Consider the following 57,241-nt stretch of genomic DNA (forward strand, 5'->3'; position numbering starts at 1 on the left):
AGCTTGCGCATGGCGGGCCCGCTGATCCGTGCCGGACCCGCGCGCGGGCAAGAGGGCTGTCTGCCCTCTCTTGCGGGCGCGGCCCGGCAATTCACACCCAAGGCGACCTATCCCAAAGGTGACGCGGGCGCGTGGCGCGCGCCCCGGCGGGCATCGGCGCATCGGCGCGGGGTCGGGAAATCCCGCCTATGGCAAATGCCGTGCCTGGTGTATCCTGACGCCGCTTTTGAGTGAGCGGCCAGGGTTTTTCAGGCCGCGTTATTTTGAACGATCCATTTGACCACAGGAGGCTTTGCCATGGCGCACGGCTCAACGCATTTCGATATTCTCGCCCCGAAATCAAAGTTCTATCACGGCCCGTTCGGGCGCATCTGCGGCGACCTGCCGGCGTGGGAGAGCCCGTTCTCGGACCAGGAGCTGTTCGCGATCGCCAACGAGAAGATGGTGGAACGCCCGGGCCGCACCCCCGGCGACCTCGCCGGCGATCCCGGCGCCATCTCCGACATGGAGGCGGAGTTCAACTCGGATATCCCGGCGGGCTACACCTATTTCGGGCAATTCGTCGATCACGACATCACCTTCGATCCCGCCTCGTCGCTGATGCGGGCGAACGATCCCAACGGGCTGTTGAATTTCCGCACGCCGCGGCTCGACCTCGACAATCTCTACGGGGCGGGGCCGGACGATCAGCCCTATCTCTACGATCCCGCGGACGGCGCGAAGATGGCCATCGGCGAGGTCACGGGCGCGCCCGGTCTGCCGGACCTGCCGCGCTTCCAGGGCCGGGCGCTGATCGGCGACATGCGCAACGACGAGAACGCCATGGTGAGCCAGCTGCAGCTGGCCTTCCTCCTAGCGCATAACACGCTGGTGGACCGCGCGCGCGCCGCCGATCCCGGCGCCGACCGCAAGGTCATCTTCGAGCGCGCCCGGCGGACGCTGCGCTGGCTCTACCAGCACATCGTCTGGTTCGACTTCCTGCCGCGCGTGCTGCTCGGCGATATCGTGAAATGCGCGCTGACCTGCGAGACCGTCTGCGGCGGGCGGCATGTCTGGCAGTGCGGGCTCGACGATCTCTATTCGTGGAAGAACCAGCCCTTCATGCCGGTGGAATTCTCGGTCGCGGCCTACCGCTTCGGCCATTCCATGGTGCGCAACGCCTACCAGACCAACAATCCCGCCCGCGGCTTCGGCGAGCACGCGGCGATCTTCGACAATTCCGGCGCGGCCAATCCCGACGATCTGCGCGGCTTCCGGCCGGTCACGCCGGAAAACTCGATCCAGTGGGACTGGTTCCTGCCGATGCAGAGTTCGGGCGGGCCCTTCCCGCAGATGGCGCGCAAGATCGACACCAAGCTCGCCAACGCGCTGGCCTTCCTGCATGAAGGACCGGCGGGCGACGCGATGAACGTGCTGGCCTTCCGCAACCTCAAGCGCGGCATCGCCTTCGGGCTGCCCTCGGGCACGGATGTGGCCCAGAAGTTCTGCGTGAAGCCTGTGGAGCTGACCGCGGACGAGCCCGATTCGCTTTGGTACTACATCCTGCGCGAGGCCGAGATCGCCGGCGGCAACGGGCTCGGGCGCACCGGCTCGATCATCGTGGCGGCGGTCTTCGCGGGGCTTCTGAAGGGCGATCCCTGCTCGTGGTTCACGCTTGATCCCTGCTGGACGCCGAAGGACGATCCGCTTCTGCGCGACGGCGAGGACAACGTGGACGATCCCGCCTGGACGCTGGCCTCGATCATCCGGCTCGCGGGGCTGAAGCCCGACGGCATCGGCTTCGAGGCGCAGGGCGCGGGTCCGTAAGGCAAAGGCGCGCCCCGGGCAGCGTCACGCGCAACGGGGCGCCCTCACGATCGGACCGGAAATACCTCCGGAGAGCGCGAGAGGCTGGCCTCTCGCCGCGCCCCGCGGGCCTCGATGGCCCGCGGGGCGCGCATCTGTTCAGCCCTTGGGATAGCCCAGCGTCTTCAGCGCATCGCGCATCTCGTCCACGATGGCCGGGTCGTCGATCGTCGCGGGCATGCGGAATGCCTCGCCATCGGCGATATTGGCCATGGTGCGGCGCAGGATCTTGCCCGAGCGGGTCTTGGGCAGGCGGTCGACCACCTTGCAGAGCTTGAAGGCCGCCACCGGGCCGATCTGGTCGCGCACGCGCTTGACGCATTCGGCCTCGATCTCGGCCTCGGGGCGGTTCACGCCCTTGGTGAGGCAGACGAAGCCCATGGGCAACTGGCCCTTGAAATCGTCCGCCACGCCGATCACCGCGCATTCGGCGACATCGGGATGGCCCGCCAGCACCTCTTCCATGGCGCCGGTCGAGAGGCGATGGCCCGCCACGTTGATGACGTCATCGGTGCGCGCCATGATGTAGAGATAGCCGTCCTCGTCCACCCGGCCCGCATCGCCGGTCTCGTAATAGCCCGGGAAATGCGACAGGTAGCTCTTGCGGAAGCGCTCCGGCGCGTTCCAGAGCGTCGGCAGCGTGCCCGGTGGCAGCGGCAGGCGGATGGCGATGGCGCCAAGCTCGCCGGGGGCGACGGGATGGCCGCCCTCGTCCAGCACCTGCACGTCGTAGCCTGGCATCGGCACCGAGGGGCTGCCGATCTTCACCGGCATCTCCTCGATCCCGGCGGGCATTCCGGCGATGGTCCAGCCGGTCTCGGTCTGCCACCAATGGTCGTAGATCGGCTTGCCGGTCACTTTCTGCGCCCATTCGATCGTGTCGGGATCGGCGCGTTCGCCCGCGAGGTAGATCGCGCGCAGCCCCGAGATGTCGTGGCCCGCCATCATCTCGGCCTTCGGGTCCTCGCGTTTCACCGCGCGGAAGGCGGTGGGGGCGGTGAAGAAGCTTTTCACGTCATGCTCCGCGATCACCCGCCAGAAGGTCGAGGCGTCGGGCGTGCCCACGGGCTTGCCCTCGAAGAGCACGGTGGTGTTCCCGGCGATGAGCGGGGCGTAGACGATGTAGGAATGGCCCACGACCCAACCCACGTCCGAGGCGGCCCAGAAGACCTCTCCGGGGTCGACGTTGTAGATGTTCTTCATCGTCCATTGCAGTGCCACGAGATGCCCGCCGGTCGGGCGCACCACGCCCTTGGGCGCGCCGGTCGTGCCGGAGGTGTAGAGGATGTAGACCGGGTGATCGCCGCGGACGGGCACGCAGGGCGCGGCCTCGGCGCCCTCGACGAAGGCGGTCCAGTCGTGATCGCGGCCCTCGGTCAGCTCGGCCGCGAGTTCCGGGCGCTGGAACACGACGGTGAAGTCGGGCTTGTGGGTGGCGAGGTCGATGGCGCCGTCGAGCAGCGGCTTGTAGGCCACGGTCCGGCCCGGCTCGATCCCGCAGGAGGCGGCGATCACCGCCTTGGGCTTCGCGTCGTCGATCCGCACGGCAAGCTCGTTCGAGGCGAAGCCGCCGAAGACCACCGAATGGATCGCGCCGAGGCGCGCGCAGGCCAGCATCGCCACCGCGGTTTCCGGGATCATCGGCATGTAGATGATGACGCGGTCGCCCTTCTCGATGCCGCGGGCGGCGAGCGCACCGGCGAAATGCGCCACCTGGTCCTGCAATTCGGCATAGGTGATACGGCGCTTGGTGCCGGTGACCGGGCTGTCGTAGATGATCGCGGCCTGCGCGCCGCGGCCCGCCTCCACGTGACGGTCGACGGCGTTGTAGCAGGTGTTCACCTGCGCGTCGGCGAACCATTCGTAGATGTGATCGCCCCGGTCGAAGAGGGCCTGCTTCGGCGCCTCGACCCAGTCGATCGCGCGGGCCTGCTCCAGCCAGAAGCCTTCGGGGTCATTCTTCCAGGCCTGGTAAACCTCTGCATACGACATGCCATTCCTCCTCACCTCTGTCCTTGCGATCCGTGTTAGGGCCGCGCGGGCCCGTCTGGCAAGCGCGGAGCGGGCATGGCCCGCCGAAGACGGGCGAGAATTTGCAGAAACCCGATGTTAGCGCCTGCAAAGTTTTGCAAAGTCATACGCAATGCAGCGTTATCGTGTAAATATCCGCAGGATTTGCAAATCATGCCTTTGCAGGCCGGGGAATCATGCGGGCGCGAAGCGGTAGCCGAACCGGTCGATATCCTGCGCGCAGAGCGTGGCGACCCGCGCCTGCGTGGCCGCGTCGTAATAGGATCGCCAATCCGCCTCCCGCTCCGAACGGTTGGCATGCGGCAGATCGAGCGTGAAGCCCAGCAGCGCCTCGAAGCGCGCAAGATCGGCGCCGAGATGTTCGAGCCTGAGAAACAGCGGGCGCGCCTCGGCGCCGTTCGACCAGCTCACGTAGGAGCCGTAGGGCGCGCGGGCGATCGCGGCGGCATTCGCCGGATCGGCGAGGAAGCCCGCGAAATCGCAGCGTCGGGCCAGCGCGATGGCGGGGTGGTCGAAATCCTGCGCGCGGGCCCAGTGGTAATAGCTGACCATCCGGTCCCAGGGATTGCGCACCAGCGTGACCACCTGCAGGCGCGCCAGCGTCGCCTCGGGCAGCGCGCCCTCGATATCGGCGAGGGTGGAATGCTTCCAAAGCCGTCCGCGCGCGTTGAGCGCCTTCAGCCGCCCGCGCCGGGCCTGCGCTTTCGGGGTGTCGCCGATCAGGATGTCGTCGCGATGCGCCCGCGCCTCCAGCGCCAGCGCCAGCGAGGTGCCGCCGGTCTTGGGAATATGCACGAAGATGTAGCCGCGCCCGGGCGAGATGATCATGTGCGCGAGAATAGGCACGCCGCAGGGCTGCGCAATAGCGTCGGGCGCGGTGCCGATGGCCGTTTGATTGACATCAAGGCCAGCTTGAGCGCGCGGACATACCCTTTCGCAACGCATCACCTGCCTTGCCCGGATGGCGCCGTGCGGAGCCGCCTCCCAATTCGCAAAGGATTTGTCTCATGTCTCGCATCGTCTCTCGTCTGCGCCGTTACGTGCCGCGTCGCATCCTCGCCCTGTGCCTCTGTGCTGTGAGCCTTGCCCTCGCGCCGGTCGCGGCGGCGGCGGAAACCAAGGTCGGCAGCAACGTGGATAATCGCGTTATCTTGGGCATCGCCGCGAAAGCCGACGCGCTGCAGCCCTTCCTGCCCGAGGGCTGGACGCCCATGGCCTTCCCGGGCGGTCCGTTTTCCGGAGCGAACGTGTTGTTCGTCGCCATCGACCGGTTGGTACAGCTGGATGGCGAGGGCGCGCCTTTCGGTCCTGCAAATACGCGGCACATCGCCGTGGCCGGGCTTGGTCAGGCGGGCGGCGAAGGGGCGCCGCGGCTGCATGTCTACCGGGTCTATTCCTCCGATCCCTCGCCGAACCCGTATGGCAACTCGCTCGGCGCCGACATCACGCGGGTCTACACCGAGGAAGGTCCCGCGAATGAGGGCCGCAGCCGCAGCGAACGCTGGCGGGTGAGCCCCGAGGGCGGCGGCACGCTTGCGATCGATCTCAGCTTCACCACCGGCATGCGCGGCAAGTCGGCGGGCGAGTCGCAGACCTATTCGAACACCGATCCCGATTTTTTCCGCATCTACCGGTATGACCAGGTCACACAAGTCCTGATGAGCGAAGGGCTCGGTATACCGCTGTCCGGCAGCCTCTCGGTGACAAGCGACGTTCCGGAGCTGTCCGACATCTTCGACGGCAGCGAGGCTGTGGTCGGAGTGATCGACGTGCCGGTCTATGTCCGCGACGTTTTCCTGCCCTGACACATCCGGCGCGGCGCGGGGATTGTTTTGCCGGGCCGCACGCGGTCTATACTCTTCGAGACATAAGAAGAGGATAGCATCATGGGATGGTTGCCGGATGAGACGGGTCTCGACAAATGCGCGGCCAATTACACGCCGCTGACGCCGCTGTCCTTCCTGCGCCGCGCGGCGGATGTCTTCGCCGATCACCCGGCGGTGGTCTACAAGACCCATCGCAAGAGCTATGCCGAATATGCCGAACGGGTCAGCCGGCTCGCCTCGGCGCTGGCGGGCCGCGGCATCGTGCCGGGCGACGTGGTCGCCACGCTGCTGCCCAACATCCCCGCCCATGCGGAGGCGCATTTCGGCGTGCCCGCGACGGGCGCGATCCTGAACGCGATCAACACCCGGCTCGACGTCGACACGGTGGCCTACATCTTCGGCCATGGCGGGGCCAAGCTGGCGCTGGTCGACAGCGACTTCATCCCGCTTGCCGAGGCCGCCAAGGCCACGATGGCGGGCGACGGCCCCGAGATCGTGGAGGTGGTCGACACGGTCGCCGGGCGCAGCGCCTCGGGCCGCTACACCACCTACGAGGATTTCCTCGAGGGCGGCGATCCGGCCTTCGCCTGGATCATGCCCGAAGACGAGTGGGAAAGCATCGCGCTGAACTACACCTCCGGCACGACCGGGCGGCCCAAGGGCGTCGTCTACCATCACCGCGGCGCCTATCTGAACGCGATGGGGCAGGTGCTGTCCTGGCGCATGGTGCTCTACCCCATCTACCTGACCATCGTGCCGCTGTTTCACTGCAATGGCTGGTGCCACACCTGGATGATGCCGGCGGTGGGCGGCACCGTGGCCTGCTGCCGCGACATCGCCGCGGGTCCCATCTTCGAGACCATCGCGGAGGAGGGCGTGACCCATTTCGGCGGCGCGCCCATCGTGCTGAACACGCTCATCAACGCGCCCGCCGCCGAGAAGCGCACGTTCCCCCAGATCGTCGAGGTCTTCACCGCAGGCGCCCCGCCGGCACCCTCGACGCTGGCGAAGATCGAACCGATGGGCTTCAACGTCACCCATGTCTACGGGCTCACCGAAACCTACGGGCCTGGCACGGAATGCACATGGCAGGCCAAATGGGACTCGGCGCAAGGCGACAAGCGCGCCTCGATCAAGGCGCGGCAGGGCGTGGCGATGCCGTTTCTGGAGGATGTCACGGTGACCGACGAGGCGATGCGGCCGATCCCCCGGGACGGCGAGACCAAGGGCGAGATCATGTTCCAGGGCAACGGCGTGATGAAGGGCTATTACAAGGACCCTGAGAAGACCGCCGAAAGCTTCGCCGGTGGCTATTACCATTCGGGCGACATCGCGATCCGCGAAGCGGACGGCTATATCCGCATCGCCGACCGCGCCAAGGACATCATCATCTCGGGCGGCGAGAACATCTCGTCGGTGGAGGTGGAAAGCGTTCTGATGGGCCATGACGCAGTGTCGCTTTGCGCCGTGGTGGCCAAGCCCGACGAGAAATGGGGCGAGGTGCCCTGCGCCTTCGTGGAGCTGAAGGACGGCGCCGAGGCCAGCGCCGAGGAGCTGATCGCCTTCGCGCGGCAGACGCTTGCGGGCTTCAAGACGCCGAAGGCGGTGGTCTTCACCGAATTGCCCAAGACCTCCACCGGCAAGATCCAGAAATTCGAGCTGCGCGAACGGGCCAAGAGCTTGTGATCGCGAGGCTCTGGCCGGGTGGCGGGCACGGGCTATCTCCCGGTGATCCCCGGCGGCGATGCCCGCCGGACCCCACCCAAGGAGACGGATCATGAGTGCCGAGACCACGTCCCCGCGCGAGCCGCGTGAGCCCACGAACGAGCGCGACGAGAAGATCGCCGATCTTCGCGGTCGCACGACCACGACGCGCGACCTGTCCGAACATCGCCGTCACGCCTGGCTCTACGAGGATTTGCTGAACTGACGCACTGGGCGACATTGCGAAGCGCGCGCAGCGCGTGATAGCGTTCCGTGACCGTTTGAGGCAGAGCAGCCCGGGCTTCGCATGACAGCGCTTTCGCAATATCAACGCCTTGAGGCGTCGGGCCTTTGGCGCGCCGACGCCCAGGCGCAGCGCCGAGAGGTCGTCGTGTCGCTGGGCGATGCGAGCCTGACCATCACCGACCTGAAGGACCAGCCGGTGGCGCATTGGTCGCTGGCCGCCGTGCGCCGCGCGACGCCCAAAGGCGACATGCCCACCATCTACCATCCCGACGGAGATCCCGGCGAGACGCTGGAGCTTGACGCCTCGGGCGCCGAGATGATCGCCGCCATCGACAAGGTCCTGCGCGCGATCGAGCGCAGCCGCCCGAGCCCGGGCAAACTGCGGCTCTGGATCGGCGGCGGCATCGCGGCCTGCGTGGTGACGGCGGCCATCGTCTGGCTGCCGGGCGCGCTTCTGGATTATTCCTCGGACGTGGTTCCGCCGGTCAAACGCGACGAGATCGGCACCGCCCTGCTGGACCGGATCCAGCGGGTCGCGGGCCAGCCCTGCGCCGCGCCCGAGGCCGAGGAGGCGCTGCGCGCCTTGGGGCGCCGGGTGCTGGGCGACGGGCGGGGCGGCGATCTGGTGGTGCTGCGCGGGGGCATCGCCCAGACCGCGCATCTGCCCGGCGGCCTGATCCTGGTGAACCACACGCTGGTCGAGGACCCCGACGACCCGGACGTGACCGCGGGCTTCGTGCTGGCCGAGGCGGTGCGCGCGGAGCGCTCCGATCCGCTGGTGGACCTGCTGGAGACGGCGGGCCTGTTCGCGACGCTGAAGCTGCTGACCACCGGGGAGCTTCCGCCTGCCGCGCTCGATGCCTATGCGGAGGATTTGCTGTCGAACGCGCGTCCGCCGGTCGATCCGGCCCGGCTGCTGCCCGCCTTCGCGGCGGCGGAGCTGCGGTCCTCGCCCTATGCCTATGCGCTCGACATGACGGGCGAGACGACGCTGGCGCTGATCGAGGCCGATCCGCGCGGCGCCGATGGCAGCCGTCTCGTGCTGACCGATGCGGAATGGGTGCGCCTGCAGGGCATCTGCACGCGCTGAGGCGCGATGCGGGACCGGCGCCGGGGCGATCCGACCCGGTGCGGCCTAGTCGGCGATCTTCATCACCACGATGGCGGGCTTGATGCTGTGGCGCTTCGCATTGGCCACGAGGCGGCGCGGCACGGTGTTGGTCCAGATGTCCTGCGTCGCGTTGAAGCCGCTCATGGTCTGGAAGGCGCGCAGCGGGTTCAGCCGGTCATCCGACCAGGCCCGCTCATAGCCGCGCGGGACCACGGTTTCCTGTTCCACCGACAGGGTCGCGTAGACCTGATCCGGCACCATGTAATGCTCGCCCCGCTCGGGCGCGAAGCGCAGGTTGCTGTCGTCGTAGCCGCGCCGGATATAGACGTTCTTGCCCTCGACCGGCTTCTCGCCGCGGCGGATCACGGTGACGTGGTTCGATTGCTGCGGGCCGCAGCGCACGGTCAGGCCCTGGTTGTTGCCGATATATTGCCGCGAGATCGCCGAGGCGCCGGGGCAGCCGCCCTGCTGGGGGGCCGTGGCGGCCGGGGCAGGCGCGGGCGCGGCCTGGCGCACGACGCGCTGCGGGGCAGGGGCCGGCGCGGGGGCAGGCTGCGGCGGGGGGGCCGTGCGCACCACACGCGGGGCGGGCTTGACCACCTGCGGCTGTGGCGCGGGGGCCGTCCGGGCCGCCTGCTGCGGGGCCGGGGCGGGTTGCGGCGGTGGTGCGCTGCGCACGGGCGCGGCTTGCGCGGGTTCGAGGGTGATGCGCTCGGCGCTGTCGGGGATGGTCGCGGCGGTGCGGGTATTGCTGGCGCCGAAGGTGGGCGTCTGGCCGCAGATGTGATCGCGCGCGCGGTTCACCCGCGGTATCCAGCTCGTCGCGCCGTCGATGCCCGCGCGGATATAGACGCAGCCGCGGCTGTCCACGTATTGCCGCCCGTCATAGGAGGCGGGCGGGAATTCCTGCGGCACATCGGTCGCGCCCTGCTGTGCCTGAACGTGGCCTGCGAAACCAAAGGCGCCCGCCAGATAGAGCAGCGCCACGAAACGAGTTATCTTCATACCAAAGCCCCCACGGCATTTGGTCAACGATGCCGCAACAAATTGCGTCTGTAAAGCAATGTTGTGGCTTATTTAGTTCCGAACATGCGGTCGCCCGCATCGCCGAGGCCGGGCACGATATAGCCTTTCTCGTTCAGCCGCTCGTCCAGCGCGGCGGTCACCACGGGCACGTCCGGATGCGCCTCGGCCATGCGCCGGACACCTTCGGGCGCCGCCAGAAGGCAGAGGAAGCGGACATTGGTGGCGCCCGCCTTCTTCAGCATGTCGATCGCCGCCACCGAGCTGTTGCCGGTCGCCAGCATCGGATCGACGGCGATGGTCATGCGGTCGGCCAGCCCCTCGGGGACCTTGAAGTAGTATTCCACGGGCTCCAGCGTCTCCTCGTCGCGATACAGCCCGACGAAGCCGACCCGCGCCGAGGGCACAAGCTCGAGCACACCGTCGAGCAGGCCGTTGCCCGCCCGCAGGATCGAGATCAGCGCCAGTTTCTTGCCGGCGAGCACCGGCGCGTCCATCTGCTGGATCGGGGTCTCGATGCGCTTCGTGGTCATCGGCAGATCGGCGGTGATCTCGTAGGCCAGAAGCTGCGAAATTTCGCGCAGGAGCTGCCGGAACACGGCGGTGGAGGTGTCCTTCTCGCGCATCAGCGTGAGCTTGTGCTGCACCAGCGGGTGTTCGACGATACGGAGCGTCGCGGGCATCTCGGTCATGGGGCCTCCAGGCGGTCTGCGATTTTCTTTTTCGTGTCGGCATCGCAGAAGGCATGGGCCAGCGCGGTGCGGTTGAGGGCGCCGAATTCCTCCTCGTCCCAGTCGAAGGTCCGGGCGAGGTTGAGGTATTCGTCGCGCATGGTGGTGTGAAAGAAGGGCGGATCGTCGCTCGAGACAGTGATGGGCACCCCGGCGCGGCGCAGCCTTTCGATGGGATGCGCGCCGAGCCTTTCATAGACGCCGAGCGCCACGTTCGAGCCTGGACAAAGCTCGAGGCAGATGCCCGCCTCGGCGAGCCGGTCCACGAGGGCCGGGTCCTCGGCGGCGCGCACGCCGTGGCCGATGCGGTGAACCCCGAGATCGTCCAGCGCCGATCTGACCTCGGAGGGGCCGCGCCATTCGCCCGCATGCACTGTCAGTCGCAACCCGGCTTCGCGCGCCATGTCGAAACTGTAGGCGAAATCCTTGAGCGCGCCCGCGTTCTCGTCCCCGCCCATGCCGTAGCCGGTGATGAAATCGCCCGCGGTCTCGGCGGCGCAGCGGCTGGCCAGCCTGGCCTTGTCGGGGCCGAAATGGCGCACGCAGGTGACGACGCCGCGCAGGGTCACGCCCATGTCGCGCTCGGCCCGTTCGGCGGCGTCGCGGATCGCGTGCAGGTATTCGTGCCACGCGCCGAGATCGCCGCCGCCGCAGAAATCGGGCGACAGGAACGACTCGACATAGACGACGCCGTTCCTCGCACATTCCTCCAGAAGGGCGGTGGTCAGGCGGGCGTAATCCTCGGGGCTTTGCAGGACCGAGGTCGCGGCCTCGTAGGTCCGCAGGAACCGTTCGAACCCGGCGAAGGCGTAGCCGCCGCGTGCGTCGAACACGCCCGAGAGGTTGACGGATTTCTCCTGCGCGAGGCCGCGGATGAAGGCGGGCGGGGCCGCGCCCTCGTGGTGCAGGTGCAGCTCGACCTTGGGCATGTCCGCGATCGCGGCGAGGCTTTCTTCGGTGTGGGGCATGTCTTGGTGCCTCATGGGCGGGACCTTCCGGGGCCTGAGGAGGGAATGCCGAGGTGATCCGCGATCATGGCAGCGACATCGGCGAAGGCGATCTGGCCGAGCGTGCCCGCGCCGCGCCCGGCCATCAGCACCGGCACCCGTTCGCGGGTGTGATCGGTGCCGATCCAGGTCGGATCGTTGCCGTGATCGGCGGTCAGGCAGATGAGGTCGCCGTCACGCAGCTTCGGCAGCAGCCGCCCGATCCCGGCATCGAACCATTCGAGCGCGCGGGCATAGCCCGACACGTCGCGGCGATGGCCCCAGAGGCTGTCGAACTCGACGAAATTGGCGAAGGTCAGGCTGCCCTCGGGCTGGCTGTCGATGGCGTCCGAGAGATGCGCCATCAGCGTGGCGTCGTCGCCCTTGCGAACCTCGTCGATGCCGGTCATCGACAGGATGTCGCCGATCTTGCCGATGGCCAGAACATGCCGGCCCGCCGCTTGCGCCCAATCGGTCAGGATGGGCTGCGGCGGGGCGATGGCGTAGTCGCGCCGGTTGGGCGTGCGGCGGAAGGCGCCGGGGCTGCCGAGGAAGGGCCGCGCGATCACCCGTCCGACGCGCATCTCGTGCAGCATGGGCGCCAGGCCTTCGCACAGCGCCAGCAGCCGGTCCAGGCCGAAGACCTCCTCATGCGCGGCGATCTGGAAGACGCTGTCGGCGGAGGTGTAGCAGATCGGCCAGCCGGTCTTCAGGTGCTCGGCGCCGAAACGGTCGAGCATGACCGTGCCCGATCCGTGGCAATTGCCGAGGATCCCGTCCGTACCGGCGAGATCGCAGACCGCGCGGGTCACGGCCTCGGGGAAGGCGGGGACGGTGACGGGGAAATAATGCCACTCCCAGGGCACGGGCCGGCCCGAAAGCTCCCAATGGCCCGATGGCGTGTCCTTGCCGTGCGAGATTTCCGTCGCGGCGCCCCAGAGACCTTGGGGCGTCGCATCGAGACCCGGCGCGGGCGTGCCGCAGGCCAGTTTGACCGCCGCCCCCAGCCCGAGACGGTCGAGATGCGGCATGTGGAGGGGCCCGGTGCGCCCGTCCTCGGCGCGCCCGGCGGCGCAGGCCTCGGCGATGTGCAGCACCGTGTTCGCCCCGGTATCGGGCGTGCCGTCATTGAAGAACTCTGCCGCATCCGGCGCGCCGCCGATGCCGACGGAATCCATCACGACAAGAAAGGCACGCGTCATCGGGACCTGCTTCGGAAGGGGCGTTGCATGCGGGGTATCGCGCGGGCGCGGCTTGGGCAAGCGCCGAGGGCGCGTGTCACGCGAGGCCGAGCGTGTCGATCAGCAGCGGCGCGGGCGAAGGCGGCGTGCCGTCCTCGACCAGCGTGATCGCGGCGAGGCAGGACGCGGCGGCGCGGTCGGCATCCTCGATCCGCGCGGCATGGATGCGCAGAAGCGGCTGGCCGCGCGCGACGGGCGTGCCGACGCCCGCCACATCGGTCAGCCCGACGGCGGGGTCGACAGGATCGCTTTCCACCCGGCGGCCGCCGCCAAGGCCCACGACCGCGCGGCCCAGCGCCTCGCCGTCGATGGCCGCCACATGGCCCGAGACCGGGGCGGGCACTTCGCGGATCACCGTCGCTTCGGGCAGGAAGCGGGCGGGCGTCTCGACGAAGCCGAGGGGGCCGCCCTGGGCATAGATCATCCGGCCCATCGCCTCGGTCGCGCGGCCATCGGCAAGGGTCGCCCGGATCGCGGCGCGCCCGGCCTCGACGTCCGCCGCAAGGCCCGCGCGCACCAGAAGCGCGGCACCCAGCTCTGCGCTCAGCGCGGCAAGGCGGCTGTCTGCGGGGGCCTTGCCGTGCAGGACGCGCATCGCCTCGGCGACCTCCACCGCATTGCCGAGCGCGGGGGCCACGGGGGTGTTCATGTCGGTCAGGCAGGCCACGGTCGGGCATCCGGCATCGTTGGCGGTGGTCACCAGCGAACGAGCCAGCGCGCGGGCCTCCTCGGCGGTCTTCATGAAGGCGCCCGATCCGACCTTCACGTCGAGAACGAGCCCTTCCAGCCCGGCGGCGAGCTTCTTCGACAGGATCGAGGCGGTGATGAGGTCGGTCGAGGCGACCGTGCCGGTGACGTCGCGCACCGCGTAAAGCCGCGCATCGGCAGGCGCGATGTCGGCGGAGGCGCCGACGATGGCGCAGCCCGCCTCGGCCACGACGCGGGCAAAGGCTTCGCCCGAGAGCGCGGTGCGGAAGCCGGGGATCGCGTCGAGCTTGTCGAGCGTGCCGCCCGTATGGCCCAGCCCGCGCCCGGAGATCATCGGCACATAGACCCCGAGGGCTGCGAGGGCGGGGGCGAGGACGAGGCTCACGCAATCGCCAACGCCGCCGGTGGAATGCTTGTCGAGCACCGGTCCCGGCAGGTCCCAGTGCAGCTTGCGGCCCGAATCGCGCATCGCGAGCGTCAGCGCCGTGCGGCCCGCATCGCCGAGCCCGCCGAGGCAGACCGCCATGGCGAAGGCGCCCGCCTGGGCATCGGACACCGCGCCGTCGGCGAGGCCTTGGGCGAAGGCGCTCAGCGCTTCGGCGTCGGGCTCATGGCCCCGGCGCATGGCATCCAGCAGCTCGGCGGGATGCATCAGGACTTGTCCATATGGTCCGTGGAGAAGGCCCCGGGCAGCAGGTCGCCGACCCGGGTCCGCGTCTCGTTGCCGTCGAGCGTGGCCAGGATGACCGGCACGTCCGGGCCCGCGAATTCGGCGATCTTCTGGCGGCAGCCGCCGCAGGGCGGCACCGGCGCCGGGCTGTCCGCGACGACGTAGATCTCGGCGATCCCGGTCTCGCCCGCCGCGACCATCGCCGCGATGGCGCCGGCCTCGGCGCAGGTGCCCTCGGGATAGGCCACGTTCTCGACGTTGCAGCCCGCATGGATCGCACCCGACGGCGTCCGCAGCGCGGCGCCCACCTGGAAGCCGGAATAGGGCGCATAGGCGTTGCGGCGGACATCGAGCGCGGCTTGGCGAAGGGACATGGCGCCTCCTGGCATTGGGATCGTGCGGCACCGGTTGCGGCGCGCGGGACCGACAGAGTGTCGCCTCGGCCTGTCATGCGCAAGCGGCAAGCGCGGGAGGCGCGCGGAGTTTCGCGGCGGTGTCGCATGCGGCTTCCGGTCGCAGAGAAAACCGGATAGCTCTGGCCCGAACGTCATGAGAGGGGAGGCGCATCATGTCCGATCAACCCAAGGAGTCGCAGCGGCAGCTCGCGCTCGATTACCACGAGTTTCCGAAGCCCGGTAAGCTCGAGATCCGGGCCATGAAGCCGCTGGCCAACGGTCGCGATCTGGCGCGCGCCTACAGCCCCGGCGTGGCCGAGGCCTGCCTCGAGATCAGGGACAATCCCGCCGACGCCTCGCGCTACACCGCCCGCGGCAACCTCGTGGCAGTGGTCACCAACGGCACCGCCGTACTGGGCCTCGGCAATATCGGGGCGCTCGCCTCGAAGCCGGTGATGGAGGGCAAGGCGGTCCTGTTCAAGAAATTCGCGGGCATCGACTGCTTCGATATCGAGCTGAACGAGCGCGATCCCGAAAAGCTGGCCGAGATCGTCTGCGCGCTCGAGCCGACTTTCGGGGCGATCAACCTCGAGGACATCAAGGCCCCCGATTGCTTCGTCGTCGAGGAGATCTGCCGCCAGCGGATGAACATCCCGGTCTTTCACGACGATCAGCACGGCACCGCCATCGTGGTGGGCGCGGCGACGGTCAACGCGCTCAAGATCGCCGGGAAGCGTTTCGAGGATATCAAGATCGTCTCCACCGGCGGCGGCGCGGCGGGGATCGCCTGTCTGAACATGCTGCAGAAACTCGGGGTGAAGCGCGAGAATGTCTGGCTCTGCGACATCGAGGGGCTGGTCTACGAGGGCCGCGAGGCGGATATGAGCCCGCAGAAGGCGGCTTACGCGCAGGGCACGGAGCCGAAGTCGCTCGACGATGTGATCGCGGGGGCGGACATGTTCCTCGGGCTGTCGGGGCCCAACGTGCTGAAGCCCGAGATGGTCAAGAAGATGGCCGATCCGCCGATCATCTTCGCGCTGGCCAACCCCAATCCCGAGATCATGCCGGATCTCGCCCGCGAGGTGGCCCCCGATGCGATCATCGCCACCGGGCGGTCGGATTTCCCGAACCAGGTCAACAACGTGCTGTGTTTCCCGTTCATCTTCCGCGGCGCGCTCGATGTCGGCGCGACGACGATCAACGACGAGATGAAGATCGCCTGCGTCGAGGGGATCGCGGCGATGGCGCGGGCCACGACGAGCGCCGAGGCGGCGGCGGCCTACAAGGGCGAAAGCCTGACCTTCGGGCGCGACTACCTGATCCCGAAGCCCTTCGATCCGCGTCTGTCGGCCACCGTGTCGGTCGCCGTGGCCGAAGCGGCGATGGAGTCGGGTGTGGCGACGCGGCCCATCGAGGACATGGAGGCTTACAAGGCCAAGCTGCGCGCCTCGGTCTTCCGCTCCTCGCTCATCATGCGGCCGGTCTTCGAGGCGGCGGCCACGGCGGAGCGCAAGATCGTCTTCGCCGAGGGCGAGGACGAGCGCGTCCTGCGCGCGGCCCAGGCCATCATCGAGGAAACGCCGGAGCAGCCGATCCTGATCGGCCGGCCCGAGGTCATCAACGCGCGCTGCGAACGGCTGGGACTGGACATCCGGCCCGAGCGCGACTTCAACATCGTGAACCCGGAAAACGATCCGCGCTACCGCGATTACTGGACCACCTATCACGAGGTGATGGCGCGGCGCGGCGTGACGCCGGATCTGGCCCGCGCGATCATGCGCACGAACACCACCGCCATCGCGGCGATCATGGTTCATCGCGGCGAGGCCGACAGCATGATCTGCGGCACGTTCGGGGAATATCGCTGGCATCTCAACTACATCAACCAGGTGCTTGAGACCGGCGGGCTGCACAGCCAGGCCGCGCTGTCGCTGATGATCCTCGAAGAAGGTCCTCTGTTCATCGCCGACACCCATGTCCACACCGCGCCGTCGCCCGAGCAGATCGCCGAGACCGTGGTCAGCGCCGCGCGGCACGTGCGCCGGTTCGGGCAGGAGCCCATCATCGCGCTCTGTTCGCAGTCGCAATTCGGCAACCAGTCGAGCGAGGCCGCCGACCGGATGCGTGCGGCGCTGGCGCTGCTGGATGCCGAGGCGCGGGACTTCTGCTACGAGGGCGAGATGAGCGTGGAAGCGGCACTCGACCCCGAGCTGCGCACGCGGCTGCTGCCGTCGAACCGGATGCAGGGCAAGGCGAACGTGCTGGTCTTCGCCCATGCGGATGCGGCGTCGGGCGTGCGCAACATCCTCAAGATGAAGGCGCAGGGGCTCGAAGTGGGGCCGATCCTGATGGGGATGGGCAACCGGGCGCATATCGTGACGCCGTCGATCACCGCGCGGGGGCTTCTGAACATGGCGGCGCTGGCGGGGACGCCGGTGTCGAAATACGGGTGACGTTTCTTGAGGCAAGTTTTGGGGCACTTGCCGCCTCACGCTGAAAAATGCGCGGGAGGGCCAGGTGCGTCCTGTCAGGCGGTGCGTCAGTTTCCGGAGGGCGCGTCTGATTGCAGAGCTCTTGGCGCGGAAACAAGGCAGCTTGCTGCCGCCGCGCCAGCGCCGGTCCGGCCGCACCGGACTGGCGCTTTGGTGACGTGGGCGCGCGGTTCGACCGGTGCGATGACCTGACGAAATAAAGCGCGCAAATCAGTCGAAGCTGCGCCACTCCGCCGGACCGGCGCTGGCGCAGCTCATTTCCTGTGGCGGCTTAGGACACTTCCTCAGGAAAGTGCTTCATCACCAATCGGATCGGGTTCGGCGCCGCCTGCCCAAGCCCGCAGATCGAGGCGTCGACCATGGCCTGGCTCAGCTCTTCCAGGAGCCCCGTATCCCAGCGATCCGCCTGCATCAGCTTCACGGCCTTTTCGCAGCCCACCCGGCAGGGTGTGCATTGCCCGCAGCTTTCATCCTCGAAAAAGCGCAGCATGTTGAGCGCCGCGTCCCGCGCGCGGTCCTGGTCCGACAGCACCACCACCGCCGCCGAGCCGATGAACGACCCATGCGGCTGCAGCGTGTCGAAATCGAGCGGCACGTCGTCGAGCGTCGCGGGCAGCAGCCCCGAGGACGGGCCGCCCGGCTGGTAGGCCTTGAAGACATGCCCCGCGGCCATGCCGCCCGCGGCCTCGATGATGTCGGTGATGGTCGAGCCCGCGGGCAGCAGATAGACCCCCGGCTGCGCCACCCGGCCCGACACCGAATAGGAGCGCAGGCCCTTGCGCCCGTTCTTTTCCACCGACGACAGCACTTCCGGCCCCTCGCGGCAGACCCGCGCGACCCAGTGCAGCGTCTCGACATTGTGCACCAGCGTGGGCCGCCCGAAGACGCCGACCTGCGCCACGTAGGGCGGGCGGTGGCGGGGCAGGCCGCGCTTGCCCTCGATCGATTCGATCATCGCGCTTTCCTCGCCGCAGATATAGGCCCCCGCGCCGCGGCGCAGCTCGATATGGCCCGGTGCCGCGATCCCGGCCTCCTCGAGCGCGGCGATCTCGCGGCGCAGGATCTCCAGCACGGCGGGATATTCGTCGCGCATGTAGAGATAGATGCGCTCGGAGTCCACGGCCCAGGCGGCGATCAGCATGCCCTCGAGGAAGAGATGCGGCGTCCGTTCGAGGTAATAGCGGTCCTTGAAGGTGCCGGGTTCGCCCTCGTCGCCGTTCACGGCGAGGTAGCGGGGCCCGGCATTGGCGCGCACAAAGCCCCATTTCTTGCCCGAGGGGAAACCCGCGCCGCCGAGCCCGCGCAGGCCTGAGGCCAGAACCTTGTCCTGCACCGCTTCCCAATCGCCGCTTTCGCGCAATTGGGCGAGCGTGGCGTAGCCGCCCTCCGCGCGATAGGCGGCGAGCGTCTCGTAATCGGGGATATGCGCGTGGGTCTCGCCCGCCGCGATGGCCGCGCGCACCTTCTCGGGCGTGGCGTGGTCGATGTGGTTGTGGTCGAGCTCCAGCACCGGGGCGGTGTCGCAGCGGCCCATGCAGGGCGCGCGCAGCACGCGCACCTCTGCGGGATCGAGCCCGTCCTCGAGCGCGGCGCGCAGCGCCTCGGCCCCGGCGAGTTCGCAGGAAAGCGAATCGCAGACCCGGATGGTAAGCGCCGGCGGCGGCGTCTCGCCTTCCTTCACGACGTCGAAATGGGCGTAGAAGGATGCGACCTCGTAGACCTCGACCTGCGCGAGCCGCATCTCGTCCCCGAGCGCGCGCAGATGCGCCGCCGAGAGGTGCCCGAAGCGGTCCTGGATGCGGTGCAGATGCTCGATCAGCAGATCGCGCCGCCGCGGCGCATCGCCGAGCAGCGCCTGCACCTCGGCGAGCGCCGTGTCGTCGAGCGGCCGGCCCTTCGGCACCGGGCGGCCCTTGCCCTTGCCGGATTTCCAGACGCCTTTGCCGTTATCGAGCGCCATGGCCCACTCCTGTCGCGATGTTCCCTGTCCCGCTTCTACGCGACAAAACCCGGCGGGGTCAGGTGCCAAACGGCGCATTTTTTGCCCGATGCGACCTCTGGCCGCCGCGAAGAGGCCTTAGAGCGGACGGATTTCCGCGCTATGACCGGAGACCAAGGCGAAAGACGGGATGTCGGACGGGCAAGGACCATGGCGCGGTTTACCATCATCACCCTGACGGGCGCGGCACTGCTGGCCCTCGGCCTCTGGCAGGGCGGCGCCTGGGCCGGGGCGGGGTTGTTCTACATCACGGTCTTCACTTTCTTCATGGACAAGATCGCGGCGCTGGCGGCACCCGACGCGCCCGAGGGCACGGAGTTTCCGGCGGGGCATGGATTGTCGGTCCTGCTCGGGGTTTTGCATTTCCCGCTGCTTTACGGCGGCGCGGCGGTGATCGCGTCGGGCCTGCATGGCGTCGCACCGAGCGTCTTGTTGTTCTTCGGCCTCGCGCTTTTTCTCGGGCAGGTGTCCAATTCCAACGCGCATGAGCTGATCCACCGCGCGGGCCGCGCGCCCCGGCGGCTGGGCGTCGCGGTCTATGTGAGCCTGCTTTTCGGCCATCACGCCTCGGCGCATCCGCGCGTGCATCACGTCCATGCGGCGACCGACCGCGACCCGAATTCGGCGCGGCTGGGCGAGGGGTTCTGGCATTTCGCGGCACGGGCCTGGCGCGGGTCCTTCCGCGAGGGGCTTCGGGCGGAAAGCGCGCTGCGCGCGACCGCGCGGCGGGGGCTGCATCCCTACGCGGTCTATGGCGCGGGCGCGCTGGCCTCGCTTGGCGCGGTGGCGTTGCTCCTCGGCCCTGCGGGCCTCCTCGTCTATGCGGGCCTTTGCCTTTACGCGCAGCTGCAGCTTCTCCTGTCGGATTACGTGCAGCATTACGGGCTGCGCCGCGCCGCGACGGGACCGGGCAAGGCCGCGCCGATCGGGCCGGCCCATAGCTGGAACGCGCCGCAGGGGTTTTCGTCGGGGCTGATGCTGAACGCGCCGCGCCATTCGGACCATCACGCCCATCCCGGGCGGGCCTATCCGGGCCTCAGGCTCGACCGGGCGGAGATGCCGATCCTGCCCTATGCCCTGCCGGTGATGGCGGTCATCGCGCTGGTGCCGCCGCTCTGGCGCCGGGTCATGGACCGGCGTGCGCGGCAATGGGCCGAGCCCGCGCGCCGCGCTGCCTGAGACCTTTCGCCCGGGGCGGCGCCATGGCACTCTGCCGGGCATGTTGCGCGCCCATATAACCCCCCGGATCCTCGCAATTTGCCTTGCCTGCGTCGCGGGCCCGCCCGCCTTGGCCCAGGGCGGTGCGCCGATGGATGCGGAGGCCTTCGAGGCCTACACGGAAGGCAAGACGCTGACCTTCTCCGAAAGCGGCGTGCCCTACGGGATCGAGCGCTATCTGCCGAACCGGCGGGTGCGCTGGTCCTTTCTCGATGGCCAGTGCAAGGACGGGCTGTGGTATCCCGAGGGCGACCGCATCTGCTTCATCTACGAGGACAACCTGACCCCGCAATGCTGGCGCTTCTACCGTGAAGGGACCGGCCTGCGGGCGATCTTCGGAGACGAGGCCGGAGGAACCGAGCTTTACGAAGCGGGCGAGGAGGCCGAGATGACCTGCCTCGGGCCCGATATCGGGGTCTGACCCGACGCGTCGATCTGCGTTTTCTGGAAAGGTGAGGCGGGGGCGGGGCGCGTCTGACCCGGCGATCGCGCTTGCGGGCCCGGTGGGGCCTGCGCGCTCAGGGGTTGCGGTAGACCGCGCAGAGGCAGCCCGCTTGCCGCAGCCGGTCGCAGAGCCGGCCCGCTGCGCGCCCGTCCGGGGCCCCGAGCCGCGCCATGTAGAAGCCCTTCCGCCCCGAGACGCGGTTCTTCACGAAAACGAGGTCCAGCGGCGCGCTGCTCGCCGCGGCCCTGCATTGGCGCGTGCGGCGGTCGAAGGCGGCGCGGGCCGCGTCCGGATCGGACCCGAAGGCCACCTGCACGCCCCAGGGCGCATGATCGGGCGCGGGCGGCGGATAGGCCGTGAGGCGGCGGTTTCGGGCGAGGTCGTGGCAGGCGGCGCGGAAGCCGATCCCCGCCTGCAGCGCGAAATCGGGCTCGGGGGGCGGCGCGTCCCGCCAGGTCTCGGCGCTGAGGCCGGTGATGATGGCGACATACTGGATCGTTTCGCGCGCGAGCCCGCCGGTTCGGGCGACCAGCCCCTCGGCCCGGGCCTCGCCGCCGTTATAGGCGATGGCGGCGAGGCCGGGATTGCCGAAGCGGCGGACCAGCTCGCCCAGGTATTCGGCGGAATGTTCGAGCGCGCGGGCGGGGTTGAAGCTGTCCGACAATCCGCGCCGCGCGGCCGTCGAGTCGATGAACTGCGCGATGCCGCGCGCCGCGGCGGGCGAGACCGCGTTGGGATCGAAACGGCTTTCCTGCCAGATGAGCCGGGCGAAGAAATGCGGATCGAGCCCGTGGCGGCCGGCGAAGACCTCGATCGCCTGGCAGGTATCGTGCACGAAATGTGCGGGCCGGATGCATTGCACCGCCGTCCATTTCCCCGCGCTGCAAAGCGTGCCGGGCGGGCGCAGGGGATCGGCCCCGGCGGTCTGGGCGGCAAGCGCGAGAAGCGCGCAGGCAAGGGCACGAAGCGGGCGTCGCATGACCCCAAGTCTAAGGCGGGCCGGGCCGGGTCGGTCAATCGCCCTTTTCCTTGGCGGGCCGAGGGGATAGGGAGTCGGGGTCTTTCCTACCCATGGCGTCGGGAGTGCGGATGTCCTTTTTCGGCAAGCTGAAATCGAAGCTGTTCAAATCCTCGTCGAAGCTCGAGGAAGGGTTGGACGCGATCGTGGACGAGGGCGGCGCGGTTGAGGAGCGTGCGCCGGAGACGGAGCGCGCGCCGGAGCCACCGGAGTCTCCGGCCGCCGACGAGACCCAGGCCGATGCGGCAGCGGCCGGTGACGGCGCCCCGGGAGAAGATGCGGGAGCACCGGAGACGGAGGCAGACCGGGCGGCAGATGTGGCGCCCGAGCCCGCGCGGGAGCCGTCTGCGGCGCCGGAGCCGGAGCAGGAACCCGAGCCGGAGCCGGAGCCCGAGAAGGGGGCAGCAGCGGAATCCAGGCCCGAACCCACGCCCGCGCCAGAAGCCGCCGCGAAGCCCGCGCCCGAACCGGCGCGCCGCCCCGAAGCTGAAGCCGCGCCCGCCTCCCAGCCCGCTGCCGAGACGCTCAAACCGCTCGACATGCCCCCGCCCGACATCGCCGATCCCGCGCCCGAAGCGCAGGGCGGCGGCGTGCTCTCGCGGCTTTTCGGGCGCAAGACCGGTCCCGCCGAGGTCAAGCGCGTCCTCGATGACGACATGGTCGAAAGCCTCGAGGAGCTGTTGATCAGCGCCGATATGGGCGTCGAGACCGCGCTGCGCGTCACCGCCAACATGGCCGAGGGCCGCATGGGCCGCCGTCTGTCCGCGCGCGAGATCAAGGAGCTTCTGGCCTCCGAGATCGCCCGCATCATGGAGCCGGTGGCCAAACCGCTGCCGCTTTATCCGACGAAGCCGCAGGTCGTGCTTGTGGTCGGCGTGAACGGCTCGGGCAAGACCACCACCATCGGCAAGCTCGCGAGCCAGTTCCGCGCCGCCGGCAAGAAGGTGGTGATCGCCGCGGGCGACACGTTCCGCGCCGCGGCGGTCGAACAGCTGCAAATCTGGGGCGACCGCGCGGGCGTGCCGGTCCTGACCGCGCCCGAGGGCTCTGACCCGGCGAGCCTCGCCTTCGACGCGATGACCAAGGCGCAGGCGGACGGCGCGGATCTCCTGATGATCGACACCGCGGGCCGGCTGCAGAACCGCGCCGACCTGATGGAGGAGCTGGCGAAGATCGTCCGCGTCATCCGCAAGAAAGACCCCGACGCGCCGCACAACACGCTCCTGGTGCTCGACGCCACCACCGGCCAGAACGCATTGAGCCAGGTCGAGACCTTCCAGAAGCTCGCCGATGTCTCGGGCCTGGTGATGACCAAGCTCGACGGTACCGCCAAGGGCGGCGTTCTCGTGGCGCTTGCCGACCGGTTCGGCCTGCCCATCCACGCGATCGGCGTGGGCGAGCAGATCGACGATCTGGCCCCCTTCGACCCCGAGGAATTCGCCGCCGCGCTGACCGGCCTTGCCCGATGAGCCATACCGGCTGTCTTGCCTCTTGGACAAATACCGCCGGGGGTGAATTGGCCGCAGGCCAAGAGGGGGCAGCGCCCCCTTGCCCCGCCCGCCGCAGGCGCGAGACCCCGGCATGATGGACTATGTCCTGTCGCTCGACGGCACGCCCGCGGGCCACAAGGCCGCGCTCGTCCTTGCGCTGTCGGCCGCCTTCCTGCACGCGGTCTTCGGCGCGCTGCAGAAGGGCCGGCACGATCCGTGGCTCTCGCGCGGGGCGATCGACGCCTCCTACGGCGTGGTCGCGGCCCCGCTCGCGCTTTTCGTCGTGCCCTGGCCCGAGCCGCATATGTGGCTGATTTTCGCGGGCGTCTTCGTGATCCATCTGGGCTACAAGATCATGCAGGCGCTGGCCTATACCAAGGGCGCCTACACGGTGGTCTACCCGGTGGTGCGCGGCACCGGGCCGCTTTTCGCGGTGATCGGGGCGGGCATCGTCTTCGGCGAGACCTTCACCGGCACGCAATGGCTGGGGGTCTTGGTGCTGCTCGCGGGCATTTTCGGGCTCGCGGTCTACAACCTCATCTTCCTCGAGGCGGAGCGCGACACGCTCGGCATCGCGATGGTCTTCGCGGTCATTACCGGCTTTTTCGTGGCGCTCTACACCACATACGACGCCTACGGCATCCGGGCGACGGCCAACCCCTTCACCTTCCTCGCCTGGTTCTTCCTGATCGACAGCATCGCCATCCCGCCCTACGCCTATCTGCGCTGGAAGCGGATGGGCGCGGACCGCCCGGCCATCGGGCCGCTGGCCGCGCGCGGCGCGATCGGCGGCGTCGTCGCCTTCTTCTCCTTCGGCTCGATCATGATGGCGACCCGCCTCGACAGCGTCGGCGAGGCCGCCGTCCTGCGCGAAACCTCGACCGTCTTCGCCGCGATCATCGGCTGGCTGGTGCTGAAGGAAACCGTGGGTCCGCGCCGCATCGCGCTGATGACGCTGATCGCCGTCGGTGCGGTCATCGTTGAGATGGGCGGCTAGACGCCCCATATTCCCCCGGATACCCGATTGCCGGCACAGCCGAGCCCGACACCGACCGAACCTATCCCAATGCTGGAGGACACCGCCCCGATGGCCGCGCACCGAGAGATCTCACCGCTTCTGAAAACCGGGCTCGAACTGGGGCCGGTGCTCGGGTTCTTCGTGGCCTATCTCTGGCTCAAGGACCGGGTCTTCACCATCGGGGGCACCGAGTATGACGGCTTCATCATCGTCACCGCGGGGTTCATCCCGGTGATGCTGGCGGCCACCGGCCTGTTGTGGTGGCTGACCGGGCATCTGAGCCGGATGCAGGTGCTGACCGTGGTGCTGATCGTGATCTTCGGCGGGCTGTCGGTCTGGCTCAACGACGAGCGCTTCTTCAAGATGAAGCCGACGCTCATCTACCTCATTTTCGGGGGCATTCTCGGCATCGGGCTGCTGCGCGGGCAGAGCTACCTGCGCGTGGTGATGGAGGGGATGATCCCGCTCAATCCCGAGGGCTGGATGAAGCTGACCCGGCGGCTTTGCGCCTTCTTCTTCACACTGGCGGTGCTGAACGAGATCGTGTGGCGCAGCATGTCGACCGAGACCTGGGTCTATTTCAAGACCTTCGGGCTGACCGCCGCGCTGTTCCTGTTCTTCATGTCGCAAAGCGCGCTTTTCCGCGATCATTCGCTCGAAGAGAAGGGCTGACCGCCCCGCCGTCCCGCGCGGTGCGGGGCCCGCTCCGCCGGGCCGCGCCGCGCCTTGCCGGGCCATCGGGGCAGTCGCCGGGCTGGACAGTCGCCCGGCGCGGCTTACTGTCCGCCCCGGACAACATGCCCAAGAGGGAGGCTTCATGGACGCTTTCGGAAAAAGCCAGCCGGTGCGGCGGCGCGAAGATCTGCGCCTTCTGACGGGTGCGGGACGCTATACCGACGACACCGCCCCCGAGGGTGCGCTTTACGGCTATTTCCTGCGCGCGCCCGTGGCGCATGGGCGGATCACCGGCATCGACACCGAGGAGGCCGCGGCGAGCCCCGGCGTCCGGCTGATCCTGACCGCACGGGACCTGGCCGAGGCGGGCGTGACCGAGGGACTGTTCACCGTGATGGTCAAGAACCGCGACGGCAGCCCCGGCATCGCGCCCCGCCGTCCGATCCTCGCCGAGGACAAGGTGCGCTTTGTCGGCGAGCCCGTCGCGCTGATCGTGGCCGAGACGCTGGATCAGGCCAAGGACGCGGCGGAACTCGTGATGCTCGATATCGAGGACCTGCCCGTGCATGTGGAGATCGCCGGGGCCGGCGACGGGGGCAGGGACGGGGACGGGGCCGTGGAGAGCCCGGTCCACGTCGAGGCGCCCGACAATCTCTGCGTCGATTTCGCGCTCGGCGACGAGGCGGCGACCGAGGCCGCTTTCGCAGAGGCCGCGCATGTGGTCACGCTGGAGGTGCCGGATCACAAGATCATCGCCAATGCGCTCGAAGGGCGGGCCTTCTCGGCGGCCTGGGTGGACGGGCGTCTGCACGTCACCATGTCGAGCCAGGGCGTCTGGACGCACAAGAGCCAGATCGCCAAGGTGCTGGGCCTGCCCGAGGACGCGGTGCATGTGGTGACCGAGGATGTGGGCGGCGGCTTCGGCATGAAGACGATGGTCTATCCCGAATATTTCGCCATCGCGCAGGCGGCGCGGCACCTGGGCGGCGCGGTGCGCTGGGCGGCGGAGCGCGGCGAGGGCATGCTGTCGGACAATATGGGCCGCGACTTGGTCTCGACCGCGTCGCTGGCCTTCGATGCCGATCTGCGGATCACCGGCTACCGCGTGGACACGCGGTTCAACCTAGGTGCCTATGCCAGCCAGTTCGGCCCGCTGATGCAGACGCAGCTCTTCAGCCGGGTGCTGACCGGGGTCTATGACATCCCGGCCGCGCATCTGCGCAGCCGGGCCTATTTCACCAATACCTGCCAGGTCGACGCCTATCGCGGCGCGGGCCGCCCCGAGGCGATCTACGTGCTGGAGCGGCTGATGGACCGCGCGGCGCGCGAGTTGGGCATCGCGCCGGACGCGCTCCGGCGGCGCAATTTCATCCCGCCCGAGGCCTTTCCCTACAAGACCGTGGGCGGCGAGACCTACGATGTGGGCGCCTTCGCGCGGGTGCTGGATCACGGCGCCGCCGCCGCCGATTGGGACGGGTTCGAGGCCCGCCGCGCGGCCTCCGAGGCGCGGGGAAGGCTGCGCGGGCGGGGCCTGTGCTATTACATCGAAGCCATTCTGGGCGCGCCCGACGAAGGCGTGCGGGTCGCGTTCGAGCCGGATGGCGGGGCGGCGATCTATGTCGGCACGCAATCGAACGGGCAGGGCCACGAGACGGTCTTCGCGCAATTCCTGTCGGACCAGACCGGCATCCCGGTCGAGCGGATTCGCGTGGTTCAGGGGGATTCGGACCTGATCGCGTCGGGCGGCGGCACCGGCGGGTCGCGGTCGGTGACGGTGCAGACCAACGTGACGCTGAAGGCGGTGGCAGAGCTCGTCGGCGCGTTCCGCGCTTTCCTCGCCGAGGAGGCCGGGGTCACGGCCGAGGAGGTGGTCTTTGACGACACGCATTTCCGCGTCGCCGGCACCAACGCCACCCATTCCATGCTGGACGTGGCCGAGATGGCCCGCAAGGCCGGGCGCGACGACCTTTTGAGCGTCGCCGCCCATGACAAGCTGGCCGCGCGGTCCTTCCCCAATGGCTGTCACCTGGTGGAGGTGGAGGTCGATCCCGAGACCGGCACGGTCACGCTCGACCGCTATACGGTGGTCGACGATTTCGGCAATCTCATCAACCCGATGCTGGTCGAGGGCCAGGTCCATGGCGGCATCGCGCAGGGCGTGGGTCAGGTGCTGATGGAGCGGGTCGTCTACGACGAGACCGGCCAGCTTCTGACCGCTTCATTCATGGATTACGCGATGCCGCGCGCAAACGATCTGCCGTTCTTCCACTTCGAGACGCAGCCGGTTCCCTCCACCTCGAACCCGATGGGCATGAAGGGGTGCGGCGAGGCGGGCACGGTGGGCGCCATGGCCGCGGTCGCCAACGCGGTGCAGGACGCGCTCTGGGGGCAGGGCGTGCGGCAGGCCGACATGCCCTTTACCCCGCACCGCGTCTGGGAGATGCTGGCCGAAGCCCGCATCGCCGCCGGATAGGCGCGGCGGAAAAATCAAGCCCAAAGATCACGCTTTTGCGAACGGACTACAAACTGTGACTTTCATACCCATATATTTATCAGGATCGCGGGCACGGAACGCCCGCGACACCTTCACTGTCCCTCGTTCCGTTACTGGCGTTCGGGCCTCTGCCCGGACGCCTTTTTCGTGCCCTGCAGGCGCGCAAGCCCCGCGCGGGCAGGTGTCGCCATGACCCCCGGCGATGCAGATCTGCGCCGCATCCTGCGCCGCACCCGCGTGATCGCGATGGTGGGTGTCTCCGCCAACCCGATCCGTCCCAGCAATTATGTCGGGCGCTACCTGTCGCTGCGCGGCTTCGACATCCGCCCGGTCAATCCCGGCCTCGCGGGGCAGATGCTGTTCGGCAACCCCATCGCCGCGTCGCTCTCCGAGATCGACGCCGAGGTGGACATGGTCGACATCTTCCGCCGCTCCGATGCGGTGCCGGAGATCGTCGACGAGGCGCTCGCGGTGCTGCCGCATCTGAAGACGGTCTGGATGCAGATCGGTGTCACCCATGAAGAGGCCGCCGCCAAGGCGCGGGCCCGGGGCCTCGACGTGGTGCAGAACCGATGCCCGAAGATCGAGAACCAGCGCCTCTTCGGCGAGTTGCGCATGGGGGGATTTGCGACCGGTGTCATCTCCTCGCGCCTCTGAGGCGCCGATGGGCGCGCGTCCGGCCCGGCCCTGCGGAGCCTGCGTCGCGCGGGAGGGCCGGCGGCGCAGGGGGCCAGCCCCCTCTTCGGGCCCATGGCCCGAATTCACCTCTGGCGGTTTTCCGGAAAGATGAAGATGCAAGGCGGGGACAGGCGCGACGGCGCTCCGCGGGTCGCGGTGATCGGGGCGGGAATCGTGGGCGTCTCCACGGCGCTCTGGCTCGGGCGGTTCGGTGCGGAGGTCACGCTGATCGACCGCGCGGCCCCCGGGGCGGGGGCCTCGGCGGGCAATGCGGGCGTTCTCGCAGCCTCGGCGGTGCGGCCCTCGCTCGATCGGGCGGCGTTGCGGGCGGCGCCGGGGATGCTTTTCGATCGCGACGCGCCGCTGTTCCTGCGCTGGTCCTATCTGCCGCGGCTGCTGCCGTGGCTGGCGCGCGCCCTGCGCCATGTGGGCGAGGCGGAGGTCGGGCGCATCTCGGACGCGCTCGGTCATCTGGTGACCGATGCGGTCGCCGCGCATGAGGCCGCAGCCCGGGGCACAGCGGCGGCGCGGTATCTGCAGCGGTCGGATTACGTCTACGGCTTTCGCGACGCGGCGGCCTTTGCGGAGGCCGGTCCGGCGCTGGCCGTCAAGGCCGCGGCGGGCTTTGCCCATGTGCGCCTGTCCGGCGCGGCGGTGCAGGAATACGACCCCGCGCTCGGCCCCGGACTGGGCGAGATCGCGGTGTTGGGCGCGCATGGCTTCATCACCGATCCCGAAGGCTACGTGGCGGCGCTGGCGGCGGGTTTCGAGGCCGAGGGCGGCAGGGTCCGGCGGGCGGAGGTGCGGGATCTGGCCTGCACCGGCGGCCGCATCACCGGCATCGTGCTCGACGGCGAGGTGCTCCCCTGCGATCACGCGGTGATCGCCATGGGTGCGGCCTCGGCGCGGCTCCTGAAGGCGGTGGGCCTGTCGCTGCCGCTGGAGACGGAGCGCGGCTATCACCTGCAATTGCGCGGCACCGGAGGGGCGCCGCGGCAGCCCGTCATGGTGGCCGAGGGACAGTTCGTCGCGACGCCGATGGCGAAGGGCGTGCGCCTTGCGGGCATTCTCGAACTGGGCGGGCTCGCGGCGGGGCCGTCACCCGCGCCGTTCGGCCTGCTGCGGCGGCTGGGCGCGCGGGCCTTTCCGGGGCTCGATTTCACTGACGCCGAGGAGTGGATGGGCCACCGGCCCGCCCTGCCCGACAGCCTGCCGCTCTTGGGGCAGGTGGGTGCGACGGGCGTCTGGGGCGCGGTCGGCCATCACCACGTGGGCCTGACCGGCGGGCCAAAATCGGGCCGGCTGCTGGCGGAGACGCTGATGGGGCGGCGGCCCAATCTCGATCTCGCGCCGTTTCGCGCGGAACGGTTCGCGCGGCCTTAGCCGCATTCCGCGATGCGGGTGGCAATATCCTCGATCAGCGTGGGATAGAGCGCGGCATCCTGCGGCAGGAACGCGCCCAGCATGTCGATCTCGGCCACGGCGATGTCCTGCCCGAGCGCATCGACGATGCGGGGATCGTATTGCGGCTCGACCAGGAGGCAGGTGCCGGGCGGCAGGGCGTCGCGCAGCTCGGCCATCCGGCGCGGGCTGGGCCGCGCGGCATCCGAGGGCGTGAGCGCACCCAGGATGGTCAGGCCGAAGGCATCCTCGAAGTAGTAGAACGCGTCGTGCAGCACGGCGAGCGGGCGGTCCGTGCCGTCCAGCCGCTCGGCGGCGCGATCCGACGCGGCGGCGATGGCGTCTTTCGCCGTCGCGGCATTGGCGCGGTAGGTCTCGGCCGCCTCGGGGTTCCGGGCGGTGAAAGCCTCGGCCATCGCGTCGAGCCAGAGCGTCGCGTTTTCCGGCGCGAGCCAGAGATGCGGATCGTAGGGGCCGTCATGGGAATGGCCGTGGCCATGCGCATCGGCGGCATAATCGTCATGCGCGGCCTCCGCGTGATCCTTGGCGTGATCGTGATCGTGGTCGTCTGCATGTCCGTGCGCGTCATTGTGCTCCGCGTCGTGGTCATGGTCGTCGCGCTTGGCGTCCTGCGCATGGTCATGATCGTCGTGATCGTCATGCCCGGCTGCGAAGATCGCCGTCTCCCGCGGCTCCAGAAGATGCGTGCCGGCAAGATCGGCGAGGGTGAGGCGCAGCGCGTCGCCAGACAGCGTCCCCAGCGCCTTTTCGAGGTTCGGCGTCAGCGCGGCGCCGATCCAGACGACCAGGTCGGCCTCCTGCAGCGCGCCTGCATCGCCGGGGCTCAGCGCGTGATCGTGCGGCGAGGCGCCGGGCGGCAGCAGCGTGACGACCTGCCCGTCCGCACCGAGCACCATCTCCGCAAGGGCCGCGACGGGCGGGATGTCGGCCACGACGCGCAGCGGATCGGCGGCGGTGGCGACTGGGGAAAGGCCAAGGCCGAGGCAGAGCGTGAGGATCTTTCGCATGGCAAGTCCGTTATAAGATAACATATCTTCGGCTTGCTAACGTGTATGGTATAACATATCAAGTCGAAAATTCCCGGGGAGGGCTGCACATGGATACGGTCGGATTCGCACGCCACGATCACGACGTCTGCATCGAGACCGGCCTTGCCGCCGTCGAGGCGCAATGCGCCGAGGCCGGGCTGCAGCTGACGCCCGTGCGGCGGCGGGTCCTCGAGATCCTGATGCAGCGGCACGCGGCGATGGGGGCTTATGACATCCTCGACATCCTGCGCGAGGAAGGGCTCGGCGCGCAGCCGCCAGTGGCCTATCGCGCGCTCGATTTCCTGACCACGCATGGCTTCGTCCACCGGATCGAGCGGCTCAATGCCTTCGTCGCTTGTACCCATCCCGGCGCGCGGCACGCGCCAACCTTCCTCATCTGCCGGAGCTGTTCGGCGGTGGCCGAGGCCTGCGCCGCCCCGCCCGTCGCGGAGATCCGCAGCGCCGCCGCGGAGCTGGGCTTCGCGATCGAGAAGGTGGCGATCGAGGCCGAGGGGCTGTGTCCGGCCTGCCGGACCGGAGTGGCCCCATGCGCCTGATCGCGGCAAGGGGACTGGGCGTCCGGCTGGGCGCGCTGCAGGTGCTGACCGGCGTCGATCTGCATGTCGATGCGGGCGAGATCGTCACCATCGTCGGGCCGAACGGATCGGGCAAGTCGACGCTTCTGCGCAGCCTGATCGGCGCGTTGCGCCCCGATACCGGCGCGGTCGTGCGGGCGGGCGGGCTGCGCATCGGCTACGTGCCGCAGAAGCTTGCCATCGACCACACCCTGCCGCTGACCGTCGGGCGGTTCCTGAACCTGCCCAAGCGGGTCAGCCGCGCGGTCGCGGATCGGGCGCTGGAGCGGGCGGGGGCGGGCGCGCTCTGGGACCGGGCCATGGCGGATCTCTCCGGCGGGCAATTCCAGCGGATCCTGCTGGCCCGGGCGCTCCTGAATGCGCCGCAGCTGCTTATCCTCGACGAGCCGACGCAGGGGCTCGACCAGCCGGGATCGGCGGCGTTCTACCGGCTGATCGAGGATGTGCGCGACACGCTGGGCTGCGGCGTGCTGATGGTCAGCCATGAGCTGCACGTGGTGATGTCGGCCTCGGACCGGGTCGTGTGCCTGAACGGGCATGTCTGCTGCCACGGCACGCCCGAGACCGTCGCCAATTCCGCCGAATACCGCGCGCTCTTCGGCACCGGGACCGCCGGGGCGCTGGCGCTTTACCGCCACGAACACGCCCATAGCCACGATCATGCCTGCGGGCATGACCACGCGCGCGAGAGCGCATGAGCCTTCTCGACGATTTCATCGTGCGCGCGGCGCTGGGCGGCGTCGGCGTGGCGCTGGCGGCCGCGCCGCTCGGCTCTTTCGTGGTGTGGCGGCGCATGGCCTTCTTCGGCGATGCCACCGCCCATGCGGCGATCCTCGGCGTGGCGCTGTCGCTGGCGTTGTCGCTGCCGATCACCGTGGGCGCGATGGGCGTGGCGCTCCTGATGGCGCTGGCGGTGAGCGGGCTGTCGGACCGGCGCGTGGCGCTCGATACCGGGCTCGGGGTGATGGCGCATGCCTCGCTTGCGGTGGGCCTTGTCGCGGTCAGTTTCGTCGAGGGCGTGCGGATCGACCTGTCGGCCTATCTCTTCGGCGACATCCTCGCGGTCAGCAAGGCCGATATCGCGGTGATCTGGGGCGGCGGCGCGCTGGTGGTGGCGGGGCTGGCCTGGCGCTGGCAATCGCTGCTGACCGCGACCCTGTCCGAGGACCTGGCGCAGGCCAGCGGCATCGACCCGCGCCGCGAGCGGCTGCTTCTGACCGTCGGGCTGGCGGTGGTGGTCGCGGTCGCGATCAAGGTGGTGGGGGTTCTGTTGATCGTGGCGATGCTGCTGATCCCGCCCGCCGCGGCCCGGCCCTTTTCGCGCACCCCGGAGGCGATGGCGCTGATCGCCGCCGGCATCGGGGCGGCCTCGGCGCTGGCGGGGCTCTGGGGCGCTTTCGTCTTCGATGCGCCGGCGGGGCCCGCCATCGTGACGGCGGCGGCGCTGGCCTTCCTGCTGTCCACGCTGAAACGGGTCTGAGCGCCCGGACCCGAGGGGCGCGGTCGCGCCGGGGGCGGTGATCGGTCTCTGATCGGTCCGTGACCGCGTCGTGATCGGGAGGAGAGTGGTGGGCGACCCTGGAATCGAACCAGGCGTGGGTCTCCCCGGCGGATTTACAGTCCGCTGCCGCACCTTGCAGCGCGTCGCCCCAAGCCGGGCGCGCCCGGCAAGTGAGGGGTCGAATACAAGCGGGTCATTTGCCCGTCAACCGGAAAATCCCTTGCATGCGCGGCGCCGCTCGGTCACGGAAACGGCGGTCAAGGAAAGGCATGCGAGATGGCGAAGAAGCCCCGCTGGGTGGTCGAGAAAGAGCAGGGCCGCAAGGCCGAGGCGGCGCAGACGGTCTGGCTGTTCGGCCTGCATGCGGTGCGCGACGCGCTGGAAAACCCCCGGCGCGAGAAGCTGCGCCTGATCGTGACGCCGAACGCCGCTGAAAAGCTGGCCGGTGCGATCGAGGCGGGGGGGCTTGCGCCCGAAATGAGCGATCCGCGCAAATTCGCGGCCCCGCTCGATCCCGGCTCGGTGCACCAGGGCGCCGCGCTCGAGGTCAAACCGCTCGATTGGGGGCGGCTCGACGAGGTGGCGCAGGGCGATGGTGACAGGCCGCCGCGCGTCGTGCTGCTGGACCGGGTGACCGATCCGCATAACGTGGGCGCGATCCTGCGCTCGGCCGAGGTGTTCGGCGCCCGCGCGGTGATCGGCACCAAGCACCATTCGGCCCCGGAGACCGGCGCGCTGGCCAAGACCGCCTCGGGCGCGCTGGAGCGGCAGCCCTATCTGCGCGAGGTCAACCTGTCGCGCAGCATCGCGGCCCTGCAGGATATGGGATACGTCGTGCTGGGCCTCGACGGCGAGGCGGAGACCACGCTGGAGGACGCGCTGGCGGAGGCCGGATCGCGGGCGGTGGCGCTGGTTCTGGGGGCCGAGGGGCCGGGGTTGCGCCCCAAGACCAAGGAGAGCTGCGACGCGCTGGTGCGGATCGATTTCGCGGGCGGGTTCGGATCGCTGAACGTCTCGAACGCCGCCGCCGTGGCGCTTTATGCGGCGCGGGTGCGCTAGATCGGCTTCGATCGCCGGCAGCGTCTGTCATCACGGCATCCAGGCGTTGAATGGCGCACCAAAGGCGCTGTCTCGAGGCAGCTTGCGACCGCCCCCGCCCGGCGCCTTCCCGCGCCAACTTATCGCAGGTGCGCCGACATCGAGTGGCACACCTTCGGCGGGACGGGCCGGCGCTGCGTCCCGGCCGGTGCGACGCTCCTTCCGTGCGGCGGCCATCAAAGCAATCAAGCGCTGCCGTTCGACAATCGCCGCGCCATCCTGCGGACAGGCGTATCCGAGGTTGGTGCGGAGGGGGCCGAGACCCGAAAGTCTCAGGGGATCAGCTCGAACCGGGTCACATCGACCATGCCGCGATCGGTGATCTTCAGCGCCGGGATCACCGGCAGGGCGAGGAAGGCCAGTTGCAGGAAGGGCTCGTTCAGAGTCACGCCCAGGCCTTTTGCCGCAGCGCGCAGCGCTTCCAGATCGGCGCGGACCTCTTCGAAGGGCGCGGGGCTCATCAGGCCCGCGACGGGGAGTGCCAGCTCGGCCAGCACCTTGCCGTCGCGGACGACGCAGAAGCCGCCCTCGATCTCCGAAAGGCGGGTCGCGGCGCGCGCCATGTCGGCGTAATCGACACCGACGCAGGCGATGTTGTGGTGATCGTGGCAGACGGTCGAGGCGATGGCCCCGGCTTTGAGGCCGAAGCCGCGCACGAAGCCCGTGGCGATATTGCCGTTCTTGCCGTGCCGCTCGATCACCGCGATGCGGGCGAGGTCGCGGGCGGGATCGGGGCGCTTGTCGCCGTCCTCTGGGGGCACGTCCTCGGTCAGGTGATCGGTCAGGATCTGGCCTTCGCGGATGCCGATGACCGGCGTCTCGGCGCGGTTGCCGGGGGCGCGGAAGCTTTCGGGCGCGAGCGTCGGTGCATGGACCGAGTGGCGGCCCACCGGAGGGATCGTGTCGCGCGCCGCGAAGGCCGCGTCGTCGACCACCACGCCGCCTGCGATGACCATCTCGGCGCGGCACTCCGCGAGGTCGGGCAGCGCCACGATATCGGCGCGCAGGCCCGGCGCGATGAGTCCGCGATCCTTCAGCCCGAAGGCCTCCGCCGCCGACAGCGATGCCGCGCGATAGGCCGCGAGCGGCGGCACCCCGAGGCCGATGAGCGTGCGGATCATGTGATCGAGATGCCCTTCCTCGCCGATATCGAGCGGGTTCCGGTCATCGGTGCAGAGGCACATATAGGGGGCCGTGCGTTCGGTCAGCAGGGGAGCCAGCGCGTGCAGATCCTTCGAGACCGAGCCTTCGCGGATGAGGACGCGCATGCCCTTCTGCAGTTTCTCGCGCGCCTCCTCGGGGCTCGTCGCCTCATGCTCGGTGCGGATGCCGGCGGCGATATAGGCGTTGAGATCCTTGCCCGAGAGCAGCGGGCAATGTCCGTCCACATGCCCGCCCTCGAAGAGCCGCAGCTTCGCCATGGCCTGCGGGTCGCGGTGGATCACGCCCGGGTAATTCATGAATTCCGCAAGCCCGATGCCCGAAGCGTGGTGCATCAGCGGTTCGAGATCGGCGGCGGTCAGCTCCGCACCCGCGGTCTCCATATTGGTCGAGGGCACGCAGGAGGACAGCTGCACGCGCAGATCCATCAGGAGGTGCTGCGCGGCTTTCTGGAAATAGCGGATGCCCTCTGCGCCGATGACATTGGCGATCTCGTGCGGGTCGCAGATCGCGGTGGTGATGCCGAGCGGGGTCACGCAGCGGTCGAACTCGAAGGGTGTCACGAGGGAGGATTCGACGTGCAGATGCGTGTCGATGAAGCCCGGCACGAGGGTGAGGCCGGTCACGTCGATGACGTTGGTGGCGTCGTATTCGGCGCAGGTGCCGACGATGCGGTCGCCTTTGATCGCCACGTCGCCTTCAAGACGCTCGCCGGTGATGAGGTCGAGAATCTGCGCGCCGCGCAAGACGATGTCGGCGGGCTGGTCACCGCGCGCAGCGGCGATACGGGTGGCGAGGTCGGACATGGGTGGGGCCTTTGGGTTGCGCTTGAGAAGAAGTGTGGCGGGGATTGGCCGCGATGGCGAGGGGCCGCGTTGATTTCGCCCAAATGGACAGTCGAGCACAGAGCCAAAGCGCGGAAACAAGGCTGCTTGCAGCCGCCGCGCCAGCGCCTGCCCGTCCCCGCGGGCTGGCGCTTTGGAGCCTTCAGTGCTGCCGTTCCTTCTGCGGAGGAACGTGACATTCATAAAGCGCCTGCGCTCGTCCGGTGCAGCCCCATCCTCCGGTGCAGGCGCGTCGACGTTGCGTTGCCGGGGAGGTCTCTCCGCTCATTCTGTGCAGAGCCCTCCGCCGGGCAGGCGTGGGAGGTCTCGCATCCGGCTCCGGGCACAGGCGGCGCTTGGCGCGGTCAGACTTCGGCCATCCCCGCCGCCCGCCCCAGTACGACAGCCGCCAAAAGCCCATTCCCCGACAGATACCCGGAATCCCCTGACCCGGAGACTCCGCAGGCCGCGCCACCCGCCGCGAAGAGGTTCGGGAAGGGCGCACCATCGGTGCCGATCACGCGGCCCGTGCCGTCCGTCTCGAGCCCGCCTTGGGTGTGAAAGAGCGCGCCCGTGACGCGCACGCCGCAAAACGGCGCTTCGAGCCGCTGGCCGGACCAGGCGCGCCCGAAGGCGTCCTCGCCCTCCGGCGGGATCGCGGCAATCGTTTCCGCCAGCGCATCGGCGGGAAGCCCCAGCGCCTCGGCCAGACCGTCCAGCGTGTCGGCGGTCTTCACCGCGCCCTGCGCCTCGGCACTGCGGAAATCCTCGAATTGCCGGGCGATCCCGGCGATGCGGGCGTCGAATATCGAGAACGCCACGCCGCCGGGCTGGGCGAGCACGGCACGGGCGGCCTCGGAATAGCCCTGCGCCTCGTTCCAGAACCGCCGACCGACGCGGTTCACCTGCACGCCGCCTTCGCCGATCACCGCCCAGGTGATGAGGATGCCGTGCGGATGCGCGACGTTGCCGTGGCCCTGATAGGCCGAGAGGTGCCGCGTCGCCGCGCCGAGGGCCGTGCCCCAATCCACCGCCTCGCCGCGATTGCCGTCATGGCCGAACCAGACCGCGCTGTCGATGTCGGGCATATGCTCGGTCACCATCGCGCGGTTGCCGCCGAAACCGTTGCAGGCGAGGATCAGCTTGGCGCAGCCGACGGTTTCGGTGCCGCCGTCGGGGCGGGTGAGGGTGACGCCGGTGATGCGGCGGCCCCTATGGTGCAGCACCGTCGCGCGGCGCTCGCAGATCACCATGATCTCCTGCGCCTCGACCGTGGCGCGCAGCCGGTCGATCAGCTCGCGTCCCGCCCGCGACGGCAGGCCGTGCATCCGGCGGCGGGAATGGCCGGGATAGTCGAAATCCGTGACGACCGAGAAGGGCAGATCAAAGCGCGCCGCCAGCCAATCGATCGCCGGTGCGGACCCTTCCGCGAGCGCCTGCACCAGCGCCGGATCGTTCTCGTTCTTTGCCTTCTTCTGGATATCAGTGGCGAAGCGCGCCGGGTCGTCCTCCATCCCCGCCGCGCGTTGGAACGACGTCCCCGCCGCCGGAATGAGCCCCGCCGAGAGCGCGGTGGAGCCCTGCGGCACCGGGTCGGCCTCGACCACCAGCACCTCCTGGCCCGCCTCGTGGGCGGCAAGCGCCGCGACCATGCCGCAGGCCCCGCCACCCACGATCAGGGTCTCGACCTCGAGATCGAAGGCGTTGGGCGAGGGCGCCACCTCAGCCATCCTTGCCCTCCCAGCGCGCCCCTTCGGCAAGCATCTCGTCGGTGCCGATCACCGCGTTCAGCCCGTTGAAATCGAACATGTTCCCGGCGAAGGGCCGGTTCGAGCCATGGGCCGCGAGGCTCGCGTAATAGGCTTGCGCGGTCTTGGCGAGCGCGCGCACGATGCCGCCCGGGAAGATGGCGATGGAAAAGCCCAGGCTTTCCAGATCCGAAGCTGCGGAGATCGGCGTGGCCCCCCCTTCGACCATGTTCGCCAGAAGCGGGATGCGGTTGCCGAATGTCGCGGTGATCCGCTGCATTTCCTCGAGCGAGCGCGGCGCCTCGATGAAGAGCGCATCGGCTCCGGCCTCGATATAGGCCTCGGCGCGCTCGAAGGCCGCGTCGATGCCGTCCACCGCGATGGCGTCGGTGCGGGCGATGATGAGCGTCTCGTCCGAGGCGCGGGTGTCGGCCATGGCGGCGATCTTGCCCGCCATTTCGGTCTTGGAAATCAGCGACTTGTCCTTCAGGTGCCCGCAGCGCTTCGGATAGCTCTGATCCTCGACCTGCAAGGCCGCGGCCCCGGCGCGTTCATACATCCGCATGGTGCGCTGGGCGTTGAGCGCGTTGCCGAAGCCGTTATCGGCGTCGATGATCACCGGCAGCGCCACCCGGTCGGCGATCAGCGCCATCGTGTCGGTCATCTCGGACGCGGTCGAGAGCCCGATATCCGGACGGCCAAGCCGGGTATAGGCCACCGCCGCGCCGGAGAGATACAGCGCCTCGAACCCGGCCTCGGCGGCGAGCGATGCGGTCAGGCCGTCATAAACCCCGGGGGCGGTCAGGATTTTCGAGGATTGCAGGCGGGTGCGCAGGCTCATCGGGCGTCTCCGATCATGGCGATGGCCTCGGCGCAGGTCATCTGCGTGCCGAGCGAGGAGAGGGAAAGGAGCGTCGCGTCATGCACCTCGGGCTTGAAGGCGGCGCAGCCGTCTTTCAGCAGCACGGTGTCGATGTTGCGCAGATGCGCGTCCCTGAGCGTCGAGGCGACGCCGCCATTGGTGACGATGCCGCCGAGGATGATCGTGTCGAGTCCGAGCGCGCGCATGATGTATTCGAGGCGCGTCTGGTAGAAGGCGGAATAGGCGACCTTCTCGACGGTGTAATCGGCGGGGGCCAGCGCATCGACCAGCTGGTGGCCCCATGCGCCGGGCGCGAAATCGCCCTTGCCGAGGAAGGGGCGCAAGGCCTTCAGGTGCGGCGCGATCAGGGGCTCGCCGCCGGGGACCGGGACCAGCGTGAACTGCGCCGAGATATGGGTGCCGCCCGCCGCGCGCAGGGCGTCGCGCAGGGGCGCGATGCGTGCGGGCAGGGCGGCGATGGCCTCCGAGCTTTGGCCCGCGCGGCCGTAGGCGCCGTCGGGATGCAGGAAGTCGTTCTGCAGGTCGATGGTCAGAAGTGCCGTGCGTTTCGGATCGAAGGGATGGTCCATGGCTCAACCTTCCTTGCGGGTGATGATCGTGTTGCCGAAGCGGTCGACCTCGCCGGCAAGGCCCGGCTCGATCAGCACGGTGGTATCCGCCTGTTCGAGGATCGCGGGGCCGGGGATCACCGCGCCCACGGGCAGGGCGAGCCGATCATAGATCGCCGTCTCGTGCCATTCGGTGCCGAAATGCACCTGCCGGTGGCCCTTCAGGGAAGCGGCCATGTCGCCGCCGTCGGGCGCGAGCGTGGTCAGGTCGAATTTCGGCCGCTTGCCGATCACCGCCGAGCGCAGGTTCATCACGCGCCGCGTACCGGTCTTGAGCAGACGCCCGTAAGCGGTGTGATAGGCGCTATCGAAGGCCGCGGCGATGGCCTCGCGGGTGGGGGGCGTGACCTTGCCATCCTCGACCGTGACCGGGATCGGCACGGCGACGGTATGGGTCTGGCCGACATAGGCCATGTCGAGTTCGAACACCGTCTCGCGCGCGTCGAACGCCGTGGCGGAGGCGTCGAGCATGGCCGTGCCCTGATCCACATGGGCCTGCATGAAGCGCCCGAGCGCCGCTGTGTCGAGCGTCTCGACCGTGGCATTGATCGTCTGCACGAAATCCTGCCGCATGTCGGCGATCACGCAGCCGAGCGCCGAGGTCACGCCGGGATAGCGCGGCACGATGGCCCGCCCGATGCCCACATCGGCCAGCATCGCGCCCGTATGCAGCGCGCCGCCGCCGCCGAAGGGCATGAAGGCGAAGCGCTTGGGATCGAAGCCGCGCTCGATGGAGACGAGGCGGATGGCGCCCGCCATGCGCGAATTGGCGACGCGCAGGATGGCCTCGGCGGCCTCGGTGGTCGACAGGCCCAAGGGCGCGCCCACATGCTCGTCGATGGCGCGGCCCGCTGCCTCCACGTCGAGGCGGGTGAGCTTGCCGCCGATGGGATTGTCCGGGTCGATCCGGCCAAGGACCACGTTGGCGTCGGTCACGGTGGGGCGAGTGTTGCCCTGCCCGTAGGCCACGGGGCCGGGGGTGGAACCAGCGCTTTCCGGGCCGATGTTCAGAAGGCCCCCCTTGTCGACCCAGGCGATCGAGCCGCCGCCCGCGCCGATCGTGGTGATCTCGATCATCGGCGTGCGCACGACCATGCCGAAATCGATGGAGGTCTCGGGCGCCAGCATCGACTGCCCGCCCGCGATCAGCGACACGTCGAAGGAGGTGCCGCCCATATCGCCGGTGATGACGTCCGGGAATCCCGCCTCGGTCGCGATGTAGCCCGCGGCGATCACGCCCGCGGCAGGGCCCGACAGCGCGGTGCGGATCGGCAGCTCACAGGCGGTCTCGATGCCCATGACGCCGCCGTTCGACTGCACGATCATGAATTCCGACCCGAAGCCGCCGTCGCGCAGCGCATTGTCGAGCCGGTGCAGGTAGCCCGAGACCTCGGGTTGCAGATAGGCGTTGAGGGCGGTGGTGGAGAAACGTTCGAATTCGCGGATCTCCGGCAGGATTTCCGAGGATGCCGAAACATGCGGGTTCGGCCAGAGCGCGCGCACGGCCGCGACGGCCTTCGCCTCGTTGTCGCGGTTGGCATAGGCATTGGCGAAGAGCACGGCGACGGCTTCACAGCCGGCATCAAGTAGCTGCTGCGCCGCCCGGCGCACCGCGTCGAGATCGACGGGCGTGCGGATCAAGCCGTCCGCGAGCGTGCGTTCGGGCACTTCCAGGCGCAGCTCGCGCGGCACGACGGGTTCGAAATCCCCGCGCAGGCCCCAGGTGCGGGGCCGGTCGCGGCGGCGCATTTCCAGCACGTCGCGCAGGCCTTCGGTGGTGATGATGCCGATCCGCGCCCCTTTGCGTTCCAGAAGCGCGTTGGTGCCGGCGGTCGTGCCGTGGATCACCACCGAGACGGTCGAGAGGTCCGCGACCTCGCGCCCGATGCCGTCGAGAAAGCCGCCCGACTGGTCGGGCCGCGTCGTGGGCACCTTGGCGACGGAGGCCTTGCCGGTCGCCTCGTCGAGAACGAAGACGTCGGTGAAGGTGCCGCCCACATCGACGCCGATCATGCGCTTGCCGCTCATGCCTGCGCCTCCTGCCATGCGGGGCCGTAAAGCGCGGTCGCCTTGTCCTCGGAGAGAAAGCCCTGCGCCACGTCGCGCGCGACCTCGGCCGCCGGGCGCTGCGCGGCGGGGCCGTAGCCGCCGCCGCCGGGTGTGTCGAGCCGCACCGACTGGCCCTGTTTCAGTTGAATGCCGCGCATCTTCGAGACCATGGGCGGGTGTGCCCAGCCCGCGTCGGTCTCGTAGGCGAAGCGGTTCGTCGCGCCGTCGCCGCCGCCGGCGACGCCCTTCGGGGGGAAGCTGCCGCGCTCTCCGAAGAGGAACGCCTCGGCGCCGTTTTCCTCGAGCACCTCGATCTCGTAGGTGGCGCCGAGCCCGCCGCGATGCATCCCCGGCCCGGCGCTGTCGGGGCGCAGGGCCCATTGCCTGAACATGACCGGGTAGGCGGCTTCGAGGATCTCCATCGGCGGGATGGTGGCGGTGGAAATGGGTGCGTTGCCGTGATTGAGCCCGTCGCTTTCGATGCTGGCCCCGTGCCCGCCGCCATAGAACGAGAACATCACCCATTGCTGGCCGTTCTTCTTCCGCCCGGCGATGGAAAGGGCGTTGATCGTGCCATAGGCATTGGCGACGACGCGTTCCGGCGCGGCCTGCGCCGCAGCCGAGAAGATCACGTCGATCATCCGCATGATGGTCTCGGTATAGCCGCCGACGGGCGCGGGAAAGTCCGCCGCGAGAAGCGAGCCTTCGGGGATCTTCACCTCGATGGGGCGCATCACGCCGGCATTGGCGGGCAGCGCCGGGAATATGTGCTTGATCGCCACGTAGGCGGTGGCGACGGCGGTGGGCAGCGCGATGTTCACCGGCCCTTGGCAGCGATCCGCGGTGCCCGCGAAATCGAGGGTCATGCGGTCGCCGCGGATCTCGAGCGCCACGCGGATCTTCAGCGGCTCGGGCGAGATGCCGTCATTGTCGAGGAAATCCTCCGCCTCCCAGCGGCCATCGGGCAGCTCGCGCAGTTCCGCGCGCATCAGCGTCTCGGCGCGTTCGGAGAGCGCGGTGAGCGCCGCATCGACGACCGGGCCGCCATATTCGTCCAGCAGCTCGTCCATCCGCTTCTGGCCGAGATCCAGCGCACCGAGCTGGCCGTTGAGATCGCCTTCGGCCGATTGCGGCAGGCGGGTGTTGCGCATGAGGATGTCGATGACGTCCTGGTTGATCTCACCCGCGCGGGCCAGACGTACGGGCGGCAGGATGAACGCCTCCTGAAAGGCGTCCTTGGCGGCGGGGTTGTAATTGCCCGGCGCGCCGCCGCCCAGATCGTGCCAATGGCCGACCGAGGCCAGCCAGCAGAACAGTTTCCCGTCGCGGAAATAGGGCCGCACGAGCCGCATGTCGTTCAGGTGCGTGCCGCCCATATGCGCGTCGTTGAAGATGTAGATGTCGCCGTCGCGCAGATCGTGGCCGTCGCGCGCCACCTTTTCGATCACCGCCTTCACCGCGAAGGACATGACGCCCACGAAGATCGGCAGGCCGGACTTGCCCTGCACCAGCGTGTCGCCGGTTTCGGCATGGTAAAGCCCGTGGCTGGCGTCATGCGCCTCGGCGATGATCGGGTTGAAGGCCGAGCGGAAGAGCGTCGCGTCCATCTCGTCGGCGATCTGCTCCATCCGGCCCGCCAGCACGGCGAGGGTGATCGGGTCGATCTCGGTCGTGTCGCTCATGGTCGCACCTCCGCGATGTCGTTCCAGACGTCCTGCCGGGTGATCCGGCCCTCGGTGATCTCGAACCGGTCGATGAAGCGGATGCCTTCGAAGGGCGTCCCGTCCGGCCATGCGCCCGACAGCGTGCCGCGGGCATAGACCACCGCGGGGCCGGGCGTCGGGGCGAGATCGAAGCCCTCGTAGGTTTTGCGTACAAACCGGTAGCGCGGCGCGGACCAGTCGATCAGTTCCTGCAAGCTGGTCATCGGGCCCGAGCCGGGAAAGACCATGGTGAAGCCCTCTCCGAGAAAGCCCGCAGCCGCATCGACGTCGCGGGCTTCCATCGCGGCCAGGTAATCGCGCACGATCCGGCAGGGGTCGGGCAGGGCGGGAGCGCCCGTTCGCTGCCTGCGGCCTCGCATATACTGGCTGGTCGCACGTTCGTGGATCATCACGGTGACCGCGTCGGGCGGGGCGGGCATGACGACGCGCACCGCATCGGTCAGCCCCTCGGCCAGCCGCCGCTTGGCGTCGTCGTCATAGCCTTCGAGCACGTGCAATTCGAGAATCGGCACCGGTCGCTCCCTGCGATATGTATTTTTTATAGGACAGGATTATGAGCGGCGAGGGTACAAATCAAGAAATTATTTGCATACAAATTTCTTGCTTTTTGACCTCGGGTGGGTACGGTCGGCGGGAATCGAGGAGTGCCGATGCGCGACGACGTGCGATCCAGTCTTCCGGAAGGTGGCAAGGCCCGCAGGGTCTATCTGCTGCTGCGGGACGACATCACCTCGGGGGTTCACGAGGTGGGCGCATTGCTGCCGGGCGAGCAGCGCCTGACCGATCTTTACGGTGTCAGCCGGGTGACGATCCGCCGGGCGCTCGAGGCGCTGGAGGCGGACGGCCTCGTCGAACGCCGCGCGGGCAGCGGCACGAAGGTGCTGGGCGGCGCGGCCTCGGGCGCGATGGGCGCGGACGTCACCTCGCTCATTCCGCAGATCGTCGAGATGGGCCGCCATTCGGCGCGGCTGCTGGCGTTTTCCTACGGGCCCGCCCCCGATCCGGTGGCGCGGGCGATGCGGATGGCGCCGGGTGCGCGGATGCAGACCGCGGTGCGCGTACGGATGGCGGACGGCCAGCCGTTCTCGCATCTGACGACCCATGTGCCCGAAGACATCGCCGCGAATTATTCCGAGGCGGATCTCGCCAATACGCCGCTTTACCAGTTGCTCGAACGCTCGGGTGTGCGGGTCGAGACGGCGCATCAGACGGTCAGCGCCACGCTGGCCGCGCCGGACGTGGCCGAGGCGCTGGGCATCTCCACCGGATCGGCGCTGCTCTGGCTGCGGCGCGTGGTGCGCGATGCGGGCGGGCGCGGGGTGGAATACCTTTCGGCGCTTTACCGGCCCGACCGGTTCCAGCTCGAGATGGACCTCACCCGCGTGGGCGAGGGGCCGGGGCGTCACTGGGAGCCGGTGGTCGGCGATCACGGCGAGGGGGCGGGCTGATGCGGACGCTGCTCGACAAGCTGTGGGCCGCGCATGAGATCACGCGCAACGCCGACGGGGCCTCGCTTCTCTGGGTGGACCGGCACCTCGTGCATGAAGGCTCGCACCACGCCTTCGCCAAGCTGGCGGAGCGGGGCATGCAGGTGGCCGAGCCGGGCCTGACCTTCGGGGTGGCGGATCACTACGCGCCGACCCGGCACCGCGACCATGTGGACGATCCCGACATCGCCAAGATGCTGGACCGGCTGGAGAAAAACACCGCCGCCCACGGCGTGCAGTTTTTCGGGCTCAACGATCCGCGGCAGGGTATCGTGCATGTGCTGGGCCCCGAGCAGGGGCTGACGCTGCCGGGGCTGCTGATCAATTGCGGCGACAGCCACACCTCGACCCACGGGGCCTTCGGCGCGCTTGCCTTCGGGATCGGGGCCACGCAGGTCGCGCACGTTCTGGCCACGCAGACGATCTGGCAGGCCAAGCCCAAGGCGATGCGGATCACCGTGGAGGGCACGCTGCCCGCGGGCGTCACCGCCAAGGACATCGCGCTCCACTGGATCGCCAAGCTCGGCACGTCGGGGGCCACGGGGCACGCGGTGGAATATGCCGGCCCCGTCATCGAGGCGCTGTCGATGGAAGGGCGCATGACGCTTTGCAACCTGTCGATCGAGGGTGGCGCGCGCTTCGGGATGATCGCACCCGATGCGACGACCTTCGCCTACCTCAAGGGCCGCCCCTTCGCGCCCGAGGGGGCCGATTGGGACGCCGCGCTGGCCGATTGGGCGGATCTCAAGAGCGACGCGGGCGCGCAGTTCGACCGGGAGGCGCGCTTCGATGCGGCCGAGATCGCGCCCACGGTGACCTGGGGCACCACGCCGGAACAGGCGGTGCCCATCACCGGACGCGTGCCGGACCCCGCCACGCTGACCGGGGCCGAGGCCGAGGCGGTGCAGTCCGCCCTCGATTACATGGGGCTGACGCCCGGGCAGAAGCTCGACGGCACGCGGGTCGATCAGGTCTTCCTCGGTTCCTGCACCAATGCGCGGATCGAGGATCTGCGCGCCGCCGCCGCCGTGCTCAAGGGCCGCCATGCGAAGGTGCCGGGCGTGGTGAGCCCGGGCTCCATGCTGGTGCGGGCGCAGGCAGAGCGCGAGGGGCTCGATGCGGTCTTCACCGAGGCGGGGCTCGACTGGGTCGCCTCGGGCTGCTCGATGTGCGTAGGCATGAACGGCGACATCGTCGCGGCGGGCAAGCGCTGCGCTTCGTCGACCAACCGCAATTTCCGCGGACGGCAGGGCAAGGGCGCGCGCACGCACCTGATGTCGCCCGTCATGGTCGCCGCTGCCGCAATCACCGGCACCCTGACCGATGCGCGGCCCCTGATGGAGGGCCGGATCTGATGGCGGGCTGGACGACGCATGAGGGCATGGCCGTCGCGCTGCCGCGGGCGGATATCGACACCGACCAGCTGATCCCGGCGCGGTTCATGTCCGCGAGCCGGTCCGAAGGCTACGGCCAATACCTGATGCGCGATCTGCGCGAGGGCGATGGGGATTTCCCGCTCGACCGGCATCCGGAGGCGAGCATGCTCATCGCGGGGCCCAATTTCGGCTGCGGCTCGTCGCGGGAAGCGGCTGTCTATGCGCTGGTCGATGCGGGCATCCGCGTCGTGATCGCCGAGAGCTTCGCCGACATCTTCGCGGGCAACGCGGTCAATAACGGCCTGCTGCCCGCGCGCGTGGCCGACACCCCCGAGATCCTCGCGGCGATGGGCGACGGCACGGCGCAGGTCACGGTCGATCTGGAGGCGGCGGAGCTGCGCGTGAACGGCAAGGCCCATGCCTTCGATCTGCCGCGGCTCTGGGCCGAGAAGCTCATCAACGGGTGGGACGATATCGACCTGACCCGCGCGCATCTGGACACCATCGCGGCCTTCCGCGCCGCACGACAAGAGAGACATCCCTGGGCCTGGCCCCGGACGACGTGACCCTGCGGCCTCTTTGGGGAGGGTCGCCAAAGACAAGAGCCGGGCCAACCGGTCATATGGACACAAGAAGGACCCGCGACCGGCAACCCGGCGCATCTGACCCCGCGACCGGAAAACCGGCGCATCTGACCCCGCGACCGGAAAGCCGGCGCATCTGACCCCGCGACCGGAAAACCGGCGCATCTGACCCCGCGACCGGAAAACCGGCGCATCTGACAAGGAGAGACGACATGAAGATGACCCTGATGGGCGGCGCGCTGGCCTCGACGCTGGTGCTGGCCGCGGCGGCGCAAGCGCAGGAACAGACGATCACCGCGGTGCACGCCTTCCCCGAGACGCTGATCTACACGCAGAGCTTCCTCGATTTCGTGGAGAAGGTGAACGCGGCGGGCGAAGGCGTCATCCAGATCGACGTGCGCGGCGGACCCGAGGCCATCGGCATGTTCCAGCAGCCCGACGCGGTGCGCAACGGCGTGGTCGACATGGTCTATACGCCGGGCTCGTTCTATGCGGGCGCACTGCCCGAGAAGGACGCGCTTGTCGCCTCCAACCTCACGGCGATCGAGACCCGCGAGAATGGCGGCACCGCGCTGATCGACGAGATCCATCAGGAAAAGATGGGTGTGAAATATCTCGGCTGGTTCGATTCGGGAGTCTGCTACAACCTCTGGACCCGCGACGCGCCGACGCTCGACGAAGGCGGCAATCTCGACGTGTCGGGCCTGAAGCTGCGCGGCAACGCCGTCTACAACGCCTTCTTCACCGATTATCTGGGCGCGCAGGTGATCGACCTGCCCACGACGGATGTCTATTCGGCGCTGGAGCGTGGCGTGGTGGATGCGACCGGCTGGACGCAGATCGGCCTCATCGACCTCAAGTGGAACGAGTTCCTGAACTACCGGATCGAGCCCTGTTTCTTCTCGACCGATCTCGGCGTGATCGTGAACCTAGAGACTTGGGAGGGCCTGTCGGACGAGGCCAAGACCATCCTGCAGGATCAGGCCATCGCGCATGAGGCGGCGTCGGTCGAGGCGCTGAAAGCCAAGCGCGACGCGGATTTCGCCGCGCTCGACGAGCAGGGCATGCAGGTCGTCGAGCTGGAAGGGCAGGCGCGGGCCGATTACCTTGCTGCCGCGCGCGAGAAGACCTGGGCGCGCATGGAAGAGCAGATGCAGCAGCATCCCATGGGCCTCGAGAATTACGACACCCTGATCGGGCTCTTCTACGATCTCGAAAAGGCTGGCGAATAAGACCGGTTCGGGGTCGCCTTCGGGCGGCCCCGCCATTTGCGGAGGCACGGGGCAGATATGCGGCACATCACACGGGCCTATGACGCGTTCCTGACGCTGATGGCGATTATCGCGGGGGCCATGCTGATCTGGCTGATGGTGTCGGTCGTGGTGTCCGTCACCATGCGCAATCTCGGCCTGCAGCCCTATGCGTGGCTCTTCACCTCGTCGGAATACGCGCTTCTCTACATGACGATGCTGGGCGCGCCCTGGCTGGTGCGCGAGAAGGGCCATGTGCATATCGAGCTGCTGACGGCGGCCCTGCCCGAGACGATGCAGGCGCTGGTCAGCCGGCTCGTCGCCGCGCTTTGCGTGCTCGTGTCGGTGATCCTGGCCTGGAAGGGGCTAGAGCTGTTCCTGACCAATATCGAACGCAACGATTTCGACGTGCGGGCCTATTTCACGCCGAAATGGATCCTGACGATCTCGTTCCCGATCTCCTTTGCGCTGATGGCGGTGGAGTTCGCGCGCTTCGTCTTCGGGCCGGAGCTTCTGCATTCCGGCGAAGCGGGGGTCAGCGAATAATGGAATGGTATGCGGCCCTCGGCCTTCTCTTGGGCACGATCATGCTGCTCATGGGCATCGGCATGCCCGTGGCGCTGGCCTTTCTCGCGGCCAATATCGTCGGCGCCTGGATCTTCATGGGCGGCGAGGCGGGCATCACCCAGCTTCTGAACAATGGCTTCGGATCGCTCACGAGCTTCGCGCTGGTTCCCATCCCGCTGTTCCTGCTGATGGGCGAGATCTTCTTCTTCACCGGGCTCGGTGCGCGGATGTTCAATGCGATCGACAAGCTGCTGGGCCGTCTGCCGGGGCGGCTGGCCTATGTCACCGTGATCGGCGGCACCGGCTTTTCGACGCTGTCGGGCTCGTCCATGGGATCGACCGCGCTGCTGGGCAGCCTGATGGTGCCCGAGATGAACGCGCGGGGATACAAGACGCACATGTCGGTGGGCCCGATCCTCGGCACGGGCGGGCTTGCGATCATCATCCCGCCCTCGGCGCTGGCGGTGCTCTTGGCGACGCTGGCGCAGATCGACGTGGGCGCGCTGCTGATCGCGGGCATCATCCCGGGGCTGATCCTCGCCTGCCTCTATATCGGGCTCATCTGGGTGCAGACGCGAATGGACCCGTCCGCCGCGCCCGCCTACGAGGTCGAGGAGCTGGGCCTCGGCGAGAAGCTGAAGCTGATCCTGCGCGACGTGGTGCCGATGCTGTCGGTGATGGTGCTGACGATCTTCGGGATGATCGGCGGGCTTTTCACCCCCTCCGAGGCGGCGGCGTTCGGCGCGCTGGGCGTCCTGATCCTCGCGGTGATCTATCGCGGGCTGACCTGGGACAGCATGAAGAAATCCATCGTCGGCGCGCTGAAGGTCACGCTGATGGCCTATCTCATCGTCTTCGGCTCGGCCACGTTCAGTCAGCTTCTGGCCTTCTCGGGCGCCTCGCGCGGGTTGATCGACTGGGCCACGGGGTACGAGCTGGCTCCCATCGCCATGCTTCTGGTGATGTTCGGGGTGCTCCTGGTGCTCGGCATGTTCATGGAGCAGATCTCGATGATGCTCCTGACGGTGCCGATCTTCTTTCCGCTGGCGGCAAGCCTCGGCTTCGATCCGGTCTGGTTCGGGCTCATCATGCTCCTGGCGCTGGAGATCAGCTTCACCACGCCGCCTTTCGGGCTCTTACTTTTCGTGATGAAGGGGGTCGCCCCGCCGCAGACCACCATGCGCGAGATCTATACCGCGGCGATGCCGTTCATCGGCTGTTCGCTGCTGCTCGTGGCGCTGTTGATCCTCTTTCCCGGCCTGGCGCTCTGGCTGCCCGGCCGGTGAGGCCGCGCTCGCGCCGCTTCGGGGCCACACCGCGCGCGCGCCGCCGCAGAGACCGCTCGCGCCCACGCGCAGACATGCTATCGCTTGGGCAGAACGGCCGATCGGGCGGCCGCAGGTCTGGGAGGATGTCATGCTGAAGGTTGGATTGCTCGGCGCGGGCCGGATCGGGCAGGTGCATGCGGTGAACATCGCGAACAATCCGCGGTCGCGCCTCGTCGCGGTCTCGGACGTTCACGCGCCCGCGGCGGATGCGCTGGCCGCGACTTACGGGATCGAGGCGCGCGCCGCGGACGACATCCTCGGCGATCCGGCCATCGATGCGGTGCTGATCGCCACCTCGACCGACACCCATTCCGACCTGATCGAGGCCGCGACCGCGGCGGGCAAGGCGGTTCTGTGCGAAAAACCGGTGGACTTGTCGCTGGCCCGCGCCGAGGCCTGCCTGGCCAAGGTCCGGCAGACCGACAGGCCGGTGATGATCGGCTTCAACCGGCGCTTCGATCCGCATTTCGCCGCGCTCAAGGCGGCGAGCCTCGCGGGCGAGATCGGCAAGTCCGAATTGCTGTCCCTGACCTCGTTCGACCCGGCGCCGCCGCCGGTGGCCTATATCAAGGTTTCGGGCGGGCTGTTCCGGGACATGATGATCCACGATTTCGACATGGCGAATTTCCTGATGGGAGCGCGGCCCGCGACGGTCCGCGCCGTCGGCAGCGCGATCGTCGACCCCGAGATCGGCGCGGCGGGCGACGTGGACACCGCGGTCGCGACCCTGACCTATGCGGATGGCCGCATCGCGGTCATCAAGAACAGCCGCCGCGCGGCCTATGGCTACGACCAGCGGATCGAACTGCTGGGCTCCAAAGGGCTGCTGCAGGCCAACAACATGCTCGAGAACAACGTGGTGAAATCCACGGCGGCGGGGGTCGTGTCGGCCAAGCCGACCTACTTCTTCCTCGAGCGCTACATTCCGGCCTATGTCGCCGAATGGGAGGCCTTCGTCGCCGCGATGATCGACGGCACGCCGATGCCGGTCACGCTGGAAGACGGCATCTCCGCACTCGCCATCGCCGAGGCGGCGACGCACTCCGCCAAGACCGGCGAGGCGGTGGAATTGCCGAGTTGACGGGCCGCGTGGGCGCGGCGCGCCGCCTTGCGGTTGAAGATCTGCGCCACGCGCGAGCGTCGTGGTCGACATCTTAAAGCGAGATACAGCGGATTTCTTGCGTACTCGCGGGTGCTCCAGCCTCGGTTTCGTACCGTATTCGAGTAACCGACGGGGATGCGCCTGACGGAACCATCGGGGTCAAGTATTCCAGTGAAAAACGCGTCTTCCGGAAGCGCAGGTCTCGCACGAAACGCAAGAAGCGTTGGCCTTCTAAGGGAATTACTGGTACCTTCTTCGCCATTAAGAAGTATTTTTATTCCAAAATGCCGTTTTCATCTTTGAGAATATGACCATAAAAGATTCAATAGACCGCCTTCTTGAGGACCGAAAGGGCAAGATATTCCTTGCCCAGCTCAGCAGGGCAGTCGCCCAGGCTGAGCGCGCCTTTCCCCCCGATCGCACCGAAACGCTGCGCAAGTTCATCGTCGACTGCTTGGATGCAGTGCGCGACGGCCCCTTGCCCCAACAGGATTCGGGAGGTCTTGATCCGCGCGCTGCATTCTACTTGCCCATCGTGGTGCCCAATCAGGATCAGTACTTTCATCTCGATCCCGCCGAACTTTCGCCGGACGGACGACTTGTCACCCTGGTGTCCCTGAAGGTTCTGACAGAAGATCTTCTTCCGCTCGGCAAGCTTCAGGGCACGGCCAACGATGCCGATCTCGGCATCGCGGTCGCCGGCCTGACGGGCGAGGACTTCCAGCCGGATGCCCGCGTGGGTGCCGGGTGGCGTCTGCCCACGAACATCTGCTGGGCGTCCCGCTTCGACGATGTGGTAAGGGTCGCGCCGTCGCTGCGCAAACGGCGTTCGGTCCTGCCCTTCGTCGAGGCAGACCGCCTCAGGAACTACCTAGGACTCGGGCATTACGGCGAGAACACGCAATTCGTCGTGCTCATGTTCAAAGCGAATGCGCTCCGCGCACACAAGGAAGCCCCGGGCGAGAAAGTCACTCGGCCCTTCATCTTCGAAGGCGTGGGGAACCACCGCTTCACTCTGTTCGACCGCGACGGTCGCGCCGGTCCGAGGGGATGGAACCATGCGTTGGACCTCGCGCGGCTGGAAGAGAGCGAGGGCGGTCCCAAGGGCGGGTGCGAGATCGTGATGACGTCGATATCTTGCCGCGAGATCGAGCGCTGCATGATGTCGGAGCGGCTTGGCGTCTCTCCTTGCGAGAAGGACGGCGCCGACGAGCGTATTCTCGACGTGATGCTCTGGGACGAAGCGCAGGCGCGGTCCGAGACGCTCGATGCTGCCGTGCGCCGTATCGAGCGTTTCGTGGGCGGCGGCGCAGCCGGCAATGAGGGCGGCGAGGCGCGCACATGACTTCCCTTGCGGTTTTCGACGACCCAGAAAGATTGGCGCACTGGCTGATGGGTGCAGCCGCTGGCTACGGTGCAACGCTCAGACCGGATCCGCAGACAGGCGCAACCTCAGATGACGCGGCGCGTTCGGCCACCCAGTTGATGGAGGCGCGGGCCATCGCACTTCATCCATTGAGTTATTCCGAGGAATTCTCGTTCAACGACCACGTTCTACGCGCGGCGGGACGACGGGATGCGGGGATCGACGCCGGAACTGCGCGCGGACGGCTGCGTATGGCGGGTGAGATGCTCGACGATGCGCTGACATTGGCGTTGCGCCGATGGGAAAGCCGCGATGGCCCAGAAGTTCTCTACATGCTTCTGTCGCTTGCGGCCCGCAAGCGATCCGACGCGGCGTTGTCCGCGGCGCGCGAGATCTTTGCGAAGGGCCGCATGGGGTTGCTGCCGGAGAATTGGAAACGCGCAATCGGCTACCAGCTCACGGCACTCGCCCATGCGTTCGCACGTTCGCTCGACGGCCGCCAACTGCTCGAGGACATGCCGCTCAGGACCGACTACTGGACGGCGTCCTGCAGCGGGATGGTTTGTTCGGGGATCGTCCTCAATCGGCCGGAGCGCTGGCTTCCCACCGTGGAACGCTTCATCGACGATCTTGAAACGCTCGACCGTACCGTGCTGCGCGCGCAGTTCCAGAGCGTTGTGAATGCGGCCTCGCTTTCGAACGTGCTCGTCGGCACCTGCACACAGCTTCCGGTCTACTGGGGGCTCGACCTTATCGAAAAGCCGTTTCGCTCGGAACGGACGGTCCGCGTGCTCGAGGAGCTTTTCGCCGCCCAAACTGCACCAATCGACTTTCATTACTGGGGCCAACTCGCCTTCGCCTGTGGGGATGCCGAGATGATCCTCAGGGACGCCACTATGCACGACGACGTGCAGCGCGCCTTCGAGCGTTTGGCCCGAGAGCAGCATGCGACGGACGTCGACGGTGAATATATCTACCACGCTTGCGCGGAACGCTTCACGATCCTCACCGGCAAGAGCGTCAACAGCCCGGCGGCCGGTATCGACCTTCTTGCGTCGGCTGTATCGGACCGCGAGATCCTCGAGGGCGACGACATGGGCGAACCTGAAGTCATTGACGAACTTCTTGGCGACGTCGACGCCATTTTTGCCGAAGCGGGTTTGGGGTCGCTCGATAGCGCCATAAACAGATTGGCCGAAAAGTTCGGGCGTCTTGGCGGGAGAACGCTCGCATGATTTCGCATGTGCCCGAGCTGTCCCAGCGCATCTACGAGGCGTCGCGTCTGCGAGGCCTCGCCTACTTCAACGGGTTCGACAACGAATGGGTGAAAAAGACGCGTCACCAGATCCGCTATTACATCGACCCCGCCGTGGCGCTTTTGCTGTTTATCTGGCCCGGGCGGCTTCTGGACGAACGCGAGGCTGCGAACAAGACCTACCTCGCCACCATTGCCGGCGTCGACAAGGCGCAGGCGCAGGTTGTGGATGCCATCCTGAGCGGCGAGTGCCTGTTTGGCCCGGATCTTCTGAAGCGTGGCACGTCCGACCAGGGGCAGCTCGACCACAGGTTGATGCTGCCGGCGCATTGGGAAGAGTTCACTACCCGGCTGATGTCTTTCATTAAGTTCGAGGTCGGCGACGATGTAAAGGCCGTGGCCGAGGACTTTGCGAGCTCGCTCGCCAAAGCCGAGCAAATGGGACAGGCGCCAACCAAAGATGGGGGTGACGACACGATCTCCACGAGCGAAGTGCGCCGTCGCAGCGCGGACCTGAGCGAGGCGCTGGCCGAGATCGAAGACACTCGTATCATGGAACTCGCCATGCTTCGCCGCATGCGGCGGCAGAAGCTTGTCCGGCCTGCGACAGCCTTGCCGCAAGAGGTGTTCCACATCGACGTGGACGAGGTCAACGAATGGCAACGTCGCTTGCGCGAAGCAGGAAAGACGCGCTCTGTCAGGCCGGACGCCATCGTCCTCGCGCAACTGGACCGGTTAAACGCGATAGAGCAGCGCAAACCGCGCGGTTCGCAACGTGTGCTCCATACGCTCGTGACTGGCGACGGCCACATGCATCAGGCCTATTTCGCGCGCCGTATGGAAGAGGCGGCCGCGTCAGGTCTTTATGAATACGATGCCGACGAGACGCTTCTTCCGGATTGGGACGAGCACCTGTATTCGAGCTTCGTCCAAGATTACCATCTTCGGCACCCTGCGCAGTTCGTCCCGACCCTTAACCAGAGGGAGCTTGCCAACCAGATCGACTCCACGCGGCTGTTCGAGGACATCGTGGACGCGACGGAGACCTTTCTCGTCGGCGTCACCGACAGCGAGGCCCGCGCCCTGCATCTGTCGGTGCAGGCGGTGCTTGGCGAACGGGCGATCCGCGCGCAGATCGACGGCCATCTGCGGCATGCTCGCCCCGCCGATCTTCACGCTGCATCGGAAACAGCGGGCGAACTGCTCGAACGCTGGGACGAACTCATGGGGCAGACGATCCTCGTCAATCAGGCCACACTCATGGCCCGCATCCTCGCTGCGCGCGAGACCTATGACGAGGCCCGCTCTTCGCCATCGTCGTTTCAGAAAATGCTCGAACAGATGCAGAGCGAGCTCGTGGGCGACGTGAAAGAAATGGGCGTCTATATCTCTGCGCGGCTTGCCGTGGGGCAGGTCCGCAAGCGGATCGCGGCGATGACCGAGGCGGAGAAACATGAGCGCAGGATCTCGGTCAACCTTCTGTGCGACTTCTCCGATCTGATCGGAGACAGACGCATCCGAGACGTCGCCCATGCGCATGAGGAGAACGACGCCGCCGTCTTCCGGGAGATCGACAAGCGGGTCGAGCTGATTCCACCTGAGGACGCTTGGCGTATCCTGCTGTTCAGCGCAGTTCTGGCCGCGCGCGTGTCGGACTGGGATCGACTGATCTGGATTGGCGGCAGCGCGGTGGAGGCGCTCGGACAGCGCGCGAAGCCGCCGCATGAATATGCGGAGGCCGTATACGTGGTGGCGCTTGGGCACCGGATGCGCCTGTCGCCGCTCGACTACGACGAGGCGGACCGGCTCCTCCGGTGGGCCATCGACCACCACGAAAAGCTGATAGAAGCTGGCGGGGGCGGCGACGATATCCACCGACAGCAGCTCCGGCTGGCACGCGCGCTGGCGGAGCGAGGCACGCTTCGTCTGCAGGAGCAGTTCCGCCGGTTCCGGGAGCGGACGCAGGGGGACACCTCGCTGCCACCCATTTCGGAGGCCGACATGGCCGAGGGGCATGAAGGATTCGACCGCGCCCTCGCGCTTCTGAAGGAAATTGGCGAACGTCCGCACGAGACGCGGCGCCAGCAGCGCGAGGCGCGCCTGGCCAACCATGTCTGGCGGCAGGCAGCGCTGAATCGCCCGATCTTCAGCCTGCTCGGCCATTTCGTCTATCGCGACCAGGCCGATTTTCCCGACAATTTCGACGACGCCCGCTTTGTCGCAGAAGTGCGCGATGCCGAAACGGCGTGGCGCCTTCTCAAGGAGAACGCGGAAGCCAATCGCAAGGTCGGCGTGGCCGAGGCGAACAGGCATGCCGGGGTCGACGAACCCGGCCTCGACGGGATCGGCATCGATCCGAAGGACCTGTCCGTCGTGATCCGGATCGATATCGAAGTGCTCGCCTTCGCGCGCGACCATCTGCTCCGTTCGGATGCCGATGCCGATGCCGACCGGGAGGCGGCCTTCGCGAGCGCGAGACGGATCGAGACCCTCGTTAAGAGGCTCTCGGGCAGCGTGGCGACACCGAACGACCGGCGGCTTGCAGAAGAGATGTGCCGATGGGTCCTCAACGAGGTTGAGGCGATGCATGGCCAAGGTCGCGAGGCGCCGGCGGATGGCTGAGGCTGACGAGAGCGAAGGCGAATTCGACCCGACCTATCTTCACACCACGATCATCTCCCGGCCGTTGCTGGAGCTCATGGAAAAGGGCGCCGATGAAGACCGCCACGATGTCGTCATCGATCTCAACTTCAAGTACCAGCACGGCCTGGCCGCCGCGCAGGAGCGCACCCTCGAACTGATGCGCGAGCGACTGGAGGTCACGGAGGAACAGATCGACCGCCGGAAGACGAAGCTTTCACCGCAATACGTCATGGGTGCCTTGACCGCGGCGCAGATCAGGGGCCTGGCGGACCTCGTCTATAGCGGCATGTACGACGACTGGCCGAGCGAGTTCGTGAACCGCACGGTCTTCATGATCTGGCCGGATTTCGGGCTCGACGCGCATATCGTGAAGTCGGCGGCCACAGTGAAGGCGGATGCTGCGCAGCGGTCCTTCAGCGCTGACGGTTCGGATATCGTCTGGGCAGTCGTGGATTCCGGCGTGGATGGCGGACACGCACACTTCCGGCGTCATGGAACCCTCGACCTGAGCAGCCTTGAAACGCCGCTCAAGCACCTCGACTTCACGAACGACTTCAATGGTGCGGGATCGACCAGCGTCGACCCTCTGGCGCCATCGCCGGAAGAGCAGAAAGCGGCACTCACAGATGAACTCGGCCACGGAACGCATGTCGCCGGGATCATCGCGGGGGCCTATCAGCAGGACCCGGCGGAAATTGCCGAGATGACCTTGCGGGATGTGCCGGACGCCGGGGTGGAGTTAGGCGACGGTCCGCCCGGGGGCCGATTTCCAGAGCCGGCCGAAATCTCGCGGCTGCGCCAGACGCCGGCGGGTACAAAGGATTTTTATAATTACACGGTCGAGACTGTCAGGGGAATCGCGCCGCGCGCCAAGATCGTGAGCTACAAGGTCTTGGACGCGCAGGGGGCCGGCAAGATGTCGAACATTCTTGCCGCGCTGGCCCACATACAGTCGGTGAACGAACACGGACGATGGATGCGGATCCACGGTGTCAATCTCAGCGTCGGCTATGGCTTCAATCCGGAATGGTTCGCCTGCGGGCAGAGCCCTCTCTGTGTCGAGGTGAATAGGTTGGTGCGGTCGGGCGTGGTCGTCGTGGTGTCCGCGGGCAATTCGGGCTACGGCTCGAAAATTACGAAGATGACGGGCACTATCAGGGCCGGGATGCTGATGACGATCAACGATCCCGGCAACGCGGATCTCGCGATCACGGTCGGTTCGACGCATCGCGAGATGCCGCATGTGTTCGGAGCATCCTATTTCTCTTCGAAGGGGCCGACGGGAGACGGGCGCCGAAAGCCCGACCTATTGGCCCCCGGCGAGCGGATCGTGTCCTGCGCTGCGGGCACCTACGCGGCGGAGCGGACTCACGGCGGCGACCCTTCGCGCCTCTACCTGGACAGGTCGGGAACCTCGATGGCCGCACCGCACGTCTCCGGCGCCATCGCGGCCTTCCTCTCGATCCGGCGGGAGTTCATCGGGCAGCCGGAACGGGTCAAGCGAATCTTCCTCGACACCGCCACAGATCTTGGACGCGACCCTTACATGCAGGGCGCGGGGATGCTCGACCTGATGCGCGCGATCCAGTCCGTCTGA

Annotated in this window: 47 protein-coding genes and 1 tRNA gene; 29 read left to right on the forward strand and 19 right to left on the reverse strand. The window is 68.1% G+C overall.

From position 1 onward, the window contains the following. Positions 1-297 precede the first annotated feature (297 nt). Positions 298-1,806: a peroxidase family protein gene (locus BW990_RS04120; protein ID WP_076445353.1), complete on the forward strand. Its 1,509-nt coding sequence runs from the start codon at positions 298-300 to the stop codon at positions 1,804-1,806. A gap of 138 nt (positions 1,807-1,944) precedes the next feature. Here BW990_RS04120 and BW990_RS04125 read toward each other — a convergent pair whose 3' ends face one another. Next, positions 1,945-3,837 (reverse strand): propionyl-CoA synthetase, encoded by a 1,893-nt coding sequence (locus BW990_RS04125; RefSeq protein ID WP_076445355.1) that lies wholly within the window; start codon positions 3,835-3,837, stop codon positions 1,945-1,947. 213 nt (positions 3,838-4,050) lie between these two features. Further along, positions 4,051-4,704, reverse strand: coding sequence for a sulfotransferase family 2 domain-containing protein (locus BW990_RS04130; RefSeq protein ID WP_076445356.1), 654 nt, complete (start codon positions 4,702-4,704; stop codon positions 4,051-4,053). A 179-nt stretch (positions 4,705-4,883) separates the two neighbouring features. Between BW990_RS04130 and BW990_RS04135 the strand changes: the two genes are divergently transcribed. The 4 genes from BW990_RS04135 to BW990_RS04145 all read left to right on the forward strand — a co-directional run bounded on the left by BW990_RS04135 (position 4,884) and on the right by BW990_RS04145 (position 8,742). Then, complete coding sequence (locus BW990_RS04135) at positions 4,884-5,681, forward strand: hypothetical protein (protein WP_083950472.1); 798 nt, start codon at positions 4,884-4,886, stop codon at positions 5,679-5,681. A gap of 81 nt (positions 5,682-5,762) precedes the next feature. Continuing rightward, positions 5,763-7,388: an AMP-binding protein gene (locus BW990_RS04140; RefSeq protein WP_076445358.1), complete on the forward strand. Its 1,626-nt coding sequence runs from the start codon at positions 5,763-5,765 to the stop codon at positions 7,386-7,388. Between the two features lie 91 nt (positions 7,389-7,479). Continuing rightward, positions 7,480-7,632 (forward strand): hypothetical protein, encoded by a 153-nt coding sequence (locus BW990_RS21745; RefSeq protein ID WP_159441604.1) that lies wholly within the window; start codon positions 7,480-7,482, stop codon positions 7,630-7,632. A gap of 81 nt (positions 7,633-7,713) precedes the next feature. Further along, the gene (locus BW990_RS04145; protein ID WP_076445359.1) at positions 7,714-8,742 is read left to right on the forward strand and encodes a hypothetical protein; all 1,029 of its coding nucleotides are present in this window, start codon (positions 7,714-7,716) and stop codon (positions 8,740-8,742) included. A 45-nt stretch (positions 8,743-8,787) separates the two neighbouring features. On the opposite strand, the gene BW990_RS04150 is transcribed toward BW990_RS04145, so the two are convergent. The 6 genes from BW990_RS04150 to BW990_RS04175 all read right to left on the reverse strand — a co-directional run bounded on the left by BW990_RS04150 (position 8,788) and on the right by BW990_RS04175 (position 14,496). Beyond that, positions 8,788-9,768, reverse strand: a complete 981-nt coding sequence (locus BW990_RS04150; RefSeq protein WP_143526073.1) for a hypothetical protein — start codon at positions 9,766-9,768, stop codon at positions 8,788-8,790. 68 nt (positions 9,769-9,836) lie between these two features. Continuing rightward, positions 9,837-10,469 (reverse strand): uracil phosphoribosyltransferase, encoded by a 633-nt coding sequence (upp, locus tag BW990_RS04155; protein WP_076446328.1) that lies wholly within the window; start codon positions 10,467-10,469, stop codon positions 9,837-9,839. Between the two features lie 5 nt (positions 10,470-10,474). Then, positions 10,475-11,485, reverse strand: coding sequence for an adenosine deaminase (locus BW990_RS04160; RefSeq protein WP_143526074.1), 1,011 nt, complete (start codon positions 11,483-11,485; stop codon positions 10,475-10,477). Between the two features lie 11 nt (positions 11,486-11,496). Continuing rightward, entirely contained in the window at positions 11,497-12,705 is a 1,209-nt protein-coding gene (locus tag BW990_RS04165; RefSeq protein ID WP_076445364.1) for a phosphopentomutase, read from the reverse strand. A gap of 76 nt (positions 12,706-12,781) precedes the next feature. Next, the gene (locus tag BW990_RS04170) at positions 12,782-14,104 is read right to left on the reverse strand and encodes a thymidine phosphorylase (RefSeq protein ID WP_076445365.1); all 1,323 of its coding nucleotides are present in this window, start codon (positions 14,102-14,104) and stop codon (positions 12,782-12,784) included. Continuing rightward, positions 14,104-14,496, reverse strand: a complete 393-nt coding sequence (locus BW990_RS04175) for a cytidine deaminase (RefSeq protein WP_234990159.1) — start codon at positions 14,494-14,496, stop codon at positions 14,104-14,106. Before BW990_RS04175 ends, BW990_RS04170 begins: the two co-directional genes overlap by 1 nt. Positions 14,497-14,690: 194 nt before the next feature. On the opposite strand from BW990_RS04175, the gene BW990_RS04180 reads away from it, so the two are divergent. Then, positions 14,691-16,970 (forward strand): NADP-dependent malic enzyme, encoded by a 2,280-nt coding sequence (locus BW990_RS04180; RefSeq protein ID WP_076445368.1) that lies wholly within the window; start codon positions 14,691-14,693, stop codon positions 16,968-16,970. 310 nt (positions 16,971-17,280) lie between these two features. Here the strand turns inward: BW990_RS04180 and BW990_RS04185 are convergent, their stop codons facing one another. After that, positions 17,281-18,969 carry an NAD(P)H-dependent oxidoreductase subunit E gene (locus tag BW990_RS04185; RefSeq protein WP_076445370.1) on the reverse strand — a complete coding sequence of 563 codons (1,689 nt, stop codon included), beginning with the start codon at positions 18,967-18,969 and terminating at the stop codon, positions 17,281-17,283. 189 nt (positions 18,970-19,158) lie between these two features. Between BW990_RS04185 and BW990_RS04190 the strand changes: the two genes are divergently transcribed. Beyond that, positions 19,159-20,187 (forward strand): alkane 1-monooxygenase, encoded by a 1,029-nt coding sequence (locus BW990_RS04190; protein WP_076445372.1) that lies wholly within the window; start codon positions 19,159-19,161, stop codon positions 20,185-20,187. A 40-nt stretch (positions 20,188-20,227) separates the two neighbouring features. Then, positions 20,228-20,647: a hypothetical protein gene (locus BW990_RS04195; protein ID WP_076446330.1), complete on the forward strand. Its 420-nt coding sequence runs from the start codon at positions 20,228-20,230 to the stop codon at positions 20,645-20,647. A 97-nt stretch (positions 20,648-20,744) separates the two neighbouring features. Here the strand turns inward: BW990_RS04195 and BW990_RS04200 are convergent, their stop codons facing one another. After that, positions 20,745-21,650 (reverse strand): lytic transglycosylase domain-containing protein, encoded by a 906-nt coding sequence (locus BW990_RS04200; protein WP_076445373.1) that lies wholly within the window; start codon positions 21,648-21,650, stop codon positions 20,745-20,747. A gap of 110 nt (positions 21,651-21,760) precedes the next feature. Here BW990_RS04200 and ftsY point away from each other — a divergent pair, with 110 nt between their 5' ends. The 6 genes from ftsY (at position 21,761) to BW990_RS04230 (ending at position 29,427) form a co-directional block, all read left to right on the forward strand. Beyond that, positions 21,761-23,158: a signal recognition particle-docking protein FtsY gene (gene ftsY / locus BW990_RS04205; RefSeq protein ID WP_076445375.1), complete on the forward strand. Its 1,398-nt coding sequence runs from the start codon at positions 21,761-21,763 to the stop codon at positions 23,156-23,158. Positions 23,159-23,270: 112 nt separating this feature from the next. After that, on the forward strand, positions 23,271-24,176 hold the full coding sequence (locus BW990_RS04210) for a DMT family transporter (RefSeq protein ID WP_076445377.1): 906 nt from the start codon (positions 23,271-23,273) through the stop codon (positions 24,174-24,176). A 90-nt stretch (positions 24,177-24,266) separates the two neighbouring features. Next, the gene (locus BW990_RS04215; protein WP_076445379.1) at positions 24,267-24,869 is read left to right on the forward strand and encodes an inner membrane-spanning protein YciB; all 603 of its coding nucleotides are present in this window, start codon (positions 24,267-24,269) and stop codon (positions 24,867-24,869) included. Between the two features lie 145 nt (positions 24,870-25,014). Continuing rightward, the gene (locus BW990_RS04220) at positions 25,015-27,345 is read left to right on the forward strand and encodes a xanthine dehydrogenase family protein molybdopterin-binding subunit (RefSeq protein WP_076445381.1); all 2,331 of its coding nucleotides are present in this window, start codon (positions 25,015-25,017) and stop codon (positions 27,343-27,345) included. Between the two features lie 210 nt (positions 27,346-27,555). Then, positions 27,556-28,023, forward strand: a complete 468-nt coding sequence (locus tag BW990_RS04225) for a CoA-binding protein (protein WP_076445383.1) — start codon at positions 27,556-27,558, stop codon at positions 28,021-28,023. Positions 28,024-28,152: 129 nt separating this feature from the next. Continuing rightward, the gene (locus tag BW990_RS04230; protein WP_234990160.1) at positions 28,153-29,427 is read left to right on the forward strand and encodes an NAD(P)/FAD-dependent oxidoreductase; all 1,275 of its coding nucleotides are present in this window, start codon (positions 28,153-28,155) and stop codon (positions 29,425-29,427) included. Here BW990_RS04230 and BW990_RS04235 read toward each other — a convergent pair. After that, positions 29,424-30,473 (reverse strand): zinc ABC transporter substrate-binding protein, encoded by a 1,050-nt coding sequence (locus tag BW990_RS04235; protein WP_076445387.1) that lies wholly within the window; start codon positions 30,471-30,473, stop codon positions 29,424-29,426. The genes BW990_RS04230 and BW990_RS04235 overlap by 4 nt on opposite strands. 89 nt (positions 30,474-30,562) lie before the next feature. On the opposite strand from BW990_RS04235, the gene BW990_RS04240 reads away from it, so the two are divergent. The 3 genes from BW990_RS04240 to BW990_RS04250 are packed head-to-tail and all read left to right on the forward strand — an operon-like array spanning position 30,563 to position 32,570. After that, a complete protein-coding gene (locus BW990_RS04240) occupies positions 30,563-31,051 on the forward strand; it encodes a Fur family transcriptional regulator (RefSeq protein ID WP_076445389.1) in 489 nt (162 codons plus the stop codon). Continuing rightward, positions 31,042-31,788, forward strand: coding sequence for an ATP-binding cassette domain-containing protein (locus BW990_RS04245; protein ID WP_076445392.1), 747 nt, complete (start codon positions 31,042-31,044; stop codon positions 31,786-31,788). Before BW990_RS04240 ends, BW990_RS04245 begins: the two co-directional genes overlap by 10 nt. Then, positions 31,785-32,570 (forward strand): metal ABC transporter permease, encoded by a 786-nt coding sequence (locus tag BW990_RS04250; RefSeq protein WP_076445394.1) that lies wholly within the window; start codon positions 31,785-31,787, stop codon positions 32,568-32,570. The genes BW990_RS04245 and BW990_RS04250 overlap by 4 nt, the downstream gene beginning before the upstream one ends. Before the next feature lie 86 nt (positions 32,571-32,656). On the opposite strand, the gene BW990_RS21750 is transcribed toward BW990_RS04250, so the two are convergent. Continuing rightward, positions 32,657-32,740: transfer RNA gene (locus BW990_RS21750), tRNA-Tyr, on the reverse strand. 127 nt (positions 32,741-32,867) lie between these two features. Here BW990_RS21750 and rlmB point away from each other — a divergent pair. Further along, positions 32,868-33,650 (forward strand): 23S rRNA (guanosine(2251)-2'-O)-methyltransferase RlmB, encoded by a 783-nt coding sequence (gene rlmB / locus BW990_RS04255; RefSeq protein ID WP_076445397.1) that lies wholly within the window; start codon positions 32,868-32,870, stop codon positions 33,648-33,650. A gap of 311 nt (positions 33,651-33,961) precedes the next feature. Here rlmB and ade read toward each other — a convergent pair whose 3' ends face one another. The 7 genes from ade to BW990_RS04290 all read right to left on the reverse strand — a co-directional run bounded on the left by ade (position 33,962) and on the right by BW990_RS04290 (position 43,198). Continuing rightward, complete coding sequence (gene ade / locus BW990_RS04260; RefSeq protein ID WP_076445399.1) at positions 33,962-35,656, reverse strand: adenine deaminase; 1,695 nt, start codon at positions 35,654-35,656, stop codon at positions 33,962-33,964. Between the two features lie 383 nt (positions 35,657-36,039). Beyond that, positions 36,040-37,404, reverse strand: a complete 1,365-nt coding sequence (locus BW990_RS04265; protein ID WP_076445400.1) for an FAD-dependent oxidoreductase — start codon at positions 37,402-37,404, stop codon at positions 36,040-36,042. Beyond that, positions 37,397-38,263, reverse strand: a complete 867-nt coding sequence (locus BW990_RS04270) for an isocitrate lyase/PEP mutase family protein (RefSeq protein ID WP_076445401.1) — start codon at positions 38,261-38,263, stop codon at positions 37,397-37,399. The genes BW990_RS04265 and BW990_RS04270 overlap by 8 nt, the downstream gene beginning before the upstream one ends. Beyond that, entirely contained in the window at positions 38,260-38,874 is a 615-nt protein-coding gene (locus BW990_RS04275) for a cysteine hydrolase family protein (RefSeq protein ID WP_076445403.1), read from the reverse strand. Before BW990_RS04275 ends, BW990_RS04270 begins: the two co-directional genes overlap by 4 nt. A gap of 3 nt (positions 38,875-38,877) precedes the next feature. Beyond that, positions 38,878-40,941 carry a hydantoinase/oxoprolinase family protein gene (locus BW990_RS04280; protein WP_076445405.1) on the reverse strand — a complete coding sequence of 688 codons (2,064 nt, stop codon included), beginning with the start codon at positions 40,939-40,941 and terminating at the stop codon, positions 38,878-38,880. Continuing rightward, a complete protein-coding gene (locus BW990_RS04285; RefSeq protein WP_076445409.1) occupies positions 40,938-42,644 on the reverse strand; it encodes a hydantoinase B/oxoprolinase family protein in 1,707 nt (568 codons plus the stop codon). Before BW990_RS04285 ends, BW990_RS04280 begins: the two co-directional genes overlap by 4 nt. Beyond that, positions 42,641-43,198, reverse strand: coding sequence for a tautomerase family protein (locus BW990_RS04290; RefSeq protein WP_076445411.1), 558 nt, complete (start codon positions 43,196-43,198; stop codon positions 42,641-42,643). Before BW990_RS04290 ends, BW990_RS04285 begins: the two co-directional genes overlap by 4 nt. Positions 43,199-43,336: 138 nt before the next feature. Here BW990_RS04290 and BW990_RS04295 point away from each other — a divergent pair, with 138 nt between their 5' ends. From BW990_RS04295 to BW990_RS04345, 11 genes are all read left to right on the forward strand, one after another. Further along, on the forward strand, positions 43,337-44,134 hold the full coding sequence (locus BW990_RS04295; protein WP_076445412.1) for a GntR family transcriptional regulator: 798 nt from the start codon (positions 43,337-43,339) through the stop codon (positions 44,132-44,134). Further along, positions 44,134-45,528 carry a 3-isopropylmalate dehydratase large subunit gene (gene leuC / locus BW990_RS04300; protein WP_076445413.1) on the forward strand — a complete coding sequence of 465 codons (1,395 nt, stop codon included), beginning with the start codon at positions 44,134-44,136 and terminating at the stop codon, positions 45,526-45,528. Before BW990_RS04295 ends, leuC begins: the two co-directional genes overlap by 1 nt. Continuing rightward, a complete protein-coding gene (gene leuD / locus BW990_RS04305) occupies positions 45,528-46,115 on the forward strand; it encodes a 3-isopropylmalate dehydratase small subunit (RefSeq protein ID WP_076445414.1) in 588 nt (195 codons plus the stop codon). The genes leuC and leuD overlap by 1 nt, the downstream gene beginning before the upstream one ends. A 230-nt stretch (positions 46,116-46,345) precedes the next feature. Beyond that, on the forward strand, positions 46,346-47,365 hold the full coding sequence (dctP, locus tag BW990_RS04310) for a TRAP transporter substrate-binding protein DctP (RefSeq protein WP_076445415.1): 1,020 nt from the start codon (positions 46,346-46,348) through the stop codon (positions 47,363-47,365). Between the two features lie 57 nt (positions 47,366-47,422). After that, positions 47,423-47,929, forward strand: coding sequence for a TRAP transporter small permease (locus tag BW990_RS04315; RefSeq protein WP_076445416.1), 507 nt, complete (start codon positions 47,423-47,425; stop codon positions 47,927-47,929). After that, a complete protein-coding gene (locus BW990_RS04320) occupies positions 47,929-49,236 on the forward strand; it encodes a TRAP transporter large permease (RefSeq protein ID WP_076445418.1) in 1,308 nt (435 codons plus the stop codon). The genes BW990_RS04315 and BW990_RS04320 overlap by 1 nt, the downstream gene beginning before the upstream one ends. 130 nt (positions 49,237-49,366) lie before the next feature. Continuing rightward, complete coding sequence (gene iolG / locus BW990_RS04325; RefSeq protein ID WP_076445419.1) at positions 49,367-50,359, forward strand: inositol 2-dehydrogenase; 993 nt, start codon at positions 49,367-49,369, stop codon at positions 50,357-50,359. A 328-nt stretch (positions 50,360-50,687) separates the two neighbouring features. Then, entirely contained in the window at positions 50,688-51,725 is a 1,038-nt protein-coding gene (locus BW990_RS04330; RefSeq protein WP_143526075.1) for a hypothetical protein, read from the forward strand. After that, positions 51,722-52,981 (forward strand): hypothetical protein, encoded by a 1,260-nt coding sequence (locus BW990_RS04335; RefSeq protein ID WP_076445421.1) that lies wholly within the window; start codon positions 51,722-51,724, stop codon positions 52,979-52,981. Before BW990_RS04330 ends, BW990_RS04335 begins: the two co-directional genes overlap by 4 nt. Continuing rightward, positions 52,978-55,623: a hypothetical protein gene (locus tag BW990_RS21755; RefSeq protein WP_076445422.1), complete on the forward strand. Its 2,646-nt coding sequence runs from the start codon at positions 52,978-52,980 to the stop codon at positions 55,621-55,623. Before BW990_RS04335 ends, BW990_RS21755 begins: the two co-directional genes overlap by 4 nt. Next, positions 55,589-57,241 (forward strand): S8 family peptidase, encoded by a 1,653-nt coding sequence (locus tag BW990_RS04345; RefSeq protein ID WP_076445423.1) that lies wholly within the window; start codon positions 55,589-55,591, stop codon positions 57,239-57,241. Before BW990_RS21755 ends, BW990_RS04345 begins: the two co-directional genes overlap by 35 nt.

Origin of the sequence: Roseivivax lentus (assembly GCF_900156805.1) — a bacterium.
GTDB classification, from domain to species: Bacteria; Pseudomonadota; Alphaproteobacteria; order Rhodobacterales; family Rhodobacteraceae; genus Roseivivax; species Roseivivax lentus.

Bases quoted from the DNA above. Each gene is read 5' to 3' on its own strand.
- BW990_RS04120 (WP_076445353.1), top strand. From the start codon at position 298: ATGGCGCACGGCTCAACGCATTTCGATATTCTCGCCCCGAAATCAAAG.
- BW990_RS04125 (WP_076445355.1), bottom strand. From the start codon at position 3,837: ATGTCGTATGCAGAGGTTTACCAGGCCTGGAAGAATGACCCCGAAGGC.
- BW990_RS04130 (WP_076445356.1), bottom strand. From the start codon at position 4,704: ATGATCATCTCGCCCGGGCGCGGCTACATCTTCGTGCATATTCCCAAG.
- BW990_RS04135 (WP_083950472.1), top strand. From the start codon at position 4,884: ATGTCTCGCATCGTCTCTCGTCTGCGCCGTTACGTGCCGCGTCGCATC.
- BW990_RS04140 (WP_076445358.1), top strand. From the start codon at position 5,763: ATGGGATGGTTGCCGGATGAGACGGGTCTCGACAAATGCGCGGCCAAT.
- BW990_RS21745 (WP_159441604.1), top strand. From the start codon at position 7,480: ATGAGTGCCGAGACCACGTCCCCGCGCGAGCCGCGTGAGCCCACGAAC.
- BW990_RS04145 (WP_076445359.1), top strand. From the start codon at position 7,714: ATGACAGCGCTTTCGCAATATCAACGCCTTGAGGCGTCGGGCCTTTGG.
- BW990_RS04150 (WP_143526073.1), bottom strand. From the start codon at position 9,768: ATGAAGATAACTCGTTTCGTGGCGCTGCTCTATCTGGCGGGCGCCTTT.
- upp (WP_076446328.1), bottom strand. From the start codon at position 10,469: ATGCCCGCGACGCTCCGTATCGTCGAACACCCGCTGGTGCAGCACAAG.
- BW990_RS04160 (WP_143526074.1), bottom strand. From the start codon at position 11,485: ATGCCCCACACCGAAGAAAGCCTCGCCGCGATCGCGGACATGCCCAAG.
- BW990_RS04165 (WP_076445364.1), bottom strand. From the start codon at position 12,705: ATGACGCGTGCCTTTCTTGTCGTGATGGATTCCGTCGGCATCGGCGGC.
- BW990_RS04170 (WP_076445365.1), bottom strand. From the start codon at position 14,104: ATGCATCCCGCCGAGCTGCTGGATGCCATGCGCCGGGGCCATGAGCCC.
- BW990_RS04175 (WP_234990159.1), bottom strand. From the start codon at position 14,496: ATGTCCCTTCGCCAAGCCGCGCTCGATGTCCGCCGCAACGCCTATGCG.
- BW990_RS04180 (WP_076445368.1), top strand. From the start codon at position 14,691: ATGTCCGATCAACCCAAGGAGTCGCAGCGGCAGCTCGCGCTCGATTAC.
- BW990_RS04185 (WP_076445370.1), bottom strand. From the start codon at position 18,969: ATGGCGCTCGATAACGGCAAAGGCGTCTGGAAATCCGGCAAGGGCAAG.
- BW990_RS04190 (WP_076445372.1), top strand. From the start codon at position 19,159: ATGGCGCGGTTTACCATCATCACCCTGACGGGCGCGGCACTGCTGGCC.
- BW990_RS04195 (WP_076446330.1), top strand. From the start codon at position 20,228: ATGTTGCGCGCCCATATAACCCCCCGGATCCTCGCAATTTGCCTTGCC.
- BW990_RS04200 (WP_076445373.1), bottom strand. From the start codon at position 21,650: ATGCGACGCCCGCTTCGTGCCCTTGCCTGCGCGCTTCTCGCGCTTGCC.
- ftsY (WP_076445375.1), top strand. From the start codon at position 21,761: ATGTCCTTTTTCGGCAAGCTGAAATCGAAGCTGTTCAAATCCTCGTCG.
- BW990_RS04210 (WP_076445377.1), top strand. From the start codon at position 23,271: ATGATGGACTATGTCCTGTCGCTCGACGGCACGCCCGCGGGCCACAAG.
- BW990_RS04215 (WP_076445379.1), top strand. From the start codon at position 24,267: ATGGCCGCGCACCGAGAGATCTCACCGCTTCTGAAAACCGGGCTCGAA.
- BW990_RS04220 (WP_076445381.1), top strand. From the start codon at position 25,015: ATGGACGCTTTCGGAAAAAGCCAGCCGGTGCGGCGGCGCGAAGATCTG.
- BW990_RS04225 (WP_076445383.1), top strand. From the start codon at position 27,556: ATGACCCCCGGCGATGCAGATCTGCGCCGCATCCTGCGCCGCACCCGC.
- BW990_RS04230 (WP_234990160.1), top strand. From the start codon at position 28,153: ATGAAGATGCAAGGCGGGGACAGGCGCGACGGCGCTCCGCGGGTCGCG.
- BW990_RS04235 (WP_076445387.1), bottom strand. From the start codon at position 30,473: ATGCGAAAGATCCTCACGCTCTGCCTCGGCCTTGGCCTTTCCCCAGTC.
- BW990_RS04240 (WP_076445389.1), top strand. From the start codon at position 30,563: ATGGATACGGTCGGATTCGCACGCCACGATCACGACGTCTGCATCGAG.
- BW990_RS04245 (WP_076445392.1), top strand. From the start codon at position 31,042: ATGCGCCTGATCGCGGCAAGGGGACTGGGCGTCCGGCTGGGCGCGCTG.
- BW990_RS04250 (WP_076445394.1), top strand. From the start codon at position 31,785: ATGAGCCTTCTCGACGATTTCATCGTGCGCGCGGCGCTGGGCGGCGTC.
- rlmB (WP_076445397.1), top strand. From the start codon at position 32,868: ATGGCGAAGAAGCCCCGCTGGGTGGTCGAGAAAGAGCAGGGCCGCAAG.
- ade (WP_076445399.1), bottom strand. From the start codon at position 35,656: ATGTCCGACCTCGCCACCCGTATCGCCGCTGCGCGCGGTGACCAGCCC.
- BW990_RS04265 (WP_076445400.1), bottom strand. From the start codon at position 37,404: ATGGCTGAGGTGGCGCCCTCGCCCAACGCCTTCGATCTCGAGGTCGAG.
- BW990_RS04270 (WP_076445401.1), bottom strand. From the start codon at position 38,263: ATGAGCCTGCGCACCCGCCTGCAATCCTCGAAAATCCTGACCGCCCCC.
- BW990_RS04275 (WP_076445403.1), bottom strand. From the start codon at position 38,874: ATGGACCATCCCTTCGATCCGAAACGCACGGCACTTCTGACCATCGAC.
- BW990_RS04280 (WP_076445405.1), bottom strand. From the start codon at position 40,941: ATGAGCGGCAAGCGCATGATCGGCGTCGATGTGGGCGGCACCTTCACC.
- BW990_RS04285 (WP_076445409.1), bottom strand. From the start codon at position 42,644: ATGAGCGACACGACCGAGATCGACCCGATCACCCTCGCCGTGCTGGCG.
- BW990_RS04295 (WP_076445412.1), top strand. From the start codon at position 43,337: ATGCGCGACGACGTGCGATCCAGTCTTCCGGAAGGTGGCAAGGCCCGC.
- leuC (WP_076445413.1), top strand. From the start codon at position 44,134: ATGCGGACGCTGCTCGACAAGCTGTGGGCCGCGCATGAGATCACGCGC.
- leuD (WP_076445414.1), top strand. From the start codon at position 45,528: ATGGCGGGCTGGACGACGCATGAGGGCATGGCCGTCGCGCTGCCGCGG.
- dctP (WP_076445415.1), top strand. From the start codon at position 46,346: ATGAAGATGACCCTGATGGGCGGCGCGCTGGCCTCGACGCTGGTGCTG.
- BW990_RS04315 (WP_076445416.1), top strand. From the start codon at position 47,423: ATGCGGCACATCACACGGGCCTATGACGCGTTCCTGACGCTGATGGCG.
- BW990_RS04320 (WP_076445418.1), top strand. From the start codon at position 47,929: ATGGAATGGTATGCGGCCCTCGGCCTTCTCTTGGGCACGATCATGCTG.
- iolG (WP_076445419.1), top strand. From the start codon at position 49,367: ATGCTGAAGGTTGGATTGCTCGGCGCGGGCCGGATCGGGCAGGTGCAT.
- BW990_RS04330 (WP_143526075.1), top strand. From the start codon at position 50,688: ATGACCATAAAAGATTCAATAGACCGCCTTCTTGAGGACCGAAAGGGC.
- BW990_RS04335 (WP_076445421.1), top strand. From the start codon at position 51,722: ATGACTTCCCTTGCGGTTTTCGACGACCCAGAAAGATTGGCGCACTGG.
- BW990_RS21755 (WP_076445422.1), top strand. From the start codon at position 52,978: ATGATTTCGCATGTGCCCGAGCTGTCCCAGCGCATCTACGAGGCGTCG.
- BW990_RS04345 (WP_076445423.1), top strand. From the start codon at position 55,589: ATGGCCAAGGTCGCGAGGCGCCGGCGGATGGCTGAGGCTGACGAGAGC.